The sequence below is a fragment of the Vreelandella azerica genome (assembly GCF_013112225.1).
Taxonomy (GTDB): Bacteria; Pseudomonadota; Gammaproteobacteria; order Pseudomonadales; family Halomonadaceae; genus Vreelandella; species Vreelandella azerica.
Genome location: NZ_JABFHI010000002.1, coordinates 574,340 through 632,010, shown reverse-complemented (window position 1 = coordinate 632,010; position 57,671 = coordinate 574,340). Strand labels below are relative to the sequence as shown.

41 protein-coding genes and 16 pseudogenes (2 of these 57 running past the window's edge) are annotated in these 57,671 nt (G+C 56.0%); 20 read left to right on the top strand and 37 right to left on the bottom strand.

Features of this window, described 5'->3' with window-relative positions:
* Nucleotides 1-313: pseudogene (pta, locus tag HLB35_RS06985) on the top strand (phosphate acetyltransferase) (it extends 1,873 nt beyond the left edge of the window).
* Here pta and HLB35_RS06980 read toward each other — a convergent pair.
* Nucleotides 298-1,047 carry a DeoR/GlpR family DNA-binding transcription regulator gene (locus tag HLB35_RS06980; RefSeq protein ID WP_171702018.1) on the bottom strand — a complete coding sequence of 250 codons (750 nt, stop codon included), beginning with the start codon at nucleotides 1,045-1,047 and terminating at the stop codon, nucleotides 298-300. The pseudogene pta and the gene HLB35_RS06980 sit on opposite strands and share 16 nt — an antisense overlap.
* A gap of 281 nt (nucleotides 1,048-1,328) precedes the next feature.
* Here HLB35_RS06980 and HLB35_RS06975 point away from each other — a divergent pair.
* The 7 genes and pseudogenes from HLB35_RS06975 (at nucleotide 1,329) to cdd (ending at nucleotide 8,193) form a co-directional block, all read left to right on the top strand.
* Nucleotides 1,329-2,146, top strand: a pseudogene (locus HLB35_RS06975) (outer membrane protein OmpK).
* Between the two features lie 62 nt (nucleotides 2,147-2,208).
* Nucleotides 2,209-3,484, top strand: a pseudogene (locus HLB35_RS06970) (NupC/NupG family nucleoside CNT transporter).
* Between the two features lie 133 nt (nucleotides 3,485-3,617).
* Nucleotides 3,618-4,404, top strand: a pseudogene (deoC, locus tag HLB35_RS06965) (deoxyribose-phosphate aldolase).
* A complete protein-coding gene (deoA, locus tag HLB35_RS06960) occupies nucleotides 4,404-5,744 on the top strand; it encodes a thymidine phosphorylase (protein ID WP_171702017.1) in 1,341 nt (446 codons plus the stop codon). The pseudogene deoC and the gene deoA overlap by 1 nt, the downstream one beginning before the upstream one ends.
* Entirely contained in the window at nucleotides 5,744-6,988 is a 1,245-nt protein-coding gene (locus HLB35_RS06955; protein ID WP_171702016.1) for a phosphopentomutase, read from the top strand. The genes deoA and HLB35_RS06955 overlap by 1 nt, the downstream gene beginning before the upstream one ends.
* Before the next feature lie 35 nt (nucleotides 6,989-7,023).
* A complete protein-coding gene (gene deoD / locus HLB35_RS06950) occupies nucleotides 7,024-7,749 on the top strand; it encodes a purine-nucleoside phosphorylase (protein WP_171702015.1) in 726 nt (241 codons plus the stop codon).
* A 36-nt stretch (nucleotides 7,750-7,785) separates the two neighbouring features.
* Nucleotides 7,786-8,193 (top strand): cytidine deaminase, encoded by a 408-nt coding sequence (gene cdd, locus HLB35_RS06945; protein ID WP_171702014.1) that lies wholly within the window; start codon nucleotides 7,786-7,788, stop codon nucleotides 8,191-8,193.
* 74 nt (nucleotides 8,194-8,267) lie between these two features.
* Here cdd and HLB35_RS06940 read toward each other — a convergent pair whose 3' ends face one another.
* Nucleotides 8,268-8,957 (bottom strand): CBS domain-containing protein, encoded by a 690-nt coding sequence (locus HLB35_RS06940; protein WP_171702013.1) that lies wholly within the window; start codon nucleotides 8,955-8,957, stop codon nucleotides 8,268-8,270.
* A 220-nt stretch (nucleotides 8,958-9,177) separates the two neighbouring features.
* Here HLB35_RS06940 and HLB35_RS06935 point away from each other — a divergent pair, with 220 nt between their 5' ends.
* Entirely contained in the window at nucleotides 9,178-10,200 is a 1,023-nt protein-coding gene (locus HLB35_RS06935; RefSeq protein ID WP_171702012.1) for a J domain-containing protein, read from the top strand.
* Nucleotides 10,201-10,295: 95 nt separating this feature from the next.
* Complete coding sequence (locus HLB35_RS06930) at nucleotides 10,296-10,727, top strand: hypothetical protein (protein WP_171702011.1); 432 nt, start codon at nucleotides 10,296-10,298, stop codon at nucleotides 10,725-10,727.
* On the opposite strand, the gene HLB35_RS06925 is transcribed toward HLB35_RS06930, so the two are convergent.
* Nucleotides 10,644-12,884, bottom strand: coding sequence for a mechanosensitive ion channel domain-containing protein (locus HLB35_RS06925; protein WP_171702177.1), 2,241 nt, complete (start codon nucleotides 12,882-12,884; stop codon nucleotides 10,644-10,646). The two genes, HLB35_RS06930 and HLB35_RS06925, sit on opposite strands and share 84 nt — an antisense overlap.
* 176 nt (nucleotides 12,885-13,060) lie before the next feature.
* On the opposite strand from HLB35_RS06925, the gene HLB35_RS06920 reads away from it, so the two are divergent.
* Together HLB35_RS06920 and HLB35_RS06915 are read left to right on the top strand one after the other, a co-directional pair.
* Nucleotides 13,061-14,071, top strand: coding sequence for an amidoligase family protein (locus tag HLB35_RS06920; protein ID WP_171702010.1), 1,011 nt, complete (start codon nucleotides 13,061-13,063; stop codon nucleotides 14,069-14,071).
* A 57-nt stretch (nucleotides 14,072-14,128) separates the two neighbouring features.
* Nucleotides 14,129-14,809, top strand: a complete 681-nt coding sequence (locus HLB35_RS06915) for a gamma-glutamyl-gamma-aminobutyrate hydrolase family protein (RefSeq protein ID WP_171702009.1) — start codon at nucleotides 14,129-14,131, stop codon at nucleotides 14,807-14,809.
* Here HLB35_RS06915 and tpx read toward each other — a convergent pair.
* A complete protein-coding gene (gene tpx, locus HLB35_RS06910; RefSeq protein ID WP_171702008.1) occupies nucleotides 14,806-15,306 on the bottom strand; it encodes a thiol peroxidase in 501 nt (166 codons plus the stop codon). The genes HLB35_RS06915 and tpx overlap by 4 nt on opposite strands.
* Nucleotides 15,307-15,382: 76 nt before the next feature.
* On the opposite strand from tpx, the gene HLB35_RS06905 reads away from it, so the two are divergent.
* The gene (locus HLB35_RS06905) at nucleotides 15,383-16,123 is read left to right on the top strand and encodes a glutamine amidotransferase (protein WP_171702007.1); all 741 of its coding nucleotides are present in this window, start codon (nucleotides 15,383-15,385) and stop codon (nucleotides 16,121-16,123) included.
* A gap of 158 nt (nucleotides 16,124-16,281) precedes the next feature.
* Here HLB35_RS06905 and HLB35_RS06900 read toward each other — a convergent pair whose 3' ends face one another.
* From HLB35_RS06900 to guaB, 10 genes and pseudogenes are all read right to left on the bottom strand, one after another.
* On the bottom strand, nucleotides 16,282-17,325 hold the full coding sequence (locus HLB35_RS06900; RefSeq protein ID WP_171702006.1) for a peptidoglycan-binding domain-containing protein: 1,044 nt from the start codon (nucleotides 17,323-17,325) through the stop codon (nucleotides 16,282-16,284).
* A 170-nt stretch (nucleotides 17,326-17,495) separates the two neighbouring features.
* A complete protein-coding gene (locus tag HLB35_RS06895) occupies nucleotides 17,496-17,972 on the bottom strand; it encodes an NYN domain-containing protein (RefSeq protein ID WP_171702005.1) in 477 nt (158 codons plus the stop codon).
* A 44-nt stretch (nucleotides 17,973-18,016) separates the two neighbouring features.
* Nucleotides 18,017-18,403: pseudogene (gene rhuM, locus HLB35_RS17055) on the bottom strand (RhuM family protein); the annotation flags it as partial.
* Nucleotides 18,404-18,415: 12 nt separating this feature from the next.
* Nucleotides 18,416-18,634, bottom strand: a complete 219-nt coding sequence (locus tag HLB35_RS17050; protein ID WP_235937020.1) for a virulence RhuM family protein — start codon at nucleotides 18,632-18,634, stop codon at nucleotides 18,416-18,418.
* Nucleotides 18,635-18,746: 112 nt separating this feature from the next.
* Nucleotides 18,747-19,139 (bottom strand): Fic family protein, encoded by a 393-nt coding sequence (locus HLB35_RS06885; protein WP_235937019.1) that lies wholly within the window; start codon nucleotides 19,137-19,139, stop codon nucleotides 18,747-18,749.
* Between the two features lie 95 nt (nucleotides 19,140-19,234).
* A complete protein-coding gene (locus HLB35_RS06880) occupies nucleotides 19,235-20,650 on the bottom strand; it encodes an AlbA family DNA-binding domain-containing protein (protein WP_171702004.1) in 1,416 nt (471 codons plus the stop codon).
* Complete coding sequence (locus HLB35_RS06875; RefSeq protein WP_171702003.1) at nucleotides 20,640-20,897, bottom strand: DUF808 family protein; 258 nt, start codon at nucleotides 20,895-20,897, stop codon at nucleotides 20,640-20,642. Before HLB35_RS06875 ends, HLB35_RS06880 begins: the two co-directional genes overlap by 11 nt.
* A gap of 351 nt (nucleotides 20,898-21,248) precedes the next feature.
* A complete protein-coding gene (locus tag HLB35_RS06870; protein ID WP_171702002.1) occupies nucleotides 21,249-23,237 on the bottom strand; it encodes a DUF262 domain-containing protein in 1,989 nt (662 codons plus the stop codon).
* Between the two features lie 79 nt (nucleotides 23,238-23,316).
* Nucleotides 23,317-24,896, bottom strand: a pseudogene (guaA, locus tag HLB35_RS06865) (glutamine-hydrolyzing GMP synthase).
* A gap of 93 nt (nucleotides 24,897-24,989) precedes the next feature.
* The gene (gene guaB, locus HLB35_RS06860) at nucleotides 24,990-26,459 is read right to left on the bottom strand and encodes an IMP dehydrogenase (RefSeq protein WP_171702001.1); all 1,470 of its coding nucleotides are present in this window, start codon (nucleotides 26,457-26,459) and stop codon (nucleotides 24,990-24,992) included.
* Nucleotides 26,460-26,596: 137 nt separating this feature from the next.
* On the opposite strand from guaB, the pseudogene xseA reads away from it, so the two are divergent.
* A pseudogene (gene xseA, locus HLB35_RS06855) lies at nucleotides 26,597-27,941 on the top strand (exodeoxyribonuclease VII large subunit).
* Nucleotides 27,942-28,043: 102 nt separating this feature from the next.
* Here xseA and HLB35_RS06850 read toward each other — a convergent pair.
* From HLB35_RS06850 to HLB35_RS06835, 4 genes and pseudogenes are all read right to left on the bottom strand, one after another.
* The gene (locus HLB35_RS06850; RefSeq protein WP_235937018.1) at nucleotides 28,044-28,982 is read right to left on the bottom strand and encodes a C45 family autoproteolytic acyltransferase/hydrolase; all 939 of its coding nucleotides are present in this window, start codon (nucleotides 28,980-28,982) and stop codon (nucleotides 28,044-28,046) included.
* 47 nt (nucleotides 28,983-29,029) lie between these two features.
* Nucleotides 29,030-30,342, bottom strand: a pseudogene (argA, locus tag HLB35_RS06845) (amino-acid N-acetyltransferase).
* Nucleotides 30,343-30,486: 144 nt separating this feature from the next.
* Nucleotides 30,487-31,751 (bottom strand): annotated as a pseudogene (locus HLB35_RS06840) (inorganic phosphate transporter).
* Nucleotides 31,752-31,759: 8 nt separating this feature from the next.
* A complete protein-coding gene (locus HLB35_RS06835; RefSeq protein ID WP_171702000.1) occupies nucleotides 31,760-32,443 on the bottom strand; it encodes a TIGR00153 family protein in 684 nt (227 codons plus the stop codon).
* A 148-nt stretch (nucleotides 32,444-32,591) separates the two neighbouring features.
* On the opposite strand from HLB35_RS06835, the gene HLB35_RS06830 reads away from it, so the two are divergent.
* Together HLB35_RS06830 and HLB35_RS06825 are read left to right on the top strand one after the other, a co-directional pair.
* A complete protein-coding gene (locus HLB35_RS06830) occupies nucleotides 32,592-33,494 on the top strand; it encodes a CYTH domain-containing protein (protein ID WP_171701999.1) in 903 nt (300 codons plus the stop codon).
* 37 nt (nucleotides 33,495-33,531) lie between these two features.
* Entirely contained in the window at nucleotides 33,532-34,416 is an 885-nt protein-coding gene (locus tag HLB35_RS06825) for an ion transporter (RefSeq protein ID WP_171701998.1), read from the top strand.
* 38 nt (nucleotides 34,417-34,454) lie between these two features.
* Here the strand turns inward: HLB35_RS06825 and HLB35_RS06820 are convergent, their stop codons facing one another.
* The gene (locus HLB35_RS06820) at nucleotides 34,455-35,075 is read right to left on the bottom strand and encodes an L-threonylcarbamoyladenylate synthase (RefSeq protein ID WP_171701997.1); all 621 of its coding nucleotides are present in this window, start codon (nucleotides 35,073-35,075) and stop codon (nucleotides 34,455-34,457) included.
* A 2-nt stretch (nucleotides 35,076-35,077) separates the two neighbouring features.
* Nucleotides 35,078-36,000: pseudogene (locus HLB35_RS06815) on the bottom strand (PHP domain-containing protein).
* A 150-nt stretch (nucleotides 36,001-36,150) separates the two neighbouring features.
* Between HLB35_RS06815 and HLB35_RS06810 the strand changes: the two are divergent.
* The gene (locus tag HLB35_RS06810) at nucleotides 36,151-36,450 is read left to right on the top strand and encodes a YciI family protein (protein ID WP_171701996.1); all 300 of its coding nucleotides are present in this window, start codon (nucleotides 36,151-36,153) and stop codon (nucleotides 36,448-36,450) included.
* A 166-nt stretch (nucleotides 36,451-36,616) separates the two neighbouring features.
* A complete protein-coding gene (gene mnmC / locus HLB35_RS06805; protein WP_171701995.1) occupies nucleotides 36,617-38,617 on the top strand; it encodes a bifunctional tRNA (5-methylaminomethyl-2-thiouridine)(34)-methyltransferase MnmC2/FAD-dependent 5-carboxymethylaminomethyl-2-thiouridine(34) oxidoreductase MnmC1 in 2,001 nt (666 codons plus the stop codon).
* Here mnmC and HLB35_RS06800 read toward each other — a convergent pair.
* The 15 genes and pseudogenes from HLB35_RS06800 to ccmA all read right to left on the bottom strand — a co-directional run bounded on the left by HLB35_RS06800 (nucleotide 38,611) and on the right by ccmA (nucleotide 53,833).
* Nucleotides 38,611-38,883, bottom strand: a complete 273-nt coding sequence (locus HLB35_RS06800) for a YheU family protein (protein WP_171701994.1) — start codon at nucleotides 38,881-38,883, stop codon at nucleotides 38,611-38,613. The two genes, mnmC and HLB35_RS06800, sit on opposite strands and share 7 nt — an antisense overlap.
* Nucleotides 38,880-39,158 (bottom strand): BRCT domain-containing protein, encoded by a 279-nt coding sequence (locus tag HLB35_RS17045; RefSeq protein WP_328731254.1) that lies wholly within the window; start codon nucleotides 39,156-39,158, stop codon nucleotides 38,880-38,882. Before HLB35_RS17045 ends, HLB35_RS06800 begins: the two co-directional genes overlap by 4 nt.
* Nucleotides 39,155-40,923: pseudogene (gene ligA / locus HLB35_RS06795) on the bottom strand (NAD-dependent DNA ligase LigA). The gene HLB35_RS17045 and the pseudogene ligA overlap by 4 nt, the downstream one beginning before the upstream one ends.
* 110 nt (nucleotides 40,924-41,033) lie before the next feature.
* The gene (gene zipA / locus HLB35_RS18280) at nucleotides 41,034-42,074 is read right to left on the bottom strand and encodes a cell division protein ZipA (RefSeq protein WP_328731252.1); all 1,041 of its coding nucleotides are present in this window, start codon (nucleotides 42,072-42,074) and stop codon (nucleotides 41,034-41,036) included.
* A 155-nt stretch (nucleotides 42,075-42,229) separates the two neighbouring features.
* On the bottom strand, nucleotides 42,230-42,766 hold the full coding sequence (locus HLB35_RS18275; RefSeq protein ID WP_328731250.1) for a hypothetical protein: 537 nt from the start codon (nucleotides 42,764-42,766) through the stop codon (nucleotides 42,230-42,232).
* Between the two features lie 334 nt (nucleotides 42,767-43,100).
* A pseudogene (smc, locus tag HLB35_RS06785) lies at nucleotides 43,101-46,596 on the bottom strand (chromosome segregation protein SMC).
* An 18-nt stretch (nucleotides 46,597-46,614) separates the two neighbouring features.
* Entirely contained in the window at nucleotides 46,615-47,874 is a 1,260-nt protein-coding gene (gene ccmI, locus HLB35_RS06780; RefSeq protein ID WP_171701993.1) for a c-type cytochrome biogenesis protein CcmI, read from the bottom strand.
* Nucleotides 47,871-48,341, bottom strand: coding sequence for a cytochrome c-type biogenesis protein (locus HLB35_RS06775; protein ID WP_171701992.1), 471 nt, complete (start codon nucleotides 48,339-48,341; stop codon nucleotides 47,871-47,873). The genes ccmI and HLB35_RS06775 overlap by 4 nt, the downstream gene beginning before the upstream one ends.
* Entirely contained in the window at nucleotides 48,332-48,859 is a 528-nt protein-coding gene (locus HLB35_RS06770) for a DsbE family thiol:disulfide interchange protein (protein WP_171701991.1), read from the bottom strand. Before HLB35_RS06770 ends, HLB35_RS06775 begins: the two co-directional genes overlap by 10 nt.
* Nucleotides 48,856-50,872 (bottom strand): annotated as a pseudogene (locus HLB35_RS06765) (heme lyase CcmF/NrfE family subunit). The gene HLB35_RS06770 and the pseudogene HLB35_RS06765 overlap by 4 nt, the downstream one beginning before the upstream one ends.
* Nucleotides 50,873-50,966: 94 nt before the next feature.
* Nucleotides 50,967-51,476 carry a cytochrome c maturation protein CcmE gene (gene ccmE, locus HLB35_RS06760; RefSeq protein ID WP_171701990.1) on the bottom strand — a complete coding sequence of 170 codons (510 nt, stop codon included), beginning with the start codon at nucleotides 51,474-51,476 and terminating at the stop codon, nucleotides 50,967-50,969.
* Complete coding sequence (gene ccmD / locus HLB35_RS06755) at nucleotides 51,473-51,703, bottom strand: heme exporter protein CcmD (protein ID WP_171701989.1); 231 nt, start codon at nucleotides 51,701-51,703, stop codon at nucleotides 51,473-51,475. Before ccmD ends, ccmE begins: the two co-directional genes overlap by 4 nt.
* Nucleotides 51,704-52,442, bottom strand: a pseudogene (locus tag HLB35_RS06750) (heme ABC transporter permease).
* 12 nt (nucleotides 52,443-52,454) lie between these two features.
* Nucleotides 52,455-53,158: pseudogene (gene ccmB / locus HLB35_RS06745) on the bottom strand (heme exporter protein CcmB).
* A gap of 54 nt (nucleotides 53,159-53,212) precedes the next feature.
* Entirely contained in the window at nucleotides 53,213-53,833 is a 621-nt protein-coding gene (gene ccmA / locus HLB35_RS06740) for a cytochrome c biogenesis heme-transporting ATPase CcmA (protein ID WP_171701988.1), read from the bottom strand.
* A gap of 276 nt (nucleotides 53,834-54,109) precedes the next feature.
* On the opposite strand from ccmA, the gene HLB35_RS17040 reads away from it, so the two are divergent.
* Nucleotides 54,110-54,514 (top strand): LexA family protein, encoded by a 405-nt coding sequence (locus HLB35_RS17040; protein WP_235937017.1) that lies wholly within the window; start codon nucleotides 54,110-54,112, stop codon nucleotides 54,512-54,514.
* An 82-nt stretch (nucleotides 54,515-54,596) separates the two neighbouring features.
* The gene (locus tag HLB35_RS06730; protein ID WP_422822425.1) at nucleotides 54,597-55,157 is read left to right on the top strand and encodes an IMPACT family protein; all 561 of its coding nucleotides are present in this window, start codon (nucleotides 54,597-54,599) and stop codon (nucleotides 55,155-55,157) included.
* Nucleotides 55,158-55,295: 138 nt separating this feature from the next.
* Here the strand turns inward: HLB35_RS06730 and HLB35_RS06725 are convergent, their stop codons facing one another.
* Together HLB35_RS06725 and oadA are read right to left on the bottom strand one after the other, a co-directional pair.
* Complete coding sequence (locus HLB35_RS06725; RefSeq protein ID WP_171701987.1) at nucleotides 55,296-56,618, bottom strand: sodium ion-translocating decarboxylase subunit beta; 1,323 nt, start codon at nucleotides 56,616-56,618, stop codon at nucleotides 55,296-55,298.
* A 14-nt stretch (nucleotides 56,619-56,632) separates the two neighbouring features.
* Nucleotides 56,633-57,671, bottom strand: a pseudogene (oadA, locus tag HLB35_RS06720) (sodium-extruding oxaloacetate decarboxylase subunit alpha); it runs 778 nt beyond the window's last position.

Below are 57,671 nucleotides of genomic sequence, written 5' to 3'. Positions count from 1 at the left end.
TCAACAACGCGCCCCGCACCTGGCGATTGATGGCCCACTGCAGTACGACGCCGCAGCGATTGAAAGCGTCGGCAAGCAGAAGGCACCGGATTCACCAGTGGCGGGCCGGGCCACGGTGTTTATCTTCCCGGATCTGAACACCGGCAATACCACCTATAAGGCCGTGCAGCGTAGCGCCCGGGTGGTCAGCGTTGGCCCCATGCTGCAAGGCTTGAACAAGCCGGTGAATGACCTTTCAAGGGGCGCTCTGGTCGACGATATCGTCTATACCATTGCTCTGACGGCCATTCAGTCGGCTCAACAGGAAGGCTGATCAGGTTTCGACAAGGCAATATCAGAGGCATCCGTAAACAGGGCATCAAATTCATCCAGCATGGCGAAATAGGCCGGGCGCACCACCCCGATCTTGCTGGCATCCGCCACCAGCCAGCGCTGCATGGCAGTGGCGATGGCCGCCCGCTTGGGGGCGACTTCATGGAAATGAAAGCAGCTAACACCGCGCTTGGCATCAACACCAGCCGCTGAAATCAATGCCTTGTTGATGCCCAACCGTTCAATTCTGGCCTCTATGGTATCGCTTCCAAAGGATTGCGAAGCCGGGTAATACAGCCCGCCTAGCAGCACCAGGCGGACATTGCTCAACGGGGCAACGGCATTGGCCACATTCAACGCATAGGTCACAACGGTCAATTCGCTGAAGCGCTGCAACAGGCCCAACAGAGGTATCAAGGTGGAGCCACAATCAATAAATAGCGTATCGCCGTCCTCAATCTGCTCAACAACACGCTGGCACAGCGCTTTTTTGGCCGGGTAGCGGCTAGCCTGCTGTTCGGCCACATCATAGGCGGGGTCCATGCTGCCATTCAGCAACAAGCGCCCACCCAACAGATGAATTTCCTGCTGCTCGCCTTCCTGACGGGCCAGGTCGCGGCGGATGGTCATCTCCGACACATCGCATAAGGTGGCGGCCTCGCGCAGAGGCACCACCCTTCCTTGCGACAGGATATCGTAAAGTTTCTCCAACCGTGCAGCACTGCGCCCCTTCATGCTTTTCTCCCGTAAAAATGCCTTTATCTGGTCATCTATTGTGCGACCCGCCTCTCACCAGCGCCAGCATGCCAATAGTCGTAAAAAAACGTCTGAAAATTTTTTGTATGGCGAATAAATAGTTAGCGCAACCACGGCCTCTGTTGACAAACCTTGGCTCTAGCGTTGATGTCACTATCATTGCAAAATAGCGTCTTAGAAATAACAATTATTGTGATTTTTTTAACAAAACACTGTGCTGTCACCAAGTACAGGCGCTTCCTTCCAACGCTGAGGCTTTTATGAACTCTTCTTCCCAACGCCATTTGATCACCCTGAGCACTGGCTCCCTGCTGGTATGCGCGGCTGCCTTTACCCAGGCCCAGGCCAATAGCACACCGTTATGGTCGTTTGCCAACGTCTCAGCCAATTATCTTGACTGGTCAGGTGGCACTGAATCACGCACTGCCAGCAACGCAGCCAAGGGCGATTTCGTCTACCTTGAACTGGAAGGCGGGCTCGGCTATGAGTGGGGGAGTTCTACGGCTTCTTCGATTTCGAAAACCCCACGAATGACCAGTTTGATGCGGCCAGTGGCGGCAAGGACAATTTCCGCACGGCAGGCAAGGTGACCTCGCATATTTACCTCGGTGACAGCCCCTTCTCGGTCTATGCCCATGTCTATGACTTCCGCGATTACGGCTACAATGCCCGAGAGCAGGATCAGATCCTGGGCTTGGGGTATCGCACCACGTTTGCCAATGGTTTATGGTTCAAGCCGTTTCTGGGTGCCGCGCGGGTACAAAGCGATGGCTATACCGGCATGAACGGCTTTATGGCGGGCTGGGTGGCAGGCTATGACTTCACCGCCACCGGCCAGAACTTTAGCGTGACCAACTGGCACGAGCAGACCTTTGGTCGAGATGACGACTACCTGAATCAGAACTATGTGAACGGCAAGGCAGGCAGTGTGGGCACCAACGGCGCTGTCAGCCTGTGGTGGCATCCTATTGATCTGATCACCACCGGCATCCAATATCGCTATGCCGATGAAAAGCTCGGCACCCCGGATAACTATCAGAATGCCATGATCTATACCGTCAAACTCAACCTGCTGTAGCCATCACCCGATGTAGAACAGCCACTACAACCCAGTGACGACGCGACGCCAAGGGGCACAAGATGACACTGATAATGAGCCTGATAGGGATGATCACCCTGGTGACCATTGCCTTGATATTTTCCTATGACCGCAAGTCGATCCGCTTGCGTACCGTGCTGGGCGCCTTTGCTATTCAGGCCGGTATCGGCGCTTTCGTACTTTACGTGCCCTTTGGGCAGGCCGTATTGCAGACCATTTCAAGCGGCGTCGGCCAGGTGGTTGAATACGCCAACGATGGCATTGGATTTCTGTTTGGCGGCCTGGCTGATGTGGATAACGTCGGCTTTGTGTTCGCCATTAAGGTTCTGCCGGTGATTATCTTCTTCTCATCGCTGATTGCCGTTCTGTATTACCTCGGCATCATGCAGTGGGTGATTCGCATTCTAGGCGGTGCTCTGCAGAAAGCCCTCGGCACCTCGCGAACCGAGTCCCTCTCAGCAACGGCTAATATCTTTGTCGGCCAGACCGAAGCCCCCTGGTGGTCCGCCCCTTTATTGCCCGCATGACGCCGTCCCAACTGTTTGCAGTGATGTGTGGCGGCCTCGCCTCGGTGGCAGGTTCGGTGCTGGCGGGCTACGCTGCCCTGGGCATTCCCATGGAGTATCTGGTCGCTGCCTCCTTTATGGCCGCCCCTGGTGGTTTGCTGTTTGCCAAGCTGATCATGCCGGAAACCCGTGAGCCTGAGGACAGTATTTCCAAGGTCGAGGAAGAGCAGCAGGAGCAGGACAACAAGCCTGCCAACGTGCTGGATGCAGCCGCTGCGGGGGCAACCTCCGGCATGAAGCTGGCGGCCAACGTGGTGCCATGCTGCTGGCATTCATCGCACTGATTGCCCTGATCAACGGTATGCTGGGCGGCATTGGCGGCTGGTTTGGTTTTGAGACGCTCAGCCTTGAATGGATTCTTGGCTGGCTGTTTGCGCCACTGGCTTTCCTGCTCGGCGTGCCCTGGCAGGAAGCCACTCTGGCGGGTTCTTTTATCGGCCAGAAGCTGGTGGTCAACGAATTCGTGGCCTATATCAACCTGGCGCCCTATCTGGAGGGCGAGCAACTGGTTGAAGCCACCGGGCAGATCATGAGCGCCCACACCATGGCCATTCTGTCATTTGCGCTGTGCGGTTTCGCCAACCTCTCCTCGATTGCTATCCTGCTTGGCGGGCTAGGCAGCATTGCACCTTCACGGCGCGCCGAGATTGCCCGCTTCGGGGTCAAAGCCGTACTGGCTGGTACGCTTTCCAACCTGATGTCGGCCTCGATTGCTGGTTTCTTTATTGCCTTGAGCGCCATGGGCACCTAGCCATTATCAAGCGGCGCTAGTCTGCCACATATGGCAAGCTGGCGCCGAACTTCCAGGCTGTGAGCCATCACTGCCTTGCGTTTTGAACCTGTTTATTTACCTAACGTTTATTTACCTAACTGAGTAACCGCCTATGACCGCTTCGATCAATCTCACCCAGGCTGCCCGCCAGGCCATTGCCCTGATGGACCTGACCAGCCTGAATGACAGCGACACCGATGCCAGCACCGAAGCGCTGTGTCAGCAGGCAAAAACACCTTACGGCCACCCTGCGGCGCTGTGCGTCTACCCTTCCTTTATCGTCACTGCCAAGCGCGCCCTACATGCTCACCAGCTGAGCGACAAGGTCAAGGTGGCAACGGTCACCAACTTCCCGGACGGCGGCGATGACATCATGGCCGCTGCCCGCGCCACCCGCGAGGCCGTGGCCTCCGGCGCCGATGAAGTCGATGTGGTCTTTCCCTATCGCGCCCTGATGGCCGGTGATGAAGAGACTGGCCTTTGAGCTGGTTGAAATGTGCCACGCGGCCTGCGGCGGCCAGGCGCTGCTCAAGGTGATCATTGAATCCGGTGAACTGAAAGACCCGGCGCTGATTAAACGGGCCAGCGAACTTGCTATCGAAGGCGGCGCTGATTTCATCAAGACCTCAACCGGCAAGGTGGACACCAATGCCACCCTGGAAGCCGCCGAGATCATGCTCAATGCAATCAAGGCCAGCGGCAAACCGGTGGGTTTCAAGGCCGCAGGCGGCGTGCGCACTGCTGAAGACGCGGCGGCCTATATGGCGCTAGCCGCTGACATCATGGGCCCCCACTGGGTCACGCCAGAACACTTCCGCTTTGGTGCCTCCAGCCTGCTCGACAACCTGATTGCGACCCTGCGCGGCGATGCACTGATGGATAACGAGGAGGGTTATTGATGGCCACCACGCCACTGCTACCCCAGGAACTGATCCGGCTTAAACGCGACGGTCAGGCGCTGCCCGGGGAAGAAATCCAGGCCTTCATTCAGGGCATTGCCGATGAGCGTATCAGCGATGCCCAGATTGGCGCCTTCACCATGGCTGTTTTCCTTAACGGCATGAGCCGTGAGGAAGTTGTCGCCCTGACCACGGCCACCCGTGATTCCGGCCACGTCATGCAGTGGGATTCGCTCAACCTGCCCGGCCCGATTGTCGATAAACACTCCACCGGCGGCGTGGGGGATCTGGTCTCTCTGGTACTCGGCCCCTGGGTCGCCGCCTGCGGCGCCTTCGTGCCGATGATTTCAGGTCGAGGTCTGGGCCATACCGGCGGCACCCTGGACAAGCTGGAATCCATCCCCGGTTACGACCCCTACCCGGCACCGGAGCAGTTTGGCAGCGTGGTGAAATCCACTGGTGTGGCGATTATCGGCCAAACCGGCAACCTGGCCCCCGCGGATAAACGCATTTACGGCGTGCGTGACGTCACCGCCACGGTGGAATCCATTCCGCTGATTACCGCCTCCATTCTGGGTAAGAAGCTTGCCTCCGGCCTGGATGCTCTGGTCATGGACGTCAAGGTCGGCAGCGGCGCCTTCATGCCCACCCCGGAAAAATCCCGCGAACTGGCCAAAAGTATTGCCAACGTAGCGACCCAGGCGGGAACGCCGACCACGGCCCTGCTCACCGATATGAGCCAGCCGCTGGCCCCGTGCGCCGGTAACGCGGTGGAAATTGTCGAGACCCTGGCGCTGCTGCGCGGCGAACGTTCCGACAGCAGGGTGATGCAGGTGACTCGTGAGCTGGCGGTCGAAATGCTGATGGCGGGCAAGCTTGCCGCCAGCCGTGAAGAGGCGCTTGCCAAGCTGGAAAAGGCGCTTACCTCCGGCGCCGCCGCCGAAGTCTTCGCCCGCATGGTCAGTGAACTCGGTGGCCCCGCCGACTTTATGGAGCGTTCAGACCACTACCTGGCCAGCGCACCGGTCGTTCAAGCGGTCTACCCCGAGCACAGCGGCATTGTTCAGCGTTTTGATACCCGCGCCGTGGGTATGAGCGTGGTCGAGCTGGGCGGTGGCCGCCTGCGCAACGACGCCAGCGTCGATCACAGCGTTGGTTTCAGCGATATTGCCGGGATTGGCGAGCACGTGGATAACCAGCGCCCACTGGCCATGGTTCACGCCCGCAGTGAAGACGCCGCCAAGCGTGCTGCCGACCAGCTGCGCGCGGCGGTTACCCTGGGTGAAACCGCCGCTGAAGCCGACACCTTATTGCAAGATACCTTCCGAGGAGACGCCTGATGCGCCGCGCCATTGTAGTCGTGCTTGATTCTTTCGGGATTGGCAGCGCCCCCGATGCGGAAAAATTCGGCGACCAGGGGGCTGACACCCTGGGCCATATCGCCGCCGCCTGCGCCCGCGGCGAGGCCAACACCGCCGAGCGTTCAGGCCCCTTGAAACTGCCCAACATGGCCGCCCTTGGCCTGTTTCACGCCCACCGCGATGCCACCGGCAGCGTGGCTGAAGGCGTTAATCTACCGGCGCCGCTGGAAGGCGCCTATGCTCACGCCAGGGAAATCTCCAGCGGCAAGGACACCCCGTCCGGCCACTGGGAAATCGCCGGTGTGCCGGTACGCTTTGACTGGGGCTATTTTTTGGATAAAACCGACAGCTTCCCGGCCGATCTGCTGGAAAACATTGTCCGCGAGGCCGAGTTACCCGGCGTGATCGGTAACTGCCACGCCTCTGGCACCGAGATCATTGCCCGCCTGGGGGAAGAACACCTCCAGAGTGGCAAGCCGATTGTCTACACCTCGGCCGATTCGGTGTTCCAGATCGCCGCTCACGAAGAGCATTTTGGCCTGGAGCGCCTATACGCGCTGTGTGAAACCGTGCGCGAGCTGCTTGCCCCTTACAACATCGGCCGGGTGATTGCCCGCCCGTTCAACGGTGACGACAGCGCAAGCTTCGCACGTACCGGCAACCGTCGGGATTATAGCGTCGAGCCGCCTAGCCCGACGGTGCTGCAGAAACTCGCCGATGCCGGTGGCGAAGTGGTCTCGATCGGCAAGATTGCCGATATTTACGCTCACTGCGGCATTACCCACAAGGTCAAGGCCAGCGGCCATGATGCGCTGATGGATGCCACACTGGCAGAAGTGGCGCGCACCGCCAATGAGAGCGCAGATCGCCCGACCATGATCATGACCAACTTTGTCGATTTTGATTCGGTTTACGGCCACCGCCGTGACGTACCGGGCTACGCCGCCGCCCTTGAGCATTTCGATGCCCGTCTGCCGGAACTTATGGCGGCCCTGAATGACGATGACCTGCTGCTGCTCACCGCCGACCACGGCTGCGACCCCAGCTGGGAAGGCACCGAACATACTCGGGAATACGTGCCAGTTATGGTACGTGGTGGCGGTTTCAACCCCGGCCCGCTGGGTGAACGTGGCACCTTTGCCGATATTGGTCAGACGCTGGCGGACTTCTTTGGCGTTGATGCTATGCAGGACGGCAACAGCTTTTTACCCCAGGCAGCGTAAGCACAAGAACTACCTAATACATTAAGGAGCCACCCATGGCGACACCGCATATCAACGCAGAAATGGGCGATTTCGCCGATACCGTACTGATGCCCGGCGACCCGCTACGCGCCAAATACATCGCTGACACCTACCTGGAAAATGTGCGCCAGGTCAACGACGTGCGCAGCATGTTCGGCTATACCGGTACCTATAAGGGCCGCGACATTTCAGTCATGGGCCACGGCATGGGGATTCCGTCGGTGTCCATCTACGCCAAGGAACTGATTACCGATTTTGGCGTGAAATCGATTATCCGCGTTGGTTCCTGCGGCGCGGTGCGTGATGATGTCAACGTGCGTGATGTGGTGATTGGCATGGGCGCCTGCACCGATTCCAAGGTCAACCGCATGCGCTTTAACGACCACGACTTCTCGGCCATCGCAGACTTCGATCTGACTCGTCATGCCGTCGCGGCAGCCAATGCCCAGAACGTCCCGGTTAAAGTCGGCAATATCTTTTCCGCGGATCTGTTTTATAACCCGCAGACCGAGATGGCTGAGCTGCTCAAGCGTTACGGCATCGTCGGCGTGGAAATGGAAGCGGCGGGCCTTTACGGCGTGGCCGCCGAATTTGGCGCCCGCGCGTTGACCATCTGCACGGTGTCTGACCATATTCTGAAAGGCGATTCCCTCTCCAGCGCCGACCGCCAGACCACTTTCAACGACATGATGACCATTGCGCTCGATACCGTGCTGCGCGACGACGCTGACAAGGCCTGACCGCCAGCAACTCCGAGCCAAGAAGAGGATAATCCCATGACGCAAGTAAATCAGGCATTGGTGGACACCCTGCTAAACGCCCTGAACAACGCCTACGCACCCTACTCTCATCATCCGGTCGCGGCGGTCATGGAATGCTCGGATGGCCAGCAGTTTGCAGGCACTAATGTGGAAGTCGCCCACTACAAGGGACTGTGCGCGGAAGGCTCAGCCATTGCGGCAATGATTACCGCTGGCCAGCGCGAGCTTGCCAAGGTATACGTCATGGGGCCCGGTGAGCACCTGTGTACGCCCTGCGGCGACTGCCGCCAACGCATCCGTGAGTTCGCCACCCCAGACACACAGATCATGGTGCTTTCCCACCAGGGCGAGGTGCTGAAAACCTACAGCATGGAAACGCTGCTGCCCGACGCCTTCGGGCCGGAAAACCTGCCATCGCGCTAACGCACAGCGCCCACCTCTCTCTAAGAAGTGGGCGCTGGCGAGCATCTGCTTACACCGGATGATGCCGGCCGCGTTCAGTAACCGCCTACACCGCGTGGTGCATAGCCCAGATTATTTTTCACCTGGGTGACGCCAGGGGTGTTTTCAGCAGCAACTTCGAGGGCTTTGCGCTGGTCGCTGGAATCAATCAGCCCCCATAGCTCGGCCACCCCATTACTTACCGTCACGCTGATAGCAGCAGACCTGACGCCAGTGTTTTTCTCGATCTCATCGAGAATGGCCTCGCGTATGACACGGTCATCCTTGAGGGCGCTATCAGATACGGCATCCTCAGTGGCCAGGCCCTGAAGCAGGTTGGCGCGGCTGACAATCCCCACCAGCTTGCCTTCTTTGACCACAGGAACCCGCTTGATGCGGTGTTTTTCCAGCAGCCGGGCAATCTTGTGTAATGGCGTATCTTCCTCGATGGTCATGGGGTTGACGGTCATCACCTCTTCCGCCTTGCGGCCATGGGTCTTGACGTAATCGGCAGGGTCTTTATGGCCCGCGAAAAGAGACAGCCACCAAGAGGCTTCTTTACCGTCTTCCTTTTGAATGCGCCTCATCAGGTCACCTTCAGAGACAATGCCCACGACCTGATGGCTTTCATCGACCACCGGCACAGCACTGATATGGTGTTCCAGCAGCAGTTTGGCAATAGCACTGACCTCTTCCTGTGGCCCCACGCTGATGACATCTTTGGTCATAATATCGACAGCTTGCATAGACACTCCTCAGTTTGTGCAGTATGAATCAATCGCAGATTCAAAATGTGAATCATAGTCTCAGGTTAGCGCGCCTGACAGGGCTCTGCCATCTTCATCCAGCAAATAGACCTGGTTATTGATCTGGCTCAGTCTTTGCCTCGCACAGATCCGGCTTGCCATCTGCCATCCATCAGGCGACCATGGCGGGCTGTTTACCCCGCTGCCCTGGAGCCTGGGAATGTCGACTGCCCGTTTTTCCCCTTTTGAGTTGTTGCTGCTCAACAGCCGCAGCCAGGTGGATACGGCAATTCTGCTGCTGCTCGCCTGGGTGCTGGTTCAGCGCCAGCATATCAGCGAAGGGCAACGTCGCCGGCGCCTGGCCCAGGTAAGCGCCCACTTTCGCCATGGTCACGAACTTGGGCCCGTCATGCAGATTGCCCACCAGCAAGATATGCAGGCCATTCAACTTGCCGCTGAGATCGTCCATCGTGAATGCTCGCCGACCCGGAGCATGAAGGTCATCCAGCAAGCCATCGTAGTGGCTGGCGACAATGGCAACCTATGTCATGCTAACCACTACATTCTGCATTTTCTGGCCGATTTACTGAATATTACGCCAGATACCCTGACGACGCTTTATAAGGAGCTCACTGGCACCCACCTCGAAGCACCGGGTGATATGAGCACCCAGGCCTATTGGCGCCAGTACGACCCACACCACGATGAACGCCAGGCCCAGCAGCAAGCGGCTGCTGAGAAAGCCCGTGCCGATGCCGCCGCTACTGCACAGCAACGCGAACATGAACGCCAAGAGCGTCGCGCTGAAAAACAGCGCAAACGTCAGGAGCGCGCTGATCGTAAAGCAGAAGTACGTGCGCAGCGAGAAAAGGCCAAGCAGGAAAAAGCACGGCAAGCCCAGACCCGGCGTGAGCAAAAGCGCCAGGAAAATGCCCAGCGTAAAAAAGCGCACCAAGAAAACGCGCGCCAGGAACAGTATAGGAAGGACCAACACCAGCACTCACGGCAGGAAGGCGCTCGCCAGGCCCCCACTGACCGGACAGCCCGAGCACTCGCAGTGCTCGGGTTAAGACCTGGGGCCAGCCACAGTGAAATTCGCCGCGCATACCGCAAGATGGCCCAACTACATCATCCGGATCGTTTCTTTTCACAGAGCGATCAGCAGATTGCTCTGGCGTCAGCGCGATTTCAACGCATTAAAAATGCTTATGATTATCTGAGTCAGCGCGGAGAGCGTTCTTGAACGATCACCCTTGATTTCCCGAAAGGCGCACAGCAACATGGACGCTGCTCACAGTCGTGAGCTAACGCCCTTTTTGAACGGATATTCTGCCCGTCATGCGTGACCTTTATCAGCGTCTTGATTTGCCGCCTGATGCCAACCAACAGGCCATTGCCAAGGCCATTGAGCACTGCCAGCACAATACCTTGAAACAGGATGCCGCGGCGGTACTTGGCATTCCCGAGCACCGCCTCGCCTATGATCAGCTGCATGCCACCCTCAGCGATATCGGCCAACTGCGCTCGCGCCTGGGGTTAACCCACGGTGCCCACTGGCAAGGCAGCGTTGCCAATGATTTCTCGCTGCCTCCGGATCAGACACGCTCCTGCCAGGATGATCTGGCCGAGCGGATCAGCCGAGCGGCAATGCTTTATAACCGCTGGCAGCGCTTTCGGGTCAGCGGCTTACTGGTCGCCACCCTCTTGACCGTCGCTGGCATGAGCCTCGCCGCTGGGCTCGCCTGGGCCATGCGGCTGGCGAGCGCCTGAGGTTCTGGCCGGGCTATCCGCTGCTTGCCAACCAGCCGCCGCCTGGCCCTCCATACTGACGCTCAGGCGTGGTGCTCCCAGGTTGAGTTCCTGCGCTTCCATACGCTGTTTGAGCAGCAGGTTAAAGGCGCGGGCCACATCCCACTGCATTTCCGGAGCGGTTTTAAAGCGCATCCGCAGGATCGGGCAGCCTTCTTCAAAGCCATTGACCCCCTGCATTTCCAGCGGCGACCAGATGTAGTGGCGCATCATCGGGTCTTGCCGCAAGGCGAGCGCGGTTTCCTGCATCAGGTTGATGGCGCTGTCTATTTTCATATCAAAAGGAATGCGGATTTTCATCAAGGCGATACCGAACTGGCGGGACATATTGTGGATGGAATCAATCCGGCTGAAGGTAATGATATGCACAATGCCGTCCAGATCACGCAGGCGCACGGTGCGCAGGGTCAGCCCTTCGACGGTGCCCATATGGCCATTGATCTGGACAAAATCATCAACTGCCAGCGAGTCTTCAATCACAATAAAAATACCGGTGATCAGATCCTGTACCAGCGTCTGGGCGCCAAACCCGATCGCCAGGCCAATCACACCGGCACCGGCCAGCAGCGGCGTCACGTTGACCCCCAGGTTGGCAAGCCCGGCAATACTGGCGATGATCAGGATAGTGACCAGTAGCACGTTGCGAATCATCGGCGTGATTGTCTGGGCACGGGCCTGATTCACCCGCCTCCCGCGCGAACCCGCCGAGGTAATCAGCGCCCGCTGAATAGCCGTATCGGCCAAAATCCACACCAGCCAGGCAAGTAACACCGTAGCCCCCAGGCTCAATAGCGCTTCTCCAATGCCGGCCCCGGCCAGCCCCTGATGGCCAATGCCAAACAGCGAACTGCTCCAAACCTGCATAAAGAGTTCAGCGAAAATCATCCAGGAAACAATGTGCCCCAGCACAAACCCGAAGCGTTCAAGACGCTTGCGATACTGGCTGGTACGCCGGCGGTGACGATGTTTGCCTATTCGTTCTGCCTGACGCCTTAACAACCCGGTGATCACCAGGGTCAACACCAGCAGGCTGGCGGACACAATCGAACGGGCCAGTGCCGTACCTACATCACCCACCGAGATAAAGATGGCCAGCAGTGAACCGCCTACCAGCAGCAGCGCCGGAATATGCCAGAGCCCGCCCAGGGCACGGCTGATTTCCACTGCTGTGCTGGCATCGCGGCGCAGATGATAGGGCCGATTGCAGATCAGATGCCGTATCGGGCGCTTGAACTTGAAGATAAACCGCGCAGAGATAAGCGCTGCCAGCATGTTGGCAAAAATCGACACCAGGTTGGAAAGCTCTCCGCCCAGCATATCAACCAGGCGGCTCGAGTTAACCGCATCGCCCAACGCCACCAGAGCGCCAATCACAAACAGGCCGCGCAGCGCCTTTAACTGCAGAAGGCGTACGGCGGTGAAGCGATGGCCACGGCTGAAAAACGCTATCACGGTTTCAAACACCACCGACAGCGCCCGCCCACACAGGCACACATAGGCCAATACCAGCGCCGCCGTTCTTCCGGCGCTTTCAGGCAGCAGTTGCCCAAGGCCAAGCACAATGGCAAAAGACAGCGCCCAAGGCAGCATGCGCCGCAGAAAATGTACGGCCATTAGCCAGCCCTTAGGGTCGCGGGGCAGATCATGCGGCCACCCCTTACGGGTGGCGATCAAACGCCCTATGGCTATCATCACGATCAGCAAAATAGCCCAAACAGCCGCCAGCACCAGACCATCAGCGGCGGTTCTGGCCAGCTCGCTCAAGCTGGCGTTACTGCCAAGCTGCTGCAGGTCTTCCAGACCATCATTGAGTTGCTGGGTCCATTTTTCCTGAGGTGAGCCACCTTCCTGGGCCTGCTCACCGATATCTGTCAGGGTTTCCGCCAGCGCTCCCAGTAATCCCTGGCGGCTGATCACTTCCTCTTCGGTTGCGGCGTTGACAGTCTGCAACTCTTTTAACGAGCTCAACAGCTGCTGACGCTGCTCATCGCTTTCCAGCAGAGTGACCACATCGTCCAGCGAACGCTGGAACTCTGCCTGAGTAACTTCTTCCTCCTGGACTTCAGTGGTGCTGAACCCAGGGATCGAGACCATCTGGGCCTGCAACGGCGTTGTCATCAGGCTGAGTATCAGCAGACCAAGGAAGCTGGCCAACGGGGTTATTCTTTTGTGCAGTCGCACGAATATCTCCTAACAGGTGATCACCTAAACGCAGGCACTCAAAAGCATGTCTTGCTTTGCTGAGGTCTATGATAGGCTGAAGCCATGATTTGTTCAGCTCACAGGAAGCAGAGATGACAGTAACGGCACCACCGATGGGCGCCAATAGCGACCAGAAAACGCGCAGCGTAGGGGTTGAAGTTGAATTTGCCGGATTGCCACCACGCGACACTGCCAACCTTGTACGCGAGCTTTTTGGTGGCACTATACAGGTTGATAGCCCTCATCGCCTGCATGTTGGTGATACGCGTTGGGGCGAATTTGGCATAGAGCTGGACACCCAGTATGCCCACCCCGATGACGCCGTGCTGAACGAGCATGAAACTCTGGATACCGAGTGGGCGCGTCAGCAGCACCAGTTCCGAGTAGAGTTCCACCAGAAAACCCGTGAACTGATAGGTGATGTGGTCACCGGATTAGTACCCACCGAAATTGTCTGCCCGCCAGTTCCATGGGATGAGCTGGACGAGCTTGATCGGCTTTTCGATGCTTTGCGCGAGCACGGCGCCAAAGGCACCGATGCCAGCCTGCTCTACGGGTTCGGCTTACACCTTAACCCGGAAGTCGCCAGCCAGGACGCCGATTACCTGCTATCCATCTTACGGGCATACCTGCTGCTGGCCGCCTGGTTACGCGAAGAAATAAAGGTAGATATCACCCGTGAAGTGCTGCCGCATGCCAACCCCTTCCCCAAGGAATATGCCTTGAAAGTGCTGGCTGCCGACTATCGGCCTGACCTGGATAGCCTGATTGACGACTACCTTCACTACAACCCGACACGTAACCGCGAACTGGATATGCTGCCGCTGTTTGCCCACCTCCGCCCGAACCATTCCCACAAGCTGCTGCATAGCAAGCTGACCAAGCCACGCCCCACCTTTCATTACCGGCTGCCCAACGCCCAGCTGTCTGAACCGAGCTGGGGGTCAGTCAGCGAATGGAACCGCTGGGTAGAGGTTGAAAAACTGGCCGCTGATCGCGATACCCTCAGACAGCGCTGTGCCGATTACATTAGCGATCAACAGCGGCCCTTCTACAAACGCTGGGCAGACAGACTGCAACACTGGTGGCAAAAGCGCCGCTAGGGCAGCCGGCCACCAGACAGCTAACACTTTTCGCTCGCTGACAGGATGCTTTGCTTAATGCCACGCCCCTTGATAGGAATTACCACCTCTGACCACAAAAGCCGCCTGGCCTGGTGCTTTGACTGGTTTGCTGTATGGCGCCATGGCGGGCGCCCAGTGAGACTATCTCCCAAGCGCCCCAGGCCAACACAGCTGGATGGGCTGATTATCGGTGGCGGCGATGATATTCAGGCGCACCTTTATGATGCTGAAGTGCAGCTGGATGTGCGAGTTGACCCTGAGCGTGACGAACTGGAACTGGCGCTACTCGAACGCTTTATTCCCCAGCACACGCCGGTACTCGGCATCTGCCGGGGCGCTCAGCTGATCAATGTTCATCTTGGCGGCACCCTGGATCCGGATATTCATACCACGCACGAGGGGCTTAAACGCAGGCGTACGGTTCTCCCCCGCAAGACAGTGGATATCGTCGGCGATAGCCAGTTGCACCGCTTGCTTGGCGTTACCTGGTGTCGGGTTAACAGCCTGCATCATCAGGCCGTCAATGAAGCGGGCACGGGCGTCAGAATTGTCGCCCGTGACCGCGATGGGCTGGTGCAGGGAATTGAATCCGAGGCGCATGATTTTCTGATAGGCGTGCAATGGCACCCCGAATGGCTGATTTTCAACCGCCCGCAACAACGCCTGATTCGCGCCCTGGTGGAAGCATCCAGGCGTCGTTCTCACTCAGAAGATTAATTCAGCGCGGCCAGGGCAGCGTCATAGTCAGGCTCCTGCTTCACTTCGGCCACCAGTTCACTATGCAAGACCGTATTATCGGCATCCAGCACCACGACGGCGCGGGCGCACAGCCCTTCCATCACATTGCCATGAAAGGCAACGCCCCAGGCTTCGCGGAACTCGGGATGACGAAAGGTCGACAGGGTTTCAACGTCATCCAGGCCTTCGGCGCCACAGAAGCGCTTGGCGGCAAAGGGCAGGTCTGCCGATACCACCAGCACCACGGTATCCGGCAGGCCAGAGGCCAGCTCATTGAAGCGCCGGGTGGATACCGCACAGGTGGGGGTATCCACACTGGGGATGATATTGAGCACCTTGCGCTGACCCGCAAAATTTTCAAGGGTCACATCTTTAAGGTCGGTGTTGGTCAAAGTGAAGGGCGGCGCCTTTTGCCCAACGGCGGGTACATCCCCTTTGACTTCCATCGGCTCACCGCCGCGCGTTACATATGGCATCATTGACTCTCTGCGTGGGTTCAGGCCTCCGGCCTGAATGGTTGATTGGCACTTAAAGTAACATACAGGAATATCCATGCCCTTACCTTCTGCTGTCAATACACTGGTGATTGTCAAAACCGGCGATGCCTTTGCCGACGTCATCGCTACCCATGGCGATTTCGAGACGCTATTTGAAAATCAGCTGGCAACAGCCCTGCCTTCAGGCATGCGGCTGGAGATACTCAATGCCCCCCGAGAGCCTTCCCTGCCCGCCCCCGCTACCCTTGCTGGCATCGTGATTACTGGCTCTCACAGCATGGTCAGTGACGCTGAGCCCTGGAGCGAGCGCCTGAAGCCCTGGCTACAGCAAGCACTAAGCGCCAACGTTCCGATACTCGGCGTCTGTTATGGCCATCAGCTAATGGCCTCAGCTTTTGGCGGTTTGAGCGATTACCATCCTGATGGGCGCGAATCAGGCACTCATGCCGTCCAGCTCACCCCAGAAGGCCAGGCCGATGCCCTGTTTGGCCAGTTACCCATGCGCTTTTTCGCGCACCTGACCCACGCACAATCAGTGCTTGAAAAGCCTGAGGGCGCCACGGTATTGGCAAGTAATGCCCATGATACCCACCAGGCACTGCGCTACGGGCCACGCCAGTGGAGCGTGCAGTTTCACCCTGAGTTCACTCCGGCGGTAATGCGTGCCTATCTGGAACATCAGACCGAGGCGCTGCAGCAGCAAGGCATGGATGTTGAAGCACTGCATCGCTCAGTGCAGGACACCCCTGAGGCTACGCGGCTGTTGACGCATTTTCTCGCCTTTATCGATGCCTAGAATAAGCCGCCTGAGAAGGAAATGTTACTCTTGGTGTCGTCCCCTTCACCTTTTTACTGTCCGTAATAAAAAACACCTGACAGACAAGGCGTCTGCCAGGTGTTTCAGCTAATGCAACTAACGAAGCTTTTGGATCATTCAGGCGTTATTTTTACGCCTTACAGCTCAACACCCATGTGCTGCAGTGTTCCCATGGTCAGCTGGCCATATGGCAGGCCGTTATCCTGCTGGTACTGAATAACAGCATTACGTGTCCTGTCACCGTAGACGCCGTCAATCCACACAGGGTCATAGCCTTTCTGTTCAAGTGCTAACTGCAGGCGACGTACCACGTCTTCAGTCGTATTGGTTTCACACAGAATTTCACGCCATTCCAGGTCTGCATCACTGACCATACGCTGCTTGGTCACCTCAGCATATTCTGCTGGGATCTTGGTTACCTGCTTTTGCGGCTTGCGCACTTCACGCACCACTTCAACCGTTTCATAAACCGCTGGAACAGTGACTTTTTCAGTGCGTGCTGGCTGGTCAACCACGCGGCGCGTCACCGTTTTGTACTGGGCGGGCACGTCTACTTCAACGGTTCTTTCAGGGCTGACAAGCTCCTGACGAGTAACCGTTTTGTATTCAGCTGGCACTTCAACAAGACACATGATCTCGCCGGTGGCTTGATCAATACGCTCAATCGCGCCTCTACCCTTTTCCCAAGTGGTATAGGCTGGGCTGACCATAACCTCTTCAGTCACCGTACGGTACTCGGCTGGGATTGTCCTGAGCTCAGTACTGGCTTCAGATACCAAAACCTGTTCGGTGACTGTTTTATAGGTAGCAGGAATTACCCTGAGTTCTTCGTAGGCTTCTTCGACGACTACCCGCTCGGTAACCGTTTCATACTGAGCCGGAATCACCGTTACGCGCTCGCTTTCTTCAGCAACCAACACTGTTTCGGTCTCGGTTTCATAGACAGCAGGAACGACAACACGCGCATAACAATGATTAGGCTTGGCATTCGGTGGCAGAAGGCTTGATTGAGATGATTCATTTAACAATTCTTCAAGCCGATTGTTCTCAGCCGTTAATTGGGCCTGGCGGCTCATCAACTCTTTGAATTCCTCGGTTTCTGTCACGTTCTGCTGACTAGTGGCACAGCCGGATAAAATGACAGCAGCCGTAATTGGCGCCAAGAGATAGCGAAACTTCATGTTAACAACCCTTAAATTACTTAATTATGATGTCATTAAATAATACAAGGTACTTGGTAAATTAAAAGCACAATGCTTACTTATTCAATAAAGTTCACGATTACCTTGAGCAGACCGTGGAACCATTTCCTATTTGTGACTTTGTTGTTATCGGTACTTTATATGCTGACTCACCCGAGCAGCAGATCGCGTTCAATCGGTATAAACTGGCTCGCAGCATTAATGAGGGAGGCCGCGGTGAGCTGGGCCACGCCGTAGACCTCGACACGCTTGCCGTACACCTCACGAATTTTCTGCGCCAGCAGATCAAAATCGCCATCGCCGGAGACCAGCACCACCACATCCGCTTGCGCCGCGTATTCGATAGCATCCAGCGTGATACCCACGTCCCAGTCGCCCTTGGCGGAACCATCCATGCGCTGGATAAACGGTTTTAGCCGAACATCAAAGCCAATCGAACGGAGGATATTCTGGAACTCACGCTGCTTGGCATCGCCCTTATCGATGGCGTAGCAGCGGGCAGTCAACACTTCTCGGTTCGCCGTCACCTTTGCCCAGAACCGACGATAATCGAAGTGTTTACCGTAGGCTTCACGCACGGTGTAGTAGACGTTCTGGGTATCCACGAAAATAGCGACGCTTGTCATAGCAAATAAGCCTGGACTGGGAGTGAAACGCCAGCCTCGCAAGACTAACGTGGGTAAGCGCACATGTTACCGCGCAAGCGATTAGGAATACGTCTTACAGGGTAAAAAAGCTCATCCCCAACACTTTGCTCAATGGTAGCCAGGGCAGACGTCAGACCGTCACCCCGTAACTGACCGAACAACTCGGTGACCTCCCCTTCGTTGGAGACCAGGCCTTGGTTGGTCAAGGTGCGGCAGAGCAGGTCAACGGCCTGCTCGAACTCAATGCCACGCTCGGTTAGGCGGCGCTGGTTGAGGGTAGAGTCCTGCACTAGGTGATCTTTGAGAATCTGGGTTGACCACTGGCGAAACTGGGTGGCGCGTTTTGAGCTGACCCGATAGCCCACTGAAATAATGGCATCCAGGTTGTAATGTTTGATGCGGCGCCGTACCTGACGATTGCCTTACTGACGAACTACTAAGAACAGCTTAGTAGTTGCCAGCTCTTCCAATTCATCATCCTTGAAGATGTTTTGGAGGTGCATCAACACATTCTCAGGGCTGGTATCGAAGAGTTCCCCCACCTGAGCTTGGCTCAGCCAGACGGTTTCTTGATCCAGCGCCACTTCCAGCTGTGCTTGGCCGTCAGTCGGGGTAAAAATGCGTACCTGTTGTTCAGACATAACCGTTCCTTGTCGTTATAGACTGACACCTGAAAAGCCATCAATCCTTCGTGTTCCATAACGATGACGTAGAGCATTAGTCATAGCATAGCGGCTTGCGTACATCCACTACTCACCCAGGCATAACCGAATAACGCGTACTTCGCCCACCACCGGGCAGCTTGGAAAGGCAGCCTTTTTCCAGTAGCTCGGCCAAGTCCCGCGTAGAGGTGGCTTTACTTACCCTAGCCAACGATTGGTACTTGCGGGCATTAATCCCCTGCGCAAATTCCTCCCCTTTGGTATCCAACAAGCGGTTCAGCACTTTAATTTGCCGTTCGTTCAGCACAGTAGTGGCATGGCGCTGCCAGAAGGTAGCTTTGATTAATACACGGTCGACTCTTAACAATGCCTGTTCAAGCGCCTCTTTCAACGTGTCCAGAAACCACAACAACCACGGCGTAATATCGAGGCTGCCTTGTTGAGCGCTTTCAAGCTGATCGTAGTAAGCGTGGCGGCGCGCCATAATGGCTGCGCTCAAGGAATAAAAGCGGACGGATTGACGCTCTGCTTGTGCAAGCGCGCATCCTGAATGGTTTTCAACGTTTTGCCGCTCACGTCTCATACCTTCACCTTCCAGTAGCCCCGCGTACCGCCAATCCGTTCAATCGCGCCAGCTGCCTTCAGCTTGTTCAAATGCTTCTTTACTGCGGAGTCGTTGATACCGAGCTCTTCTGCCATTTTCCGGTAGGGCATGTGTGAGTCTCGCTTGATGAGTTCCAGTACGGCTAACTGACGATCGGTGAGTTCGGTTTGAGCCACCTTTCCTGAGATTGAGCCACCCATTGGGCCACCTATTGAGCCACCTGTTTCATCAGTATCTGTAGCCGCAAGGCTGGTATCCCTGGCAAACTCAATATCCACAAAATCCCCGCTTTCACTGAATGCAGGCTCGGGGTTGCTCGCTTGCTGACACAGTTCCCGAATACGGCTCATGCCGCTGCCCCACTGTTCGATATAACCCAGCTCCTTGAAGACCCGGGCCAGCACTTTATTGCGGATTTCCGAGCGGCCTTTTAAGGCTTCGCTCAGGGTGAGGCCATTTGGGAGGCCACCGGGAGAGACGATGTTCAGTATGTCATCGTAGATGCCGACTTTGATATCACGCCCGGCATTGCTGTAATCACGATGCACCACGGCGTTTACCAGGGCCTCGCGAATGGCCGGAATGGGGATTTCATAAGTTTCGGTGCGCTGCAGGCCGAGAATTTCCGCCTTCAGGTGCAAATGGTTTTTAATGAAGCCTTCAGTCTGCGCCAATTGGCTAAACAGATCGCCTCGGTATTCTTTCTTATCCAAAAATACCGCCATACTGGTGCCTTTGAACCGGCTGCACTTGATTTCCACATGCTCGTACAGGCCCAACAGAATCATCAGGCCGTGGGTCGGGCGGTCGACGCCGTGCTCTTCCCGAATCAGCTTCAGGCTTTTCATACGGGCGGTGTCGAGTGGTTTGCCGACCTGCTCGAAAGCCTGGGTGAGAGGCGTGAGGTCAAGCTCACCCAGTTCCACTTGCCAGGCGGCCTGCTCATCATAGCTTTGCAACAGGCGCTGGCGTTCCAACTCGTGGATCATTTCCAGACTGGCCGGGCGATTGGTTGCTCCCAGGCGTACATACACGCCTTCGTCCCGGCCGTGGCTTTTCAGGTGATAGGGCAATTGGCTGCCCCGGTGTACCTGCACCACAATCAGGGTTTTGTCTTCCAGGGTTTCCAGGTAGATATTCGGTAGTAACGTTGGCTGGCACTGGCTATAGAGCATGGAAGCAATCTGATCCATCAGATCAAACTCGTCGCCTTGCACACCGACTACCTGGCGTTGGTCATTCACGCCGATGATCAGCTTGCCACCACTGGTATTGGCAAAAGCCACCAGGGTTTTGGCCAGCTGGTCTCCTTTGGGGAGTTGCTGTTTGAACTCCAGGGTTTTGCCTTCGCCCTGCTGGATTTCGTCCCAGAGCGGGTGTTCAGAGCTCATAGCCCAGGCCCCCGAGGTTTCGCTTGATCTCGGCCTCCAGCGCGATCTGTTTCACAATCGCCAGCTCACGCTCCGCCGCCACTTCCTGCAAATATTGCGGCGTCACGGCCGTATCATCGACCACCACCCCTACCGCCTTCGCCGTCGTACGACCAGCGGCGGCACTGATATCATCCAGCGATGCTGCGGTTAACTTCGCCAACGCGGCAGTGTCGTCCAGTAATCCTATCAAGCCGCCTATGGCCATGGGTGTTTCCTCCGTGAATGAACCTTGTAGATAGTAAAGCACACAGCGGCGTGGGCGGATCGCTCTTTTACCTCAAAGCCAGCGCTAGCAATCCCTCGGCAATTTTTTATCGTCAAAGCATGGAACTCATTGAGCTAGCAATTATCTGCAGGGACTCATTACATCTCCATTTTCTGCCAACCGCCGGGTATGCTTAAAGAGCGGGAAAAGGTGGAGCATTTCATCAAGCAAGTTGTATTAATCTAAGAGGAAGATCAGGAGTGATATCTTCCAATGATTAACAAACAACATCGCAAATAAAACAATAGAAGAAATGGGAGTTTTTATATTCAAGAACCCCCAAGACTTTCATTATTTTCTTCTCTTTTTAGTTATACCCTCTTTTTCTTCTACGAATTCAAGGCCTAGCATTTTTACTTTCTTCCCCCTATCTCCAATTTTTAAACTCCATCTATCATCCATAAAATCTAGCAAAGAAACTCCTCTTTGTAGTATTTCAACAGCTCCCCATTTCTCATAGGTGGCTATTTCATTCTCTGCATATGAACCATACCTAAAGCCAACTTTAGTGCTAATATCGCCAACTTTATCTTGGAAACATTTATTTGAGAAAGATGAATTCTTGGGTCTAGAAAGTGGCACTAAATTACCCAGCGAGTGCCTTAAAACACTTCTCTCTTTATTAGTGTATGCAGCATACAGCTTTGTCCAACACTCGCGTCTGGCGCGCTGAGGATAAATATGTTCTACCGTATGATAATCTTCCGGAGTGTCTATATAAACATCCCAATCTATCTTTTCTCTTTGTGTTTTTGACTGTGACTTAAGATTTAAATCATACTCATAAAGAAAATATCTGATACCTCTCCAGCCATAGTAGCCTGACCGAATAAATTCAGCTTGAATTATCTTCCAAATCTCTTTGCTATCTCTTCCACTTTCAAATGCAACAGTTAATTCTTTAACTATATCTTCAGCACTAGACTTACCAGAACTAAGCTTTGAAGACATCTCTAAAAAAAGAACAGGATCAAATGTCATATAATGACGATATCTAACTAACTCATTTAAAAAAATGAGTTTCTCTAAAGCCTTAAGAAACTCAATCTTTAATGCATTTTTTCTGACTTTTTGATAAAAAACCATAATTAGAGGGGCAACAAATTCAATACCAAGCCTATTTATCTTATCTAACCACTCCTTCTCAACTCTACTAAATGTGCTGTCACTCGGATTAAGTATTTGATACCATATTTCAACTGAGTCTTTTAGACTTTTAGAATAATCATAAATATCTTTAGTCTTTATTGCTTTCCCTTCACTCTTCCCAACACCTTCTATATTTCTGGTTGTAAAGTGATTTTCCAGTAAATAGTCTTTATAATCGTGAGCATAACTTCTTCTCATCCTTAAATAACCACGGTAATCAGGATCATCCTCATCTGTTAGGCTTTTTCCAAAATACAGGAGAAAATGATTCCTTAAAAAGAAATCATCATCAAGTGGGTTATCTTTGTTCTTACCCAAATAGTGATAGATATTCTTCCAGCTTTCATTTACAACTGCACGGAGATTATCTTTCTCATAATCTTCCACTTGAAATTTAGTCGATAAATATATCAGTCTATTCTTTAGAAGCTCAAGATGAGATAAAGGCTTACCCCTGTTATTCATAGTCTCAAAAGCGACAAAAACGTCAATTTCACGCGAAATGGCATATATATTAAAAAGCAGTTGCTGCGTAACTTTTTTATATATTTCCTCTAGAGATCTTATGTCAAGATCAACTATTTTTTTAAGAAAAAACTCTTTCGCAAAACTTAAGTTATTTGTATAAATAGTGTCTTGACTTGGAAAACTTACATCTGATGACTCATTGAATATTTTTGTTTTCAAAAACTCATAACTTGGATTATCTTTTTCATAACCAAAAATATAAGATCTTGATATACCATCATCTTTAGAGTCCCAAAGGAATCTTCTTTTAATCTCGCATTTAGAAGTATAATTTATTTTCTCACCTTCTTTAATAACTTCTGTTATAGCCTGGATCAATATTATTGTAGTTGTAAGCCTTTGCTGACCATCAACGATATAAAAAGGAGTATAACCTTTAGAATCAATTATCCACTTATCATCTTTCCATTCCTTCACTACTTCTTCAGGGACATCCTCTAACGTCAAAACCCCTAAATAATGGCTTTTATCTTCAAGCTGCTCCAAGTCATTCCAGTAGTCTTTTAACTGCTTTTCTCTCCAGGCATAACCTCTCTGATAATCAGGGATTCTAAATAATCGTTCTGTAAATAATTTTGAGACTGTGAACAAATCAGTTTGCATAGCTAATCTCATTATTTTTTAATTAAAAAAACCACCCGACAAACAGGTGGTTTATGTTCATTCATTAGGCTTCCAAACTTCACTCCCACTCAATCGTCGCTGGAGGCTTGCTACTAACATCATAAGTCACCCGCGATACACCTTCCAACTCATTGATAATCCGGTTGGAAACCTTCTCCAGCAGCTCATAGGGCAGGTGCGCCCAGCGGGCGGTCATGAAGTCGATGGTTTCTACCGCGCGTAGCGCGATGACCCATTCGTAGCGGCGGCCGTCGCCGACGACACCAACGGATTTCACCGGCAGGAAGACGGCAAACGCCTGGCTGGTTTTTTTTTCGTACCAGCCGGAGGCGCGCAGTTCTTCAATAAAGATGGCGTCGGCGTCGCGCAGGATATCAGCGTATTCCTTCTTCACCTCACCCAGGATACGCACGCCCAGGCCAGGCCCCGGGAAGGGGTGGCGGTAGACCATGTCATACGGCAGGCCGAGTTCGAGGCCGAGTTTGCGCACTTCGTCTTTAAAAAGTTCGCGCAGCGGCTCAACCAGCTTGAGCTTCATGGTTTCCGGCAGGCCGCCCACGTTGTGGTGGGATTTGATCACATGGGCCTTGCCGGTCTTGGAGGCGGCGGATTCGATCACGTCCGGGTAGATGGTGCCCTGGGCGAGGAAATCGACGCCTTCAATCTTGCTGGCTTCTTCATCGAACACATCAATAAAGGTGTTGCCGATGATCTTGCGCTTCACTTCCGGGTGTTCTCGCCCTTCAGCTTGCCGAGGAAAAGGTCTTCGGCATCCACGCGGATGACCTTGACGCCCATATGCTTGGCGAAGGTTTCCATGACCTGGTCGCCTTCCTGCTTGCGCAGCAGGCCGTTATCCACAAACACACAGGTCAGCTGGGTGCCAATCGCCTTGTGCAACAGCGCCGCTACTACAGAGGAATCGACGCCGCCGGAGAGACCCAGCAATACGTGGCGGTCGCCCACCTGCTCGCGTACGCGCTGCACCTGATCTTCAATGATTTGTGCCGGCGTCCAGAGTTTTTCAGCACCGCAGATATCCAGCACGAAGTGCTCAAGAATACGTTGGCCTTGCAGGGTGTGGGTCACTTCCGGGTGGAACTGTACGCCGTAAAACTGCTTGTCTTCCCAAGCCATGGCGGCAATTGGGCAGCTTGGGGTGGAAGCGGTGACGGTGAAGGTATCCGGCACTTCGGCGACCTTGTCACCGTGGCTCATCCACACATCCAGCAGTGCTTTGCCGGTGCTGGCATCGACATGGTCTTTAATGGCTTTGAACAGGGCGTTTTCGGCGTCGATCTGAATCTGGGCGTAACCAAATTCACGCTGGTTGGAACCGGCGACCTTTCCGCCCAACTGCTCGGCCATGGTCTGCATGCCGTAGCAGATACCCAATACCGGCAGGCCCATGGTAAACACACATTCAGGCGCACGCGGAGAATCCAGCTCGGTCACGGATTCCGGGCCACCGGCCAGGATGATACCGTTGGGATTGTAGTCGCGGATCTCTTCTTCAGTGATATCAAAGGCGCGAATTTCAGAAAACACACCGATTTCGCGCACGCGGCGGGCGATCAGCTGGGTGTACTGGGAGCCGAAGTCGAGAATCAGGATCTTATGGGCGTGAATGTCACTCATGGCGGGGTCTCGGTTACGCGGTATGGAGCCGCTGGTAAAGCCAAAAAGCAAACGGCGAGGAGAGCCTCGCCGCTGTGATATAGCGCTTAGGAATTAACTGGCGCGATAGTTGGGCGCTTCCTTGGTGATCTGCACGTCGTGGACGTGGGATTCGTTAAAGCCGGCACCAGTAATCTTGACGAACTCCGGCTTGGTGCGCATTTCTTCAATCGTGCGGCACCCGGTATAGCCCATGGACGCGCGCAGGCCACCCATCATCTGGTGGACAATCGCGCCCATCATGCCTTTATAGGGGACGCGGCCTTCAACACCTTCTGGCACCAGTTTTTCGGCACCTTCGGTTTTATCCTGGAAGTAGCGGTCGGCACTGCCCTGATTCTGGGACATGGCACCCATGGAGCCCATACCGCGATAAGCTTTATAGGTACGGCCCTGGTAAAGCTCGATTTCACCCGGCGCTTCCTCGGTACCGGCCAGCAGGCCACCCGCCATGACGGCACTGGCGCCTGCGGCAATCGCCTTGGCCAGATCACCTGAATAGCGGATGCCGCCATCGGCAATCAACGGAATATCGTATTTTTCCAGCGCTGCGGCGACGTTGGATACCGCCGTGATCTGGGGCATACCCACGCCAGCTACCACCCGAGTCGTACAGATGGAACCGGGGCCAATGCCGACCTTCACCGCGTCCGCACCGGCTTCAGCCAGGGCGATAGCGGCGGCGCCGGTGGCAATGTTACCGCCAATCACCTGCACCTGGGGGAAATGCTCTTTCACCCAGCGAACCCGGTCAATCACGCCTTTGGAATGGCCGTGAGCGGTATCTACGATGATCACATCCACACCGGCTTCGGCAAGTGCGGCTACACGGTCAGGCGTTTCCGGGCCGGTGCCAACAGCGGCGCCCACCAGCAGGCGGCCATCGTTGTCCTTGGCGGCCATCGGGTAGGTGCGAGCCTTTTCGATATCCTGAAAGGTCACCAGGCCGCGCAGATGGAAGGCATCATCCACAATCAGCATTTTCTCGATGCGGTGCTCGCGCATCTTGGCCTTGCTGATTTCGATACCGGTACCTTCCGGCACGGTGACCAGGCGTTCACGCGGGGTCATGATATCCGCCACGCTGTCGCCGTGATTCGGCTGGAAACGCATATCACGCTCGGTCACAATACCGACCAGGGTTTCGCCTTCTACCACCGGGAAGCCCGAAAAGCCGTATTCACGGGCCATGGCCAGCAGGTCTTCAAGCTTGGCCTTGGGGCTGACGGTGACCGGATCGTTAACGATCACGCTTTCGTATTTCTTGACCTTGCGGACTTCAGCGGCCTGCTGAGACATGGTCATGTTCTTGTGGATGATGCCAATGCCGCCTTCCTGAGCCATGGCAATCGCCAGACGCGCTTCGGTCACCGTATCCATGGCAGCGGAAAGCAGGGGGATATTCAGCGAAAGGTTGCGGGTCAGGCGGGTTTTGAGGCTGACATCCTTGGGCAGGATATCGGAGAAGCCAGGAACGAGAAGTACGTCGTCAAACGTAAGTGCTTCTTGGGCCATACGTAGCATAGTGGCAACACCCAATTTGAAGTGGGAAGATGGGGCTGAAAAGTTAATCCCCCATTATAACGCCTATGCGACCAAGGCAGCAATTCATGTCACGATTCAAATTACCGCACCCCAGCCGTTACACGAGTTAATCTACCATGGATGATCATGATCAAGCCCTCACCGTCAGCCAGCTGAATCAGCGGACGCGTCAATCCCTTGAGCAGGGAATTGGCGATGTGTGGGTGGAAGGTGAGCTTTCCAATGTCTCCCGGCCTGCGTCGGGGCATCTTTACTTTACCCTGAAAGATGACGCTGCCCAGGTGCGCTGCGCGCTGTTTCGCCAGCGGGCACGTTTTGTCTCGGCGCCGATGCGCGACGGTGATCAGGTTCGGCTGCGCGGGCGGGTTTCCCTGTTTGAGCCACGCGGTGATTACCAGTTACTGGTGGAAGCCGTGCAGGCCACCGGGCTGGGCGAGCTGCTGGCGGCCTTTGAGCGCCTGAAAACCCAGCTTAACGCTGAAGGTGTGTTTGCCAATGCTCGTCCCCTGCCGTTTCCGCCGCGCCGCCTGCTGATCGTCACCTCCCCAGCGGCGCGGCGGTTCGCGATGTGCTCGCGGTGCTCAACGCCCGCTGGCCGCTGATTGAGGTGAGCGTGATTCCCGTACCGGTGCAGGGCAGCGAGGCTGCCCCGGCATTGATTTCAGCGCTGGGCATGCTCAACCGCCAGAACCGGCTAGACCCGCTCAGGGATGCGGTGCTGATCACCCGAGGCGGCGGCAGCCTGGAAGACCTGTGGGCATTCAATAACGAGCATCTGGCCAGGGCGATTTTTCACTCCCGCTTGCCGGTGATGTCAGCCGTTGGCCATGAAGTGGATGTCACCCTGGCGGATTTTGCCGCCGATCGCCGGGCGCCTACGCCGTCTGCGGCAGCGGAACAGCTGGTGCCCGACCAGCGAGAGCTAAAACGCCAGCTGGTTGACCAGCAGCAGCGCCTGCAGCGCGCCATCACCGCCCGGTTTGAGCGCGACAGTCAGCGCCTCGACACCCTGCGCGCCCGATTACGCCACCCCGGCGAACGGCTGGCGCAGCAACGTCAGCATATCAAGACATTGCACCAGCGCCTTGAGCGGGCCATGCAGCAACGCCTGTTCCAGGCGCGTGAACGCCTGGAGCTGTGGCGCAAACGCTTGGTAGTCGAGGATCTGCAACGCCGCCACCTGAACGAACAGCAGCGCTTAGGGCGTCTCAACCGACGCCTGCAAAACGCCATGGCCCTGCAGCTGGAAAGGCGCCAGACAACGCTTTCCAGCGCTGCCCGCGAGCTGAATGCAGTAAGCCCGCTGGCGGTGCTCGGGCGCGGCTATGCCATTGCTCAGGATGAGCACGGCCAGATTGTGCGCAGCGCCGCCGATACCTCCCCGGCCAGAAGCTCAAACTGCGGCTGGGTAAAGGCAGGCTCAGCGTTGAGGTCAAACGGCGCTTTACTCAGGGTAAATAGCGCTTAGCCGCCGAGGGCGAAGGCCAGCTTTCCCGCATAGGCAGACGCTTGCGTTGGGGCGATCATGAATTTCCCAGGCAACCCCATCCGCTTCAATGCGCATCACCGCCGTGGCCAGGGTGTTTTCCTGATCCGGGTCGTCGGCGGCAAGGCGCAGGATGGGCAGGCCATCCCCTGTTGATCGTGAAGAATCGCCAGAGGCGCCCGCTCACCGGCTGCGAGTAACTGCTCACCACGCTGCTGGCGGTCACGGGAGGATGCCGTGATCGACTGGGCGACGACTCCCTGGGGCTGAAAAAGCGCATGATTTGCATGTATCGCAGGCGCACTCAAGGCCCGCTGCGCCAGGGCACCTGCCCCGAACTCGACGCTGATCACCTCAGCCCGGCCCCTTTCAGCCAGTGAGAAATGAAAACCACCACATTCGGGGTGCTGCTCCAGCAGGGCGACTACCTCCGCAATACTGCTTTTATACAGAGCAGCGCGGCCCAGCACCATGCGCGGCATCTTGGGAATCACGCCATGCAAGCGCAGGTTATTAACTGCCTGCACAAAGCCCTGGCGGGTGATTGCCAGGGTGTGGCCAGGGATCGAGCCTGGATAGCAGAAGGCCATAAACCCATTGGCCTGCTCTGGGTTTACCTCGGCAATAAAGCAGTGCCCGCTGAAAAACGGCAGGCCGTCTTCGTTATGCGCTATCAGCGGATTATCACCGGGAATTGCCAATGTGGTGCAGCCATCCGGCACATGGGGCAGCAGGTCGCCACGGCAGTTCCAGGCAAATACTGCCTGGAAAGGCAACGCTAAGCCGTCTGCCAAACCCTCGAGTTCTTCCCAGACCGCCGGGAAATAATGCTGAGTGTTAGCGGCCATGGTGGCCACGGCCTCACGATGACACGGCGCGGTCACTTCCGCCCAGATGTCACTGGGCAACAGATGGCGGTGTACCGCATCATGCCCGGCTTGACCCAGGGCCATGCCAATGTCATAAGGGCATCCACTAATGCGCTGCCAGCCCAGCGATGAAACCTGATCAGACATGGCGCCAATACCCTCGCTGCGGTCGGTGAATGATTAAATATGAGCAGTCAAGCAAGCGTCTTGATCAGCACCTTGGATTTACGCGCGTGATTGTAGGTTTCGCGCTTGAGTAACGGCAGGTCATCAATACTGGCTGACGCAAAGCCGCGCTCCACAAACCAGTGGGCAGTATGGGTGGTGAGCACAAAGATGGCGCCCACCCCGAGGCGATGCGCACGCTGCTCAATGGCTTCCACCAGACGCTCACCGCGCTCGCCGCCTCGGTAGCTGGTATGCACGGCCACACAGGCAAGCTCCGCAATGTCGGCTTGCGGAAACGCATGCAGGGCCGCACAGCCGATCACCATGCCGTCACGCTCGATCACCAGGTAGTCATCAATCTCATGTTCCAGGCGCTCGCGGGAACGCGCCACCAGCATGCCACGGCGTTCAAGCGGTTCCAGCAGCTCAAGTAGCCCGGCAATGTCGTTAAGCGTCGCGGGGCGTAGCTGTTCGTAGCGATGCTGGGTGATCATGGTGCCGACGCCGTCGCGGGTAAACAGCTCCCCCAAGAGTGCATCATGGTTGCGCCAGCACAGTAGGTGAGTGCGCGCCACGCCTTCTCTAGCTGCCGCGCAGGCGGCCTGCAGATGGCGCGCCAGTTCGCTGCCCTGCTCAGCCGCTGCCAGGTGCGGTTCGGCCTCGTCCGGGCTTAGCTGGCGCAGCAAGGCACCCTGCTCATTGGCCAGCCCGTCAGATTCCCCAAGCAGAATCAGCTTATCGGCTTTCAGCGCCACCGCCGCATGATGCGCGACCTCGGCGGCATCCAGGTCAAACACTTCCCCCGTGCTGGAAAAACCCAGCGGCGGCAGCAGCACCAGAGAGCCCTTTTCAAGCAGCCCTTCAATCGCCCCGGCGCGTACGCGGCGCACCTCGCCGCTGTGGTCAAAATCCACCCCTTCACGCACGCCTAGCGGCTTGGCGGTCACCAGATTGCCGGAAATCACACTCAGATCTACCCCATGCAAGGGGTGCTTGGCAAACCCAGAGAAAGACGCGCTTCCAGCCACAGGCGTTGATGAGAGGCCACCTGCTCTACCTGCGCCATCACAGCGCTGTCAGCCACCCAGCGCCCTGCCACCAGACGCGGCGCCACCCCGGCTTTCTGCAGGGCCGCCTGTACCTGAGGGCGAATACCGAACACCACCACCAGACGAACGCCGAGCGAATGCAGCAGCGCCAGATCCTGAATCAGCTGTTCGCCGCGCTGCGACGCAATCGCTTCACCTTCGATCAGGATGACGAAGGTTCGCCCGCGGTGGGCATTAATATAGGGCGATGCATTGCGAAACCAGTCAACAAAGGGGAAGCGTGTATCCAAGGGCCGCTCTCCGGCAGCAGGTGAAAGAAAATATCAGCGTTTACTTTACCAGAGCTGAAAAAACAGCGGCACCTCTCCAGCATGATCAAATGCCGAAAAGATGCCGCCGGGGGCTTTCACAGGGTAAAACAGGACAGCGTTAAACTAGCCGAACATGCCCTTGAACATAAAGAAGAACAGAATAGCCAGACCCGCGCCTGCCGGCAGGGTGATCAACCATGACATGGCGATAGTACCGATCACCCTGAGGTTCAGGGCGGTCATGCCGCGTGCAAGGCCTACCCCGAGCACCGCCCCGACCAGGGTATGAGTGGTGGAAATGGGCAGCCCAGTGCCGGAGGCCAGCACCACAGTCGTGGCGGCTGCCAATGTGGCCGCAAAGCCCCGGCTTGGGGTCAGCTCGGTAATACCGGTGCCCACCGTGGCAATCACCTTATGGCCGTAGGTCACCAGGCCGACCACAATACCGCCACCACCCAGTACCAGCACCCACCAGGGCACCAGGGCAGCGCCGCCTACTTCACCGCCGCTTTGCACCACGCTGATAATCGCTGCCAGCGGGCCAACCGCGTTGGCCACATCATTGGAGCCGTGGGCAAAGGCCATGGCGCAGGCGGTGAAAATCATCAGCACGGCAAAGGCACGCTCCACGTTGGCGTAGCCGAAGTGGTCTTCGCTGGTTTTGACGTAAATCACGCGGCGCTCCATCACATAGCCAATCCCCATCAGTACAAGGCCCAGAATCACCGAGAGTATCAGGCTTTGAGCAAAACTCAGCGTCAGCCCCACATGCTTGAGTCCTTTGGTCATGGTGACCATGGCGACGACAAAGCCCACCAGGAACACATAGGCGGGCAAGTATCGTTTGGCGGCCGCCAGCGGGTTCTGCGCTTCAAACACCAGATGATGAATCGACTTGAACAGCACAAACCCGACGGTGCCCGCCAGCAAGGGCGAGACTACCCAGCTGGCGGCAATGGTGCCCACCGCGCTCCAGTCAACCGTGGCAGCACCCAGGCCTGCCACGGCAAAGCCGACAATGGCCCCCACAATCGAGTGGGTGGTCGAAACCGGCCAGCCTTTCATGGAAGCAATCAATAACCAAGTGCCCGCCGCCAGCAGCGCCGACAGCATGCCATACACCAGCAGCTGAGGGTCATCCTGCAAAAGCTTGGGGTCGATAATCCCCTTGCGGATGGTATTGGTGACCTCACCGCCTGCCAGCCAGGCGCCGAGGAATTCAAAGACGACCGCTATCAGGATGGCCTGCTTGATGGTAATCGCCCGGGAACCCACGGAAGTTCCCATGGCATTGGCAACATCATTAGCCCCGACCCCCAGGCCATAAAGAAGCCAAACAGGCAGGCCAGGATGATGAATATATCGCCGTATTGCGCAATGATCTGCATGTTGCCTCCTAGCGTGCCGTCAGAATTTGCAAGCGGCTACCGACGCGCTCGGCGCGGTCGGATAGCTCACCCACTCCGTCGATGATCTGGTAGAGAAAAATCACATCAATGGGTGGCAACTCGCTTTCCAGCTCAAACAGCTGGCGGCGAATGGCGATCTGCTGGCTATCGGCCTGGTTTTCGAGGGTATGCAGCTCGCGGATCATGTTCTGCATGACGTCTGACACATTGCGCCCGAAGAAGCCGGACTCCAGCAGTTCCTTGAGTTCTTCAAGAGCCTGACGGGCCTGGGCCACGCAGGCCACACTGGTGCGCATATAGACGCGCATCGGTTCGGCCAGCGGTTCAGGCACGCGCATCTTGCGCCCCAGCATAATGCCGCTGATATCCCGCACCTTGTTGGCAATCTTGTCCTGCACGCTGATCAGATCGAGCAGATCGGAGCGTGAAACAGGCAGGAACATGGTGTTGGGAAGGTTGAGACGCAGCTCTGTCTTGAGCACATCGGCATCATGCTCCAGGCGAGTGATATCCTCACGCAGCCTGGCCGCGCCTTCCCAGTCACCTTTCAGGGTTTCTTCAAAGAAGGGCAGCAGATGTTCTGAGCATTCGTGGGTTTTAACGATATGCGCCAGCAGCGGTTGGAATGGCGATCGGCCAAACATTGCAGAAAAAGGGTTGGAGGTAACCATAAAGCCTTTTAGCCTGTTCTCGGTGAGCCGGAAAACTGAATTCATCGAACAAGCGCCGCAGTATAAAGTTTGGCCGCCGTTTCGTCACAAAAAGTTCATATTGACATGTAAATTTAATCTTAAATTCATCTTTAAAGGTAGCATTTTCATGCGGCATCAAAACCAGGAAGCGCCCTCTCCTCAGGAAGTTGAGCTAAAACTGGCTCTTCCTGAAACCTCAATTCCGCTGGTCAAACACCATCCACTGTTGGCCCGCCATGACGTTCAGCAGCACACACTGGTCAACACCTATTACGATACGCCCGACAGCTTGCTCGCCGGGCAACGCATGGCTTTGCGCCTGCGCCATTACGATGGCCAGATTCTTCAGACCGTCAAAACGGCAGGGTTGGGCGGCGGCGGCTTATCCACCCGAGGGGAATGGGAATGGCCCCTGAAGCAGCCAGCGCTGGATATCGACGGATTAAAGGACTTGCCGCCCTTTGCTGATATTGACCCGGCACGCCTGACCGAGCTGGCACCTCAGCTGGAAACCAATTTCCTGCGCACCCGCTGGGAAATGGAATATTCGGACAGTCAGATTGAAGTCGTTCTGGATGAAGGCGAGATTGTCAGCGGCCAGCACACTACCCCCATCCGGGAAATCGAACTGGAGCTTAAGAACGGCCATGCAGGCGCCTTATGGGAAGTCGCTAGCCTGATCGCCAACACAGCGCCCTTGCGCCCTTCAGACAGCAGCAAGGCCGCGCGCGGCAAGTGGTTGGCCGAGCAGCACTGGCCGCTACCGGATGCCCGCGCGCCAAGCGCCCTGCTCCACCGCGCAACCCTGGCGCTGGATGCCTGGCACGACAGCCAGTGGGTAGCTCATCTGGACGCGGCGCTGGATAGCCTGCACCAGCTAGCCGCACATCCGGCGCTGGATGAGAGTTTACGTGAACTCGCCAAGCAGCTGGCGCCTAGCCTGGACTCACACGGCCAACCCGGCATCCATTACGGTCCGGCTGCCCTGGCACTTGCCCGTCGCCTTGGCGAGCCAGGTGCTTTAAGCTAGCACCTGTTGCCAGCACGCTCACACCAAGGACACTGCCATGTCTCTCAGCCCCGCAGCAGAAGGCCTGCGTACCCGCATTTTTCACGTTATTTTTGAATCTGATACGCCAGGCGCCAAAGCCTTCGATATTGCCCTGATTATTGCCATCCTGATTAGCGTGGCGGCCCTGCTACTGGATAGTGTCGATGCTTACCATCAGCGTTTCGGCACTTTGTTTGCTTATATTGAATGGGGTTTCACATTACTTTTCACCATTGAGCTAGCTCTGCGCCTCTACTGTCTGGAGAAGCCCTCGCTTTACCTGAAAAGCTTTTACGGGCTGGTGGATCTGGTCGCCATTGTGCCTGCCTGGCTGGTATTGATAGTGCCTGGCGCTCAAAGCCTGGTCATGATACGGGTACTACGTGCCCTGCGGATTTTTCGTATTCTGCGGCTAATGGAGTTTGTCGGCGAAGGGCACCTGCTGATTGATGCTTTGAAAAGAAGCTCGCGTCAGATATTTCTATTCTTTTTCAGCATCCTGATGATAGTCATTCTTTTTGCCGCCTTGATGTATGCCATTGAATCCCCGGAAGCAGGCTTTACCAGCATTCCGATGTCAATTTACTGGGCCATTGTCAGCATGACGACGGTTGGCTATGGCGACATTGTACCAGTGACACCTCTGGGCCAGGCCATCACCGTTTTGCTGATGCTGCTGGGTTACTCAATTATCGCCGTACCCACCGGGGTATTTTCAGCCCAGGTTATCCGCTCGATTCGTGAAGAACGTTATTCTGAGGAAGCCTGCCCCGGCTGCGGCCACGACCGCCATGAAAAAAACGCCTACTATTGCCTGCGCTGCGGCACCTGGCTGGATGAAAACACCCAGGATCCACGTGAAAAGCAACAACATGCCAGCCCGGACGGTTCGTCTGAGTGACCGGGCTGGACGACAACTCCCATTCGCCTGAAACAGGCTCAGTCTTCAAAGGGCGCGGTATCTCCGCGGCCTTCACGCAGAATTTTGGGTGGCAATTCGCGCAGGTCAATCACGCTGGTGGGGTCGAGATGGCAGGCCCCACCATCGATAATAGCATCCAGATGGGCACCAAAACGCTCGCGGATTTCCTCGGCATCGGTCATCGGCAGATCTTCGCCGACCGGAATCAGGGTCACGCTCATCAAGGGTTCACCCAGCGCGGCCAGCAGGGCATGGGTAATACGATGATCCGGCACCCGCACTCCGATTGAGCGGCGTTTGGGGTGCAACAGTAGCCTGGGCACCTCAGAAGTGGCATCAAGAATAAAGGTGTAGGCACCTGGCGTGTGCGCTTTCAGCAGACGAAAGACATCGTTATCAACCTTGGCATAGGTGCCGATTTCGGAAAGATCTGAACACACCAGAGTAAAGTTGTGCTTGTCATCCAGTGAACGCAGCCACTTGATCTTCTCGATGGCCTTCTTTTCCCCCAGATGGCAGCCCAGCGCATAGCCGGAATCCGTGGGGTAGGCGACACCACCTTTATTGATAATCTCGATGGCTTGATCGATCAGGCGTTTCTGCGGATTTTCTGGATGAATCTGAAAAAATTGGCTCACCGTCATTCTCCTTTGATGTCAGGGTCAGTTGATACGTTGAAATGTTCGGCAAGTAGCGGATGCTGCCATATGGGTGGCGCTGCTGTACGCGGTACCAGGCTCATACTGCCGGGGGCAGCGTGGCCACCCGGAAAATGAAAATCGCTCCCCAGCGAAGCATATAGCCCGCGTTCAACCAACTGGCGCGCCAGATCACGGGTGGCATCAGGGTTCTGCTGGCCATTGACCAGTTCGACCGCTTGACCGCCCGCTTCTGCAAACGCATCCATCAACAGCCCTCGCTTACGCCGCGTCAACTTGTAGCGTAATGGATGGGCAATCACCGCAACTCCCCCGATGCTACTATCCACTCAGTGGCGTGTGAAACCTCGGGCCACTGAGCTTTGACATCCCCTTTCTTACCGCTACCCAGATAGCGTTTGAAAGCATCCGCCCAATCCCGGGCCATACCGGCCGCCACCAGCGCACGGGCAAAATCCGGGCGCCCGAGCGGTCTTTCGCTACCAGCCTGTTCACGAGCTTTGGCCAGGGCGTCGGGCAGGCCAAGCTTTTCCAGCTGCCTGGCAATAATCTCGGCACGTTCTATACGCGCCTGGCGCTGGCTAACCAGACCCTCTGCCAGGGCCCCTTGCGCCCCCTGGGGCATTAACGCCACCACATGAATACCGACGCCGCTCCAGCGTGTGGATAATTCACAGCCAGGCAAGACGCTGATATCCAGGTGTTCAGCAGTCTGTTGGGCTTCAGCGACCCCTGCCATGGTGTCGTGGTCCGTCAGCGCCATATGCTGCAGGCCGCGCTGAGCACAAAGGCTGACCACTTCGCTGGGCGGCAGGGCACCGTCAGAGGCGGTAGAATGCATGTGTAGATCAAGTGGATAACGCCGGTCTGCATCAAGTGTTTCAGGAAGTTCGGTTCCAGGCATGACGGCGTAAGTCGAGTTTGTCAAAATAGCGCACTCTGGCTAGGCAAAAGTCAGGTTATAGTGCGGCCTTGGATTGATACGGTCAATTACACGTCCTTGTTATCCATATACCTTTGTTATCCACACACGCTTGTTATCGAGGATTTATTCATGCTGTATGCAATTATCAGTGAAGACGTTGCCAACAGTCTGGAACGCCGCCTGGCGGCACGCCCCGACCACCTGGCAAGGCTTGAAACCCTGCGCGATGAAGGGCGCCTGGTGCTTGCTGGGCCGCATCCAGCCATTGATGCCGACAACCCCGGCGAGGCCGGTTTCAGCGGCAGCCTGGTGATTGCCGAATTCGATAGCCTGGACGCAGCGCAGGCCTGGGCCGATGCGGACCCTTATGTGATTGCTGGCGTCTATGCCCATGTCAGCGTCAAGCCGTTCAAGAAAGTATTGCCTTGACTCAAAAGTGAAACAATGGGCGCCGTTCAGTTCTTCAAAGCCTGTGGAAAACTCTGTGAAAACCCGGCGGACGCTTTGCGCTAGGCGAGAGATAACGGCTCGCTTAGCAAATTGATCATTTTTTAACCAGCTTTCACGACTCATTCTATCAGCACGGGATACCTGCGTGACTCAACGCCCCACCCTGCCACCGCTAGCGGCTCTCACGGCACCTTCACTCAGCTGGAACGCGGCTTCGCCTTATTCCGAAGTATTCGAGGACGTCTACTTTTCCAGAGAGAATGGCCGCGCCGAAACGGAACACGTTTTTATCCACGCCAACCGCTTGCCTGAACGTTTCTCACACTGGCTTGAAACACGCCCTTTCGTGATTGGAGAAACCGGCTTTGGCACCGGGCTCAACATGCTGTGTGCCTGGGCATGCTTTGAACGCCACGCCCCCAAGCAGGCACGCCTGCATCTGCTATCCACCGAGAAGTACCCACTAACCCGCGCGGAGTTGGCACAAGCACTCGGGGCCTGGCCGGAACTGGCTAGCCACGCAGCCTCCTTACTAGCTCAATGGCCGGCTGCTGTCAGCGGCATTCACCGCCTGCACCTGACGGACAGGGTGACGTTGGATCTGCATTTTGGCGATACCTGTGAACGGCTGGCACTGCTTGACGGCCAGGTCGACGCCTGGTTTTTGGATGGTTTTGCCCCCTCCAAAAACCCGGATATGTGGCAGCCTGAACTTTTCCACAGCATGGCGGCGCGCTCACGACCAGGGGCCACTTTTGCTACCTTCACCTGTGCGGGCATTGTCAAACGCGGGTTAAAAGCAGCGGGGTTCAACTGGCAAAAGGTGCCCGGTTTCGGGCGTAAACGGGAAATGCTCGCAGGCCGGATAGACACTCCACCGTTGGATTGCCGCCGTCAACAGACCCCCTGGTTCACACCGCCAGCGGCGCGGCCCGCGGCTCATATCGTGGTGATAGGTGCCGGTATTGCCGGGGCCAGTGTGGCCGCCGCCCTGGCCAAGCGCGGCTTGCGCGTCAGCGTGATTGAAAAGCAGGCGATTGGGGCTGGCGGTTCCGGCAACCAGCAGGGGGCGCTATACGTCAAGCTGGCCGCCCAGACCAATGACCAAAGCCGTGTGTATTTCTCAGGGCTGTTATATAGCCGTCGCTGGCTGGAAAACCTCGACCCTGCTCACCAGCTATGGCACAACAGTGGCGTCATTCAACTGGCGCTCAACGCAAAAGAGGCACAGCGCCAGCAGCGCTTCCTGGCCGCCCATCCACTGCCGGATGGCGTGCTTAAAGCTGAAAATAGCGACTCGCTTGGCGATATTATCGGCATGGATGCAAGCGCTGAAAGCGCACTTTTCTATCCACAGGCGGGCTGGGTCAAACCCAGAAAACTATGTGAACACTTACTTTCTCAGCCAGGTATCACCTATCGACAGGGTGAGGTCATCAGGCTGGAAGAAAGCTCACAAGGCTGGTTGATTCACCTGACCAATGGTGAAAACGTCGAGGCAGATCAGGTGGTCGTCGCGAACGCCCAACTGGCCAACCGCTTTGAACAGACCCACGAATTGCCGCTGCAGGCGGTACGCGGCCAGGTATCGTCGCTTAACTTGCCGGACAACGTTGAAGGCCCCAGAAGCGTGGTTTGCGCGGGCGGCTATGTGCCCCCGGCAGTGGACGGCGTATTGACCTTTGGCGCCAGCTTTGTACCTAACAACGCCACCACAGAGGTGCAGGATCAGGATCACTTGGGCAATATTGAGGAGCTGCGCCAAACGCTTCCCGCTCTGGCAACCGCACTTGAGAAGGCCGGTGTGGATCTCACTCCCAAAAACCTTGACGGTCGGGCGGCGGTGCGTGCCGCCAGCCCGGACAAGTCACCCTACGCAGGCCCTGTCCCCAAAACTGAAGCATGGCAACAGGACTATGCGCTACTGAAAAAAGATGCAACCCGAATACCCGCACTGGCTGGGCAGCATTACCCTGGCCTTTGGATCAGCGCTGCCCATGGTTCCCGAGGGCTGGCCAGCGCGCCGCTGTGCGCCGAGGTGATTGCTTCACGTATCTGCGACGAGCCCATGCCACTGGAAGCACCGCTTGTCGATCATCTTCACCCTGGGCGGCGGATTATCAGCGCCTTAATCCGCGCTCAGTAATCGCCCTCTTCTTCATCATCCGCCAGGTCACGGCCGAAGCGACGCCACTGCTCCAGGGTCATCACTTCGGTCATTTCCAGCTCAAGATCATGAGCAATGATCAAGTCTCCCTGCTCCAGCTGCTGCTTGAGGTCAGTCACCCAGCCTTGCATGCCTGACTGGGTGTCCGTGGTGTCGTAACCCTGGCGGGTCACAAAGGTTTCCAGCAGGGCTGCCAGCGTCTCACTGGGCAGCATACGCGCGGGCACTTCGATAAATCGGCTCATGATGCCTCCCAGGCTTGCAATCGGTTCAGAAAAGTCGCTTCGTCAAGCACCTCGACCCCGAGCTGTTCGGCTTTAGTCAGCTTGCTGCCTGCAGCTGCCCCGGCGACCAGACCCGCGGTTTTTTTCGACACGCTTCCGGATACCTTGGCTCCCAGAGCCTGCAAGCGGGCCTTACCATCATCTCGGGTCATGCTCTCCAGCGTACCGGTCAGCACCCAGGTCTGGCCTTCCAGCGGCTTGGGGCCGTGCTGGACTTCTGCTTCATCAAAGCTCACGCCTGCGTCCAGCAGCGCTGCCAGGGTTTGCTGATTATGTGGCTGCCGAAAAAAGTATGTATGTGCGCTGCCACAATCGGCCCTACATCATTGACGCTTTCCAGCGTTTCCAGATCCGCCTGTTCCAGGGCGCTCAGCGTACCAAAATATGCCGCCAGGTTGGCTGCTGTGGCCTCACCCACTTCACGAATCCCTAACGCATAGATAAACCTTGCCAGCGTTGTCTGTCGGGCGCTATCCAGCGCCTTCACCAGATTGGAGGAAGACTTTTCTCCCATGCGCGGTAGTTTCTGCAGCGCTTCAACCGTTAACTGGAACAGATCGGCCGGGGTTTTGACCCAATCACGCTCCACCAGCTGCTCAATCAGCTTTTCACCCAGCCCATCGATATCCAGCGCACGCCGACTGGCAAAATGCTTCAGCGCTTCCTTGCGCTGTGCCGGGCAATATAAGCCGCCGGAACAACGCGCCACCGCCTCCCCTTCCAGGCGCTCGATATCCGATCCGCACACCGGGCAGTGATTCGGGAATTCAATCGGCCGCGCATTCTCAGGCCGTTTGGTCAGATCCACTCTGACGACCTGGGGAATCACATCCCCCGCGCGTCGAATCGTCACCGTATCCCCGATGCGCACATCCAGGCGGGCAATTTCATCGGCGTTGTGCAAGGTCGCGTTGGAGACGGTCACTCCGGCCACGCTAACCGGCGCCAGACGCGCCACCGGCGTAATAGCGCCGGTACGCCCTACCTGGAACTCGACCTCATTCAGCGTGGTGGTTTCCTCCTGAGCCGGGAACTTGAAAGCCACTGCCCAACGCGGGGCGCGGGCCACAAACCCAAGCTCCCGCTGCAGGCGCAGATGATTGACCTTGATCACCACGCCATCGATGTCGTAACCCAGTTGGTCACGCTTTTCACCCAGTGCCTGACAGTATTCCACCACGGCCTGGGGTCCCTTCATTACCGCCAGTTCCTTACTGGTACGCAGACCCAACTGGGATAGCCGCTGCATCAGGGCGCTATGGGTGTCATCGCCCAGATCAGGTTCAAGGCGAGCGGCCTGATAGGCGTGAAAAGCCAGCGGGCGCGTCGCGGTAATGCGCGGGTCCAGTTGGCGCAGACTCCCCGCTGCGGCGTTGCGCGGGTTAGCGAACACCTTGAAGCCGCTTTCCCGTGCAGCCTGATTCAAGGCTTCAAACCCCTCATGGCTGATAATCACTTCGCCCCGAACTTCCAGAAGCGCGGGGGATTCTCGCCGCGCAATACTAGAGGGACCGAACGCAAGGTGCGCAGATTCGAGGTAATACCCTCACCGGTTCGGCCATCTCCCCGCGTGGCGCCACTGACCAGCCGCCCCTGTTCATAGACCAAAGACACCGCCGCCCCGTCCAGCTTTGGCTCACAGCTGAACTCCAGGTCATCGGCGGTGCATTCCAACCGCTCTGCAACACGTTGGGCAAAAGCGCTAATTTCATCCGCATTGAACGCATTATCCAGCGACAGCATGGGAATGGCATGCACCACTTCTTCAAAACCATCCGCCGGTTTGGCACCGACGCGCTGGGTAGGTGAATCCGCCGTCAGCTGCTCAGGGTGCTGTGCCTCCAACTCCTGCAACCGCCTGAATTTACGGTCGTAATCGGCATCGCTAAGAGCGGGGTCATCAAGCACATAGTAACGGTAATTGGCGTCTTCTATTTCAGAACGCAGCCGTGCTATTTCCTCTGCGACGTCTGGAGTTTGATCTGAACCTGTTTGACGCATATTGAGTGCTTCCTTGAAATTTAGCCCTATTATACAAAACACCCGCTGCCTTGTGAGGTAGCGGGTGTTGAACGGGGAAGGTAAAAACCAACAGCGAAAAGTAGCAGAGGTTAGTTGGCCTGAACGCGATGTAGATGATGGCGACGCTCAAATTCGTGCACACGCTGGCGGGCAAATTCAATCGTCTGCGCCGTCATGACGCTGCGGTTTTCATCCTTGAGCTCACCGCCCATGTGCCGCACCACCACCATGGCCGTTTCCACCATGGCTTCAAAGGCAGCTGAGCTGTCCTCGGCGCCGGGCAGCGGCATCAGGAACGTAATACCGGGTGTCACGAAAGTATCCATTTCCTGAATAGGAAAGGTACCCGGCTTGACCACATTGACCATGGAAAACTGCAGTTCACTTTCAGGATGTTCTGTTTCCAGACGATGGAAAACGCCCATTTCACTGCTGTAACGCAGGCCGCACATCATTAGCAGTTCGAGCAGCTTGTCACCTTCGAAACCGTCTTCATCCCGGGACATAACAGAGATAACCACGACTTCTTCGGCATTCTGCAGGGTGTCAGCCGCATGCTTGCCTGAAACATCGTTACGCATGGCCTTAGCCAGGGTAGGATGCGGACGCACCACGTCATCGTAGTAGTCGCTTTCATAACCCTCACTGGCATAGCCATCATCATAATGATCATTATCATGATGCACATACCGCTCACTGTAATCATCTGCGGCGGCTAGATCTGCATTTGATGGCTGGTCATAACGGTCATCGTAATTATGTTCCTCAAAGCCAGCCTGCCTTTCGCCTTGAGCCTGATGCAGTTCACACTGCTCCTGAGCTTTACGTGAAGCCTGTTCAGCTCTTGATGCATCGGCACGAAGCTGTGCTTCGCGGCGGCGTTCAGCTTCTTCTGCCGCACGCTGCGCCTTGAGTTTTTCAGCTTCAATTGCGCGCTCGGCCTTTTCGGCTTTTAGCTGCTCTTTGCGCTTAATCTTGTCGAGCTTCTTCTGTTTGCGCTCTTCAAGGCGTTCCTGCATACGGTGCTTGAAAGAATCCTTGATACCGTGAAAATCTACCAGCTGGTAGGAAGTGTCTTCTTCATCGTTATCAGTTTCATCGCTATCAGCTCCATCAGAGTAATCACCCACAGTTGAACTGCGCAGTTGACGGCGTTTGGCTTCATGCTGAGCATTTGCCTCAGACTGAGCGGACTCAGGCTGACCAGAAGCGGAAAAATGATGACTGCTCTGGGGCTCAGATGATGAGATTGACGGGGCAGGTCCAGCATCATCGTCAATCGCCGTCATGCGTGTAAAGGCCTGATTGTTAGCCGCGGCTGGTTCAGCTGTTGACGCCCTGAGCGGAGGTGCCTCAGATGCGCTATTTTTTCTTCAGGCTCAACGCTTTTTTGTTCAGGCTCAACGCTTGCTGACTCTGCACTCACTGAATGGGTATTTGCCGTGGTGCGTTCAGCTGGATCAACCGCGCTCAAAGACGGCCGCTGCTTCTCGGCAGTCGCCGTCGATGTTGACTTACCGCGTCGAAATTCGGAAAGCACTCTTGAGGGGCCAGGGTGTTCCTGGCGTTCCAGCTTCGGCTTACCCGTCAGATTACTGTAATCTGCCGACTTGATAACCCGAGCACCTCCGTTGGGAAGCTCCCAGTTAAGCTCAGCCTCGCGTTTTGCTTCTTCTGGATCCATGTCGCTATCCGGAGCGTCTACCTGATCAAGATCCAGGCGAGGTACTCGGCGTTGACGCTTAAGTCGACGGATGCCATCAATGACTATAAGCGAGACCAGTGCCAGCCCTAAAATGATAAGCCATTCTCTTAATTCCATGTTGTACATTCCATGGGTCGTTTGCCAACAGCGGAGGCAAGCTTTATTGCTTGAAGTTGTAAGGCATTAAATTGTGATATTAGTTGCAACGATGACACGATAAATCACCTACACCGAACAAGGCTATATGTCTAGAATAGCGTTATTATTCTGAAAATGGTGACTTTTTACGATTTTTCACTCTTTTGCACGCGCAAGGCAAGCGCTGTAACAGTGTTAAGCTGTATTGCTGAAGAGCGAAAAACATGCAAGCAAAGCAATTATTTAATCACTATTTTTGATTAACTTAGCATTAAATTCGCAATCATAATAAAACACTAAAGCTCTCCAAATTTCAGCTTACTTCAGCGAGTGCTGCCGCCTCTTCAACATCAACGGTGACTAGCCGTGACACGCCAGGCTCCTGCATCGTCACCCCCATCAAGCGCTCTGCAGCTTCCATAGCAATCTTATTATGGGTAATATATATAAACTGAACTGTTTCAGACATCTCTTTAACGAGTTTAGCATAACGCCCGACGTTGGCATCGTCCAGCGGTGCATCCACTTCGTCAAGCATGCAGAACGGCGCAGGATTCAGCTGAAAAATGGCAAAAACCAAGGATAGAGCCGTCAGGGCTTTTTCTCCCCCGGATAGCAGGTGAATCGTGCTATTTTTCTTTCCTGGTGGCCGCGCCATGATAGCCACACCAGTTTCGAGCAGATCATCATCTGTCAGCGCCGCCAGGCACTGCCACCCCCGAAGACTCGCGGAAACAGCGCCTGAAAACCCTGGTTGACCTGTTCGAAGGTTTCCTTAAAGCGTGCTCGGGTTTCCTGGTCAATCCGCCGAATAGCACGCTCCAGCGTCTCCAGCGCCTCGCTCAGTTCGGCATGCTGGGCTTCAAGGTAATCACGCCTTTCTGCCTGTTGGTCATATTCTTCTATTGCTGCCAGGTTGATCGCCCCCAGGCGACGGATTTTATCTGAAGTGGCTTCCAGGCTCTGCTGCCAAACAGGCTCTTGCGCATCGCTTGGCAGGCTGGCAGCAAGCGCTTGTGCATCGTGGCCCATTTCAGCTAACTGCTCATCCTGAGTGGCGGCTTTCAGCCCCAGCGCCTGGGCATCCATACGCCGCTGCTGCAGCTGTTCGCGGCTTTGTTCGAGGCTGCGCTCATGGGCCTGACGGGCCAGCTCATCATTACGTAGCTGCTCGGCCAGTGCGCTTGCCTGCTCGCGGCTAGCATTGAGGCGCTCTTCCTGCTCTCCCCGCTCTTCCAGCAGGAGTGCAAGCTCTTCGCCCGCCAGTTCATCCGGCTCGATCAGGCTTTCACGAGTTTCTTCCAGTTCGGCAATACGCAACAAAAGGCGCTCATCAGTCTCCTGGCTGCGAGATTGCTGGGCGAGCAAACTGTCACGCTCGGTTTTTAAGCGTTCGCGTTCAAGCGCCAAGGGCTGCTGACGGGATTTTAAAGGCGCCAGCTGCTGCTCAAGACGTTCACGCTGCTCGCGCTGAGCCTGCAGTTCAGCATTGGCAAGGTCGCGCTGGGTGGTGGCCAGTTCAAGGCTTGCCATCGCCTCGTCCCAGCGTCCACGGCTTTCTTCAAGGGTGAGCGAAAGTTCCGCCTCATCTTCCTGAAGCCGAGTGAGCTCTTCGTCCAACTCCATCACCCGCTCTTCCAAGTGCTCGACTTTCTGGGCTAGGCTCCTTTCTTTGAGCGCTAACTGCTGGCGCTCCTGGGAGTGCAGGCGCTCACTTGCTGTGCTGGCATCACGCTGCTGTTCGAGTAATTCCAGCTGCTCAGCGGCCTCGTCCAGACGCTGCTGCGCTTGTTCCAGCGCTTCGTTTTGCTCATCAATTTGCTGTACACACTCTGACTGACGCTTGCGGGTAACCAGAAGGGCATCCACGCCTTCCCCTTCTGCCTGTTGGCGCAACCACTGCGCTGAGCACCAGACACCGTCGCGGCTCAACAGGCTATGCCCGGCGGGCAGATCTGCCAGGGACTCTGGAATCGCGTCGACACTTTCAACACAGTGGATAGTCGCAAGCCATTCATGCAGTGCACCTGCCCCTTTTAGCTGAGCCGATAAACGCCCCGGCACCGGTTGCGGATCTGGTGTATCGGCCAATAGACACCAGTCAGCGGGCAGTGCCTGAGGCAAGACAGCCAGTTTTTCTGCTGATACCAGTCGGGCATTCAGCCAGGGTTTGAGCAGCCAGGAGACGACGCCTTCCCAACCGTCAGCTACCTGAATCTGCTCGCCCAGGCGCGGCGCTTCTGCCAGGCCAAGCGCATTCAGGGTATCGTCTATCGCCGGGTCATGATCAGCTAGGGCAGCGTTGATCAGGGCATCAAGAGAAGCGCGCTCGCCTTCCAGGCGGCTGAGCGCGGCCTGGGCGTTTTCGCGAGCCATGTTGGCATTGCTGTGAGCCTGTTTTGCCTCACTGATACGCTGCTGCCAGCCCTCTCGCTGGCGTTCAAACCGTGCCGCTCCCTGTTCGGCAGCGCTTAGCTCCGCCTGGGATGCGGCATGAGCCTGGCGTAGCGCCGCAAGGTCTTCGATATCACCGCGCTGCTGTAGGCGGCGGCGCTGGTCATCTTGCAAACGCTGAATGCGTTGCTCAAGATCACGCACCTGATCCTGGCCACGCTCCGCTTGGCGCGATGCCTGGCGCCAGCTTTCATCAGCGTCTGCACAGGCATTTGTCGCCCGCTCCAGGGCCGGCGACAGATCGTTTAAGGTTTCTTCAAGCTCGGCAAGCTGCTCTTCTAGGCCATCACACTCCGGCACCAACATCTCAAAACGTTCTTCAATGGCGGCTAATCGCTCATTATCCCCACGGATGACCTGACGCTGCTGCTCCAGATCCCGACGCGCACTGTCAATATCACTGGCCAGTTGAGCAAGCCGACTGCGGCGGTGGGATTGATCCTGCTCCAGACGGGCAATCCGGGTGGTGGTGTCATAGAACTGTTGCTGATGGCGCTCCAGCACCTCCACCAGTTGATCATGCTGCTCACGGGCCTGTTCCAGGCGATTTTCACACTCGCGTACGCCAAAGACGTCTTTTTCGACGGCTATTTCCAGCTCACGCACTCGGTGCTCCTGCTGTTGCTGTTCAGCACGCAGGGCGCGACCGCGCAGCAGCGCAAGCTCACCTTTCAGACGGTATTCCTGCTGTTTAAGATCCTGGTAACGGCGCGCGGCTTCTGCCTGACGCTTAAGGCGCTCAAGCTGTTTATCCAACTCTTCACGGATGTCATCGAGACGGTCGAGGTTTTCCTGGGTTCGACGCATGCGGTTTTCCGTCTCACGACGCCGCTCCTTGTATTTGGAGATCCCGGCGGCTTCTTCCAGGGTCGAGCGCAATTCATCAGGACGGGCTTCAATCAGGCGAGAAATCATTCCCTGACCAATAATCGCGTAGGAGCGCGGCCCCAGGCCGGTACCCATGAAGAGGTCAGCAATATCTCGGCGGCGGCATTTCTGGCCATTAAAGAAATAGCTGGACTGGCCATCCCGGGAAACCAGGCGCTTGACGGCAATTTCAGCATATTGGGCGTAGACACCACCAAGGCTGCCGTCACGATTATCAAACTTAAGCTCAATGGCGGCCTGGCCCACCGGTTTGCGGGCACTTGAGCCGTTGAAAATCACGTCTGCCATGGACTCACCGCGCAGGGTCTTGGCGGAAGACTCCCCATGACCCAGCGCACGGCGTCAATGATATTGGATTTTCCGCAGCCGTTTGGCCCCACGATGGCTGTCATATTGCCATCGAAGGGAACATTGACGGGGTCAACGAAAGATTTGAACCCTACCAAGCGGATAGACGTCAGGCGCATGGAGCTAAAGACAGCGATTTATTCAAAGATGCTATCAATCAGAACGCTGACAGCGTCGCTGTCGTTAACAGGGCCAACCGCAACACTATCAAGGTCGCCAAACAGGTCACCCGGCTGTGGCGTTGCCCGGCCTGAGGGCGAGACCCGCACCATCAGGCGCGCTTCGTCTACCTGATCAAGGCTTGCCTGTGGCGACATGGCGTTGCTGGCATCCAGCACAAAGGTAGCTGGCAGATCAGACACCTGGGCCTGGGCAATGGCTAGCGGTGGCAACTCACCGGCTATATCCCGAGCGGTGACAAATACTGTTGCCTGCGGTGATACTCGCTCCGTCAGCGTTTCATCCAGCGAGACTTCAACGCGAATCCCAGGGCCATCGGATGCCTCCGGCGATTGGTTGATAGAGGCAGCATCTGGGGCAACACCCATGCGTTGCTGAGCAACTCGAATGCCTTCGCGCAAAGAGTCAGCAGTGCCCTGATTCTGAATGTTAGCAATGGCGCGCCGCCAGCGATCAATAGCCGTTTCATAATTGCCTGCATCAAAGGCGTGAATACCCAGCAGGCCGAGTACGGTGGGCTGCCTGGGATCCTGTTCAAGAGTTTCATCCACCAATCCTTGGACTTCGGGTGTCAATTCGCGCCCTTCCATAAAGAAACGCAATTGCGCCAACTGGGCAAGCAAGGGCGCGAGGCGACCTTCAAGGGCAATCAAATGTTCAAGAGCATCGACAGCTTTTTCTGCCTGGCCTGTCTGGCGATAAAGCGGGAAAAGCTCGGACCAGACATTGGGGTTGTCTGGTTGCAACACAGCCTGCTCTTCCATGCGTTCTATATACATGACCAAGGAACCTTCCGGATGATTCTGCACGTCTCGCTGGGTTTGCAGCAACACCAGATCCCCTTCTGCCCCGTGAAACTGGTACCAGACAACGCTGGTGCCCACGACGGCCAGCAGCACCAGAGGCACGACAAAGCGGCCAGAGGTATATGATTTTAAAGGGCGACGCTTCACGGTGGTGGTATCTTCAAGCAGGCTGCGCTCCAACTCAAGACGGTCTTCCGCGAAACGCTCCTCGTCGATATCTCCACGCTCCTTTGCCGCTTCCAGCGATGCCAGACGCCGCTTGTAAATCGCAACATTCTGCTCGGCTGTTGTGTCGTTGGCTTCATAATCACGCTGGGCATCGTGCAGGGCGCGTGCTTGGCGCAACGGGAGTATCAACAGCCAGATAGCCGGTAACAACAAGACAGCAAAGGCGATCCATAGCGACGTCATGAAGATCTCTCACGGTTGATAAGTTCATTCAGGCGAGCCTGTTCTTCAGCACTCAGTGCTGTCGCTGACGCATTGCGCCGGGCACGAACAATCAGCACTACCATTAAGCCGCCGCCAACAATCAAGGCAATAGGTATTCCCCAAAGCAGGTAGGTGCGGTTTTCCAGACGCGGGTTGTAAAGAATGTAATCCCCAAAGCGGGCGACCATATGGTTGGTAATCTCGATATCCGATTGACCATCCTGCAACAGGCGATAAACACGTTCACGCATATCGGCTGAAATGGGCGCATCAGAATCATCAATCGCCTGATTCTCACACAGCGGGCAGCGCATTGATGCCGTCAGATCTTTATAACGCTCCTCCATCACAGGGTCATCAAACTCTCGCAGCTCAATTCCTGCCGCCATGACGCTGACACTCAGCAATACACTCACCAAGGCGGTTATGCATCTCGTTAACGCCATTTTTCCACCTCCGGAAGCAGGGTGTTACGCACATCTTCCGGCGAGATATAGCCGGTATGGTGATAGCGAATAACGCCCTGCGCATCTACCAGAAAGGTTTCCGGAGCGCCGTAGACGCCCAGATCAAACCCCAGATCACCTTCAGGATCAAAGATATTGACTTCAAAGGGGTTACCAAATTCGTCGAGGAATTCACGCCCTTTTTCACGGGTATCGCGATAGTTGATACCCACCATGCGGATACCTCGGTCGGCCAGATCAAGCAGCTGAGGCATTTCCTGTTTGCAGGCAGGGCACCATTCTCCCCATACGTTGACCAGGGTGATCGCACCGGTCAGCAGTGACTCATCCACCTGACGTTCCGGGTCTTCCAGCGTCGATGCTTCAAACGCCGGGAACTCGCGGGTCATCAAAGCAGAATCCCGATAGGACGGATCCTGACCCAGCCCGTAGTAGAAGAATACTGCCAGGCCGATAAACCCTAACAGAGGTAAAAATAACAACACACGACGGTTCATGCGCCCGACTCCCCAGCAGCTTGCGGTTGAGCAGGCACTGCGAATGATTTCTGCGGCTTATCCTGACGCACCTTAACCCGACGGTAGCGTTTATCTGCCACGGCCACTAGGCCGCCCGCAGCCATTAACACCACCCAGCCACAGCCAGCGCACCATGGGTTTGAATTGAATTCGCATGGCCCAGCTGCCATCCCCCAGATCTTCACCCATGGCCACATAAAGGTCACGGAAGAAACCAGGGCGCAGCGCTACCTGGGTCATCGGCATCCCAGTGGCCAGATAGAGGCGTTTTTCAGGCCGCATGATGAAATTGCGTCCGTCACCACGCTGCACATTGATAATCGAGGTATCGGCCAGGAAGTTGGCACCGCGGCGCTCGGTCAGCTCTGTCATGGTGAAGGTGTAGCCACCCAGCTCTACACTGGTACCCGGCGACATGCGTACATTGCGCTCAAGGTTGTAGTTAGACACAACCGCCACGCCGACTATGGTCACCGCGACACCTAGATGCCCAAGTACCATGCCCCAGTAGGGGTATGAAAGCTTTTTAATGCCCGCCATAAAAGAACTGGCATGACGCACCTTGTCGAAAATGTCGCGCAGCATGGGAATCACAATCCAAAGGGCGACGATCATGCCTAGCGCCACCCATACGTTCCATTCGGGGCCGTAGAAGACCGGAATCAGCGCACCGATCACCACAGCGGCAACAGCAGATAACCACAGACGCTTGTAAATCTCTTTACCTGGCATGCGCTTCCAGCGCGACACCGGGCCCATACCCATGAAGATACTCATGATGACCGTCAATGGCACAAACAAAGCGTTAAAGTAAGGAGGCCCCACGCTGATCTTACCCAGGTTCAGAGAATCCAGAATCAGCGGGTAGAGAGTCCCCAGTAAGACGGTGACCGTCATGATCACTAGCAGAATGTTGTTGATCAGCAGCAGCGAATCTCTGGATAACCAGCTGAACCCTACTTGGTGGCTGACGCGCGGCGCGCGCAAGGCAAAGATAAACAGTGAGATCGCCACCGTAATGGCCAGCAGCATTAAAATGAAAAAGCCACGCGAAGGGTCATTGGCAAAGGCGTGAACAGAAGTCAGCACCCCGGAACGCACCAGGAAGGTTCCCATCAGTGACAGCGAGAAGGTGGCAATGGCCAACAACACTGTCCAGCTTTTGAAAGACCCGCGCTTTTCGGTGACCGCCAGGGAGTGAATCAAGGCGGTGCCCGTCAACCAGGGCAACAAAGAGGCGTTTTCGACCGGATCCCAGAACCACCAGCCGCCCCAGCCAAGCTCGTAGTAGGCCCACCAGCTACCCAGGGCAATACCCACGGTAAGAAACGCCCAGGCCACGTTACACCAAGGCCGCGCCCAACGGGTCCAGGCAGAATCCAGGCGCCCTCCTAGCAGAGCGGCAATGGCAAACGCAAACACGACAGAAAAACCGACGTAGCCCATGTAGAGCATCGGCGGGTGAACCACCAGGCCGAAATCCTGAAGCAGCGGATTAAGATCAGCGCCATCCTGGGGAATTCCGGGCAATAGGCGCTCGAAAGGGTTTGAGGTCATCAGAATGAACAGCAGGAAGCCCACGCATACAGCCCCCATAACGCCAATTACACGGGCGACCATGTCACGCGGCAGGTTGCGTGAGAACAGCGCCGCGACAAAACTCCAGCCTGCCAGCATTAAGCTCCACAGCAGCACAGAGCCTTCATGGTTACCCCAGACGGCACTGAACTTGTAGTACCAAGGCAGCAACGAATTGGAATTGTTGGCCACATTGGCCACGCTGAAATCATCCAGCATATAGCTTGTCGTCAAGCACGCATACGCAATGGCAACAAACAGAAACTGTCCCGCCGCCATTGGCAGGCCATAAGCCATCCATAAGGGTTTACGCATCGTCGCCCCTGCCAGCGGGGCAAGGGTCTGTACAGCGGCCATCAGTAGGCCAATGACTAAGGCATAATGGCCAATTTCAGGGATCATTTCAGTGAACATGTTCGCTCCGGTTCAGCACGTGTGACGTCTTGATAACTGAACATCTTGATATCAGGGAAGCGTGCGATGAGTGAAAACATTGCCACGAATCGCATCAGTAATCGCTCGCTTTGGGAACACCCTGGGCGTCAAGGCGCTTGCCGATTTCTGCTGCTTTTGCCTGATAGTCTGCCGGTTCGTACCCTGCTTCTTTCAGGGCTTCAGCCACTTCAGGCGGCATATAGTTTTCATCATGCCGGGCGAGCACTTCATCGGCTCGGAAGCGTCCATCTGCCTGCAACTGCCCCACCACCACAACGCCCTGACCTTCGCGGAACAGATCCGGCAGAATACCGCTGTAATAAACATCCAGATCATCAACGTAATCGGTCACCACAAATTCGACGTTCAGGGTCTCTGCATCACGGGCCACCGTGCCTTCCTTGACCATGCCCCCGGCACGAATGGTGCGCTCCATGGGGGCATTGCCCTGAGCAATCTGCACTGGGCTGAAGAACAGATTAATATTGGCTCTAAGGGCATATAACGTCAGCCCAACCGCAATGGCGGTTAACGATACAAGGCCAAGAATCACAAATAGTTTTTGCTTGCGTTTAGGTGTCATGATGACTCCCCTTGATCAACTGGATAAACCGTCGCCTGTCCACCTTGCTGTTGGCGCGCCTGCTCTCTACGGGCACGGCGCTTGAGACCCTCCACCAGTTGGCGGCGCTCAACACGTGCATGCCATACCAGCCCCAGAATCAACAGCAGCGTGATAATCCAGGAAGACCAGACATAGGGCGCATGACCTCCCATGGCAATAAATGCAGCAAAAGAGTCAAAAGCCATTTACTTTGCCTCCTCAATCAGTTCACGCACCCAACGTTTATTCGACTCGCGGCGCAAAATTTCGTTGCGTGTCCGCATCAGGGTCAGGGCGATAAAAAGCTGTAAAAACCCAGCACCATGATCAGCAGCGGCAGCCACATATCCATGGGCATTGCCGGGCGTGACGTGATCGTGAACGTGGCCGGCTGATGCAGGGTATACCACCAGTCCACCGAGTATTTGATGATCGGAATATTAATCACTCCCACCATGGCCAGCACCGATGCCGCCCGAGAGGCACTGTCACGACTGGTGAACGCGCCCCTGAGCGCAATCACGCCCAGATACAGAAATAATAGGATCAGCATGGATGTCAGACGCGCATCCCACATCCACCAGGTTCCCCAGGTAGGAACGCCCCACACGGCGCCAGAAAACAGCGACACAAAGGTCATCGCAGCACCAAGGGGGCCATGACCGCAGCGGCCATATCAGCCACTTTGATTTTCCAGACCATAAAGACCAGTCCGGCCACTGCCATCGAAACAAATATCGACTGGGCCAGGAAAGCTGCAGGCACATGCACATAGATAATTCGAAAGCTATTGCCCTGCTGATAATCTGCCGGGGCAAATAGCAGACCCCAGACCGTTCCCACCACTATCAGTCCGACGGCAGCCACCCAGAACCAGGGTTGCAGTTTTGCGCTAATCCGATAAAACCACTTGGGTGACCCAAGCTTATGAATAAAAGACCACATGTACGCGTGTCCTCAACCGTTAATACTGATTCGCAATGATGCGGCTATCGCCCAGGGTGCCAGCATTAAGGCAACCGCCAACAGCGCACCCAGGATGGCCAGATGAGCGGTGACAGGATCACCGGCTATCGCCGCTTGAACGGCACCCGCCCCAAAAATAAGTACCGGAATATAAAGCGGCAGCACCAACAGGGACAGCAGTACACCACCGCGCGCCAGGCCAACCGTCAAGGCCGCACCTATCGCGCCAATCAGGCTGAGTATCGCGCTCCCCAGCGCCAGTGAAACAGCCAATATCAGATAACTCCCCCTGGAAGCGCCAACATTATACCCAATACCGGTGCCATAAGCGCCAGCGGAAGCCCGGTTAACAGCCAATGAACCGCCACTTTGGCCAGGGCCAACGCAGGCAATGGCTGTGGGGCCAACAAAAGCTGCTCCAGGCTGCCGTCGTCGTAATCACTACGAAACAGGCTATCCAGTGAAAGAAGCGCCGCCAGTAGCGCCGCCACCCACAAGAGCCCAGGCGCTATGGTCGCCAGCAGGTCCGGATCTGGTGAGATACCAATCGGAAACAGCGTAATCACCAAGGCAAAAAATACCAGCGGGTTGAGCACCTCGCCACGGCGGCGCAGCATCAAGACCAGGTCACGCTTGAGCGTTGCCTTAAGGGCCAATGATAAATTTTCTGAGGGTTCTTTCAGATGCGGTTTCAGACCCGGGGCAAGCTTCGCGGTTTCAGGCTGCGACACCACTTTTCTCCTTCATGATTACCCAAGCTGAATACGGCGCAAGGCGGGCGAGGATGATAACTCATGGTGTGTCGTTACGATAACGCAACCGCCATTATTGGCGTGCGCTACCAACTGCGCTTCAAGTGCCGCAACGCCGTGACGGTCAATGGCGGTAAATGGTTCATCAAGCACCCAGAGAATGCGTGGCGTCAGGGTTAACCTGGCCAATGCAATGCGGCGCTGTTGACCGGCGGAAAGCTGACCGGCTGGCACATCTTCAAATCCGGCTAAGCCGACGTTTTCAAGCGCCTTCCAACTGACAGCCTGATTGTCTTTCTGGCCATCCAGTGCCTGATACCAGGCCAGGTTTTCAAGCGCGCTCAACCCGGTTTTAACCCCTGGGGAATGGCCCAGATATAAAAGATTGGCTAGGAAGTGCTCGCGCACCTGGCGCATCGCTTCGCCGTTCCAAATCAGCTCGCCATGATAATCGGTCAATTGCCCGGAAAGGATCTTTAACAGAGTGGTTTTGCCGCTGCCGTTAGGGCCTTCGATACGGACAACTTCACCGCTACGAATGTCCACATCAAGGCCCTTGAACAGCCAGCGTTCATCTCGCTCGCAGGCTAGCTGACGGGCTTGCAGACACAGGCTCAAGGCGCTCTCCAGACACAATTAGTTGTGTACGAACTTTACACGGAAAGCGTCTATCCCGCCAGTCACCCACTGCGGCGCCAGGTCGCAGCAGCGCTGCCTGTTATCGTCCTGACAGGTTGATCGAAAACCCACTGGCACTGTATAGAAAACCATGTATACTGAAAATACTGTATGAAAAGACATGCCCAGTAAAGCACGCTTCGTTAAAACGTGCCTAGTAACAGGCATCGATTAACTGCCTGCTTATATCCATTGCCCTGATGCTGGAGACTATCAATGAGCGCCACGACTGCCATTTCCATTGATCAAGCACCCTTCCCTTCTCACCGTATAAATCGGCTCTGGGCCAAGCGCAGGGCGCCTGCTCCCAACACTGTCAACAACACCACACGACGCCACACTACCTATGCGGTCAGGGTACGCGGCGACCGTATGCAGGATTGCAACCTGTTTGATGGGGATGTCATTATCATCCGTCGCTGCCAGACGGGAACCGCTGAGGAAACCGCCAGCGCAGAAATCAATCACAAGCCGATCAAGCTGCAACGCCTGATCATTGACCGCCATGGCCTCTACCTGCTTGCGCAAGATGACAGCGTGCCTGCCATTTACCTGCGTAACCAGGATATTCAGGTACTTAACCTTGTTATGGGGGTTGAACACTATCTAACGGAGCATTAATGCGCTATCTCGTTCCCGCGCTGGAAGCCCATAGCTGGCATAGCCATCAAATCGAGATTGAAAAAGCCAGTTTATTGCCTGGGTGGCACACACCCCTTCGCCCGATGCTCTCCACACTCTGGTAGCGGCGGCAAAACACGCCCACCCTAACGCCAGCCATCACTGCAGTGCCTTTATTGCTGGCGCCCCAGGTGAGCAGACGGCCATCGGCTTTTCTGATGACGGCGAACCGGGTGGCACGGCGGGCCGCCCCATGTTTCAGGTGTTGAACGGCAGCGGTATTGGTGAAATAGGTTGCGTGGTAATCCGCTATTTTGGTGGCACCAAGCTGGGAACGGGCGGGCTGGCGCGTGCCTATGCCCAGGCGGTCAGCCAGGCGCTTGACACCCTTCCCACCCGTGAAATCATTGAGCGCGACACCCTGGTCTTGCACCTGAACTTTTCCCAGGAAGCGGATGTCCGCGCCTGGTGTGCTGAAAATGCCCTGCCCGTTTTCAGCGCTGACTATGATGGAGACGGCGTGAGACTGGCCCTCGGCTGGCCACGAGACAAGCCTCTTGACCTCAGCCCCTTGGAGAACCGTCTCAAAAGCACCCTCACTATCGAATCAGACACGAAGGCTTCCCAGCCGGACCCATCATAGCGGGCAAAAAAAACGGCATGTGCCTCTTCGCACATGCCGTTTTTTGAATTTCCCTCAAAGCGACTCGTTGACGCTATCAGGGTTTAATGCCTTTTCCTTCTAGTGCTTTTACCCCAGGTACTTTTATCCTAAGTGCTTTTATCCCAGGTACTTGATCATCACCCCAGCCGCGACCGCAGAACCAATAACACCCGCCACATTGGGCCCCATGGCGTGCATCAGCAGAAAGTTATGGGGATTGGACTCAAGCCCTACCTTATTGGCAACCCGCGCTGCCATCGGAACAGCTGACACGCCTGCAGCACCAATCAAAGGGTTGATCGGCATGCGGCTAACCAGGTTCATTAGCTTAGCCATCAAGACGCCTGCGGATGTGCCGATGGCAAACGCCACCATACCCAGGCCAAGAATACCCAGGGTTTCAACCGACAGGAAGCTTTCCGCCATCAGTTTAGAGCCAACCGATAACCCCAGCACAATCGTCACTATGTTGATCAGCGCATTCTGGGCCGTATCGGCGAGACGCTCTACCACACCGCACTCGCGCATCAAGTTACCAAAACAGAACATCCCCAGCAGTGGCGCCGCATCTGGCAAAAAGAGGGCTACCAGAATCAACAGCATCAGCGGGAAGATGATTTTCTCCAGTTTGGAGACCGGGCGCAGCTGCGTCATGGTGATTTCACGCTCTTTCTGCGTGGTCAGAAGACGCATGATCGGCGGCTGGATCAAGGGGACCAAGGCCATGTACGCATAGGCAGCGACCGCAATCGCCCCCAGCAATTCAGGCGCCAACACGCTGGCCACATAAATGGACGTAGGACCGTCAGCCCCGCCAATAATACCGATGGCAGCCGCCTGATTGAGCGAGAAGTCCATGATACCCATTGAGCTAAGCCCTACAGCACCAAACAGGGTGGCAAAAATACCAAACTGGGCAGCAGCCCCCAGAAACAGGGTCCGTGGATTGGCAAGCAGTGGCCCGAAGTCAGTCATCGCCCCTACGCCCATAAAAATCAGCAGAGGCGCGATACCGGACGCAATAGCCACGCTATAAAAGCTGTAAAGCATGCCATCGCTGTACCCAACGTTGGTAGCCACATCCTTGGCGGCGCGCAGCGCCTCCGCCGATGTATTGCCATGAGCAACACTTTTCAGCGCTTCACGCCAACTTTCCACGTCGCCCAGAGGGTTCAACACCACCCCTAGCGCTGGTGCAAGCTGCTGCAAAACCGCGGGCTTACCGACCTCAATGGCCTGATCCAGGGCCGATATGGCCAGACCCGCCTCAGGAATATTGGCCAGAATACCGCCAAAACCAATGGGCACCAGCAGCAAGGGTTCAAACCTTTTATAGATTGCCAGATAGAGCAGTAAAAGCCCCACTACAATCATCACCGCCTGGCCCAGCTCAAGGTTATAAAGCCCCGAGCCTTCCCACAACGTGATTAGCTTATCCATAGTACGAAGACCTCTTAGAGTTCGATCAGCGCATCGCCAACGGAGACACTATCGCCCTCACTGACTTTCACGGCAGATACGGTTCCGCCACTGGAGGCTCGCACTTCGGTTTCCATCTTCATGGCTTCCAGAATGATGACCACGTCACCCGAGGCCACTGTATCGCCAGGCTTAACGTTCACTTTGAAGATGTTACCAGCCAATGGGGCGTTAATAGCCTCACCACTGGGGGCTGGCGCCGCTGCTGCCGGTGCGGATACGGGCGCCTCACCTTGTTGCTGAACGTCGGCAATTTCACCACCTTCAGCCACCTCTACCACATAGGCCTTACCGTTAAGCTTGACGGTGTAGGTTTCAGCCCCTTGTGCAACCGCAGGCGGCTGGGCCGGCTCAGCCTTGGCAGGCACACCTGATGCGCTGGTTTCCTGCGCCTGCGGCGCGGGCTCAAAGGCATCCGCGTTGTCACGGTTTTTCAGGAACTTGAGGCCAATCTGCGGGAAAAGTGCATAGGTCAACACGTCATCTACCTGACGCTCACCTTCAGCCAGGCGAATACCCTCTGCTTTGGCTTTTTCCTGAAGCTCAGTCGTCAGCTTATCCATTTCCGGCTGCAGGTTATCCGCCGGGCGACAGGTAATCGGCTCGCCGCCTTCCAGCACACGCTTTTGCAGTTCGGCATTAAAGGGCGCTGGCGCGGAACCGTATTCACCTTTTAAAAGCGCCTGTACTTCCTTGGAGATAGACTTATAGCGTTCGCCCATCATCACATTCATCACCGCCTGGGTACCGACAATCTGCGATGTCGGCGTTACCAGAGGAATAAAACCCAGATCTTCGCGCACGCGGGGATTTCGCTCAGCACATCATCCAGCTTGTCGCCGGCCCCCTGCTCCTTCAACTGGCCTTCCATATTGGTCAACATGCCACCTGGCACCTGAGCCACTAGAATCCGCGAATCAATACCTTTCAGGGAGCCTTCAAAAGCCGCGTACTTTTTACGCACTTCGCGGAAGTAACCAGCGATATCTTCAAGCAGCTCCAGGTCAAGGCCGG

Excerpts from the sequence above, each read along its gene's own strand:
- HLB35_RS06980 (WP_171702018.1), bottom strand. The coding sequence starts at position 1,047 with ATGAAGGGGCGCAGTGCTGCACGGTTGGAGAAACTTTACGATATCCTG.
- deoA (WP_171702017.1), top strand. The coding sequence starts at position 4,404 with ATGGCCACCACGCCACTGCTACCCCAGGAACTGATCCGGCTTAAACGC.
- HLB35_RS06955 (WP_171702016.1), top strand. The coding sequence starts at position 5,744 with ATGCGCCGCGCCATTGTAGTCGTGCTTGATTCTTTCGGGATTGGCAGC.
- deoD (WP_171702015.1), top strand. The coding sequence starts at position 7,024 with ATGGCGACACCGCATATCAACGCAGAAATGGGCGATTTCGCCGATACC.
- cdd (WP_171702014.1), top strand. The coding sequence starts at position 7,786 with ATGACGCAAGTAAATCAGGCATTGGTGGACACCCTGCTAAACGCCCTG.
- HLB35_RS06940 (WP_171702013.1), bottom strand. The coding sequence starts at position 8,957 with ATGCAAGCTGTCGATATTATGACCAAAGATGTCATCAGCGTGGGGCCA.
- HLB35_RS06935 (WP_171702012.1), top strand. The coding sequence starts at position 9,178 with ATGTCGACTGCCCGTTTTTCCCCTTTTGAGTTGTTGCTGCTCAACAGC.
- HLB35_RS06930 (WP_171702011.1), top strand. The coding sequence starts at position 10,296 with ATGCGTGACCTTTATCAGCGTCTTGATTTGCCGCCTGATGCCAACCAA.
- HLB35_RS06925 (WP_171702177.1), bottom strand. The coding sequence starts at position 12,884 with ATGACAACGCCGTTGCAGGCCCAGATGGTCTCGATCCCTGGGTTCAGC.
- HLB35_RS06920 (WP_171702010.1), top strand. The coding sequence starts at position 13,061 with ATGACAGTAACGGCACCACCGATGGGCGCCAATAGCGACCAGAAAACG.
- HLB35_RS06915 (WP_171702009.1), top strand. The coding sequence starts at position 14,129 with ATGCCACGCCCCTTGATAGGAATTACCACCTCTGACCACAAAAGCCGC.
- tpx (WP_171702008.1), bottom strand. The coding sequence starts at position 15,306 with ATGCCATATGTAACGCGCGGCGGTGAGCCGATGGAAGTCAAAGGGGAT.
- HLB35_RS06905 (WP_171702007.1), top strand. The coding sequence starts at position 15,383 with ATGCCCTTACCTTCTGCTGTCAATACACTGGTGATTGTCAAAACCGGC.
- HLB35_RS06900 (WP_171702006.1), bottom strand. The coding sequence starts at position 17,325 with ATGAAGTTTCGCTATCTCTTGGCGCCAATTACGGCTGCTGTCATTTTA.
- HLB35_RS06895 (WP_171702005.1), bottom strand. The coding sequence starts at position 17,972 with ATGACAAGCGTCGCTATTTTCGTGGATACCCAGAACGTCTACTACACC.
- HLB35_RS17050 (WP_235937020.1), bottom strand. The coding sequence starts at position 18,634 with ATGTCTGAACAACAGGTACGCATTTTTACCCCGACTGACGGCCAAGCA.
- HLB35_RS06885 (WP_235937019.1), bottom strand. The coding sequence starts at position 19,139 with ATGGCGCGCCGCCACGCTTACTACGATCAGCTTGAAAGCGCTCAACAA.
- HLB35_RS06880 (WP_171702004.1), bottom strand. The coding sequence starts at position 20,650 with ATGAGCTCTGAACACCCGCTCTGGGACGAAATCCAGCAGGGCGAAGGC.
- HLB35_RS06875 (WP_171702003.1), bottom strand. The coding sequence starts at position 20,897 with ATGGCCATAGGCGGCTTGATAGGATTACTGGACGACACTGCCGCGTTG.
- HLB35_RS06870 (WP_171702002.1), bottom strand. The coding sequence starts at position 23,237 with ATGCAAACTGATTTGTTCACAGTCTCAAAATTATTTACAGAACGATTA.
- guaB (WP_171702001.1), bottom strand. The coding sequence starts at position 26,459 with ATGCTACGTATGGCCCAAGAAGCACTTACGTTTGACGACGTACTTCTC.
- HLB35_RS06850 (WP_235937018.1), bottom strand. The coding sequence starts at position 28,982 with ATGTCTGATCAGGTTTCATCGCTGGGCTGGCAGCGCATTAGTGGATGC.
- HLB35_RS06835 (WP_171702000.1), bottom strand. The coding sequence starts at position 32,443 with ATGGTTACCTCCAACCCTTTTTCTGCAATGTTTGGCCGATCGCCATTC.
- HLB35_RS06830 (WP_171701999.1), top strand. The coding sequence starts at position 32,592 with ATGCGGCATCAAAACCAGGAAGCGCCCTCTCCTCAGGAAGTTGAGCTA.
- HLB35_RS06825 (WP_171701998.1), top strand. The coding sequence starts at position 33,532 with ATGTCTCTCAGCCCCGCAGCAGAAGGCCTGCGTACCCGCATTTTTCAC.
- HLB35_RS06810 (WP_171701996.1), top strand. The coding sequence starts at position 36,151 with ATGCTGTATGCAATTATCAGTGAAGACGTTGCCAACAGTCTGGAACGC.
- HLB35_RS06800 (WP_171701994.1), bottom strand. The coding sequence starts at position 38,883 with ATGAGCCGATTTATCGAAGTGCCCGCGCGTATGCTGCCCAGTGAGACG.
- HLB35_RS18275 (WP_328731250.1), bottom strand. The coding sequence starts at position 42,766 with ATGGAATTAAGAGAATGGCTTATCATTTTAGGGCTGGCACTGGTCTCG.
- ccmI (WP_171701993.1), bottom strand. The coding sequence starts at position 47,874 with ATGACGTCGCTATGGATCGCCTTTGCTGTCTTGTTGTTACCGGCTATC.
- HLB35_RS06775 (WP_171701992.1), bottom strand. The coding sequence starts at position 48,341 with ATGGCGTTAACGAGATGCATAACCGCCTTGGTGAGTGTATTGCTGAGT.
- HLB35_RS06770 (WP_171701991.1), bottom strand. The coding sequence starts at position 48,859 with ATGAACCGTCGTGTGTTGTTATTTTTACCTCTGTTAGGGTTTATCGGC.
- ccmE (WP_171701990.1), bottom strand. The coding sequence starts at position 51,476 with ATGACACCTAAACGCAAGCAAAAACTATTTGTGATTCTTGGCCTTGTA.
- ccmD (WP_171701989.1), bottom strand. The coding sequence starts at position 51,703 with ATGGCTTTTGACTCTTTTGCTGCATTTATTGCCATGGGAGGTCATGCG.
- HLB35_RS17040 (WP_235937017.1), top strand. The coding sequence starts at position 54,110 with ATGAGCGCCACGACTGCCATTTCCATTGATCAAGCACCCTTCCCTTCT.
- HLB35_RS06725 (WP_171701987.1), bottom strand. The coding sequence starts at position 56,618 with ATGGATAAGCTAATCACGTTGTGGGAAGGCTCGGGGCTTTATAACCTT.